The sequence below is a fragment of the Rhodococcus sp. OK611 genome (assembly GCF_003050885.1).
GTDB lineage: Bacteria > Actinomycetota > Actinomycetes > Mycobacteriales > Mycobacteriaceae > Rhodococcus_G > Rhodococcus_G oryzae.
Genome location: NZ_QAOZ01000023.1, coordinates 55,498 through 113,168 on the forward strand (window position 1 = coordinate 55,498; position 57,671 = coordinate 113,168).

Consider the following 57,671-nt stretch of genomic DNA (forward strand, 5'->3'; position numbering starts at 1 on the left):
CTACGACGCGGTCCCGGTGCCGCTGCTGGTGATCCGCCAGCCGGACGCCGGACAGCTCGCCGCCCGTCAGGTCCTGGGGCCGGTGCTGGCCCTGCCCGCCGACGAACAGCGCAACCTGCTGACGACCCTCGAGGCCTGGTTCGCCGCCCGCGGATCGACGACGGCGGCGGCCGCGCAGCTGCACTATCACCGCAACACCGTGCTGTACCGGCTGCGCCGGATCCAGGAGCTGACCGGCCGGGACTTCTCCGACCCGGTGCACGCAGCCGAGCTGTACGTCGGGCTGTGCGCCCACCGGCTGCTGGGCGCCGGGCGGGAGTGAGCCCGGGCCTGCGCCGGTCCCGATGGGGTCGAGGTTCGGTTGTGAGTCGCCCTGCACCCGTCTTCGGTGGTGATGGAACCGATCGAACCATCCGTGCGTCCAAATCACGTGCGCTCTGTGAATTGAGCCGGGACACTTCGGGAAGCGGGTGGGCAGTGCGGATCAACGTTCGACGACTGGACGGCTATCTCGAGCGACTCGGATTCGGTGAGCGTGATTACTCAATCGGTCGAGAGGTCGAGAACAGGCTCTGCCTTCTGCAGGAAGGCGACCAGTGGCTCGTGTTCTTTTCCGAGCGAGGCTCGAGGTGGGATGACGTGAGCTTTGACTCCGAGGAGGTCGCGTGCACCTTCATGCTCGGCCTTTTGGCGCAACAGTATGTCGAAGAGGGGCCACGTCGATGACGGACTCGGTCACGACGGTGTCGATCACGGAGATAAGAAGACTGCTCGCTCAGTCGAGCCTCGACCGAACAACGGTCGATATCGCCGATGGCTTGCTCGCGGGCGTCGGGCCTGCAGATCAACACGTCGAGGTTCACGAAACCGACCGGCAGGTGGCGGTCACGATCTACGAGCGAAGGTGGCGCCGCGAGTTGAAGTCCGGGGCCGTCGTTCATGGAACGCAAGATCTCCTGTCCGGGCTCGAGAACGCCGACTGCGAAACCGTGTGGATGGCGATGCCCGCGGTCGCTGGGCGGGCGGTCATCCTCTGGTTCGATTCGGCGATCGCCGAGGTGCTCGGGTGTGTCGTCACCTCACTTCCCCGACCGTTGAGGAGGCACGTGTGATCGCCCTGAACTCCACCTGGCAGGGCGAGTCCGTGCAAAAGCCGGATGGGCGTTGGATGTCGAGTTGGAGATCGCAGACCCGGTTCCGTGGGGGAGCGTTGTGATCATCAAGTGCGGTGTTGCCGAAGTGTCGGAGAGCAGCGGAGTTCTTACCGTGAGCGGGCAGATCAAGGCTCTGGAGGCGGATGATGTTGTTGCGCTAGATGTTCGGCTCGGAATCATCCTTGTCGAAATGGTCGGGCAGCGGCCGACGATTCGAATCGGAGACTTCATCAGTTTTGCACCGCGTGACGTCACGATCTACCCGACCGGAATCTGGAGCAGCGGCGAATGAGCTGGATCGAATTCTTGCAGGACGCCCGCAGTGTTCGGGCGATCTACGGCGATGTGATCCCGAACCTGTCCGAAGTCGAGGTCCACGAGATCCGGTTCGACACGCGGGGGAGTTCGGTCATTCTGCGGCTCGACCTGGCCGACTATCCACTGAACCCGCCACCGAAGTGGGTCGAGCAGCAAGCGAATACGGTGCAGATCGAACTGCACTTCTCCGAGGTGCGAGGCGTTGAGTTGAGCGGTTGGGGTACCGAGCGACGGGCGAGCCTCCACGTCGACGAGGCCCCGGGCTCGGGGTATGAGGTTGCCTGCATTGGCGCGTCGCGTCTGAAGATGGTGGCGCGGTGGATCGCGATTCGCAAGATCTCAGCTCACCAGAGTGCCGGTCTGGGAGGAGGAGTGGCATGAGATACCTGAGACTGTCTGCCGACTATCTCGAACCGTCCCTGGTTGATCCGCAGGCGGGGCGGTCAACCGCGGCCGAACTGGGATTGTCCGAGGCGCTGAGTCAGCGGATCGAGGACTGGAACGAGCAATACCAGCAAATCATCGCGCTGACGATGCCGGAACGCGCCGCCGAGGAGATCCGGTCGGTGATCGCCTCGCTGGATTCGGAGGGGCGCGAACTCGCTAGGGACATCGTGGCCGAGACACCTGGTGGGGCGAAGGTCGAGTACTTCAGCGAGGGACTACTGAAACTCTATCGGGAGCTGCCATGACGGCTGTGGGACAGCTGGACCAGCGCATACACTGGGAGGCGACCGGAGACCCGCGCGAGCCACACCGCGCAAGACTGGATGGCCAGACGCTGTCGATTCGGCTGGGCGATTTCCCGGCGGACGCGCTCTACACACTGCTTCTCGACGGAGAGGTTGTCGCGGAGTTCGACGACTGGCCGGCCCTCTGGGTACGGTGACGGGGATGGCCATGGGGGTGGACTGATGTCTCGACAGTTGCTGTCCGACAACCAGCATGCGATCAGGGAGTTCGAACGAGATCTGATCGACGTGGCCGAAGTCCAGGGCAGGCTCGCCAGGTGCGGGCGAGGGCTGGATCGCACGTTGAAGCCGGTAGCCGATCGGATTCGCGATGTCGAGTTCGAACTGGAGCGGGTGCGGTTTCTGGTTTCCCAGGAGGACCAACGTGGGCAGGGGTTGCTCGCGCTCGAGGGCCTGGATGTCATGGCCTCATCCCTTGAATCCGGCAGGAATGAGGCGTAGGGGAATGCACCCTGCAATGAACGGCAACCGTTTCACGCTGAACCGTGAACCGGCGCAGTCAGTGCCCATTCTGGCGCCGGTCGCATCCGCGTATCCGGGCATCGGTGTGCTCGGTATCGAGTTTGCTCGGGTAGGAGACCGCTCGATATCGGGTGCGGTCGCGTCGGCATTCGAGGTGCTTCGGCCTGCCGTGTCGAGCTTCGCGAACAGTCGAGTCGCGCTTGTCGGGATGACGCCGCCGCTTCGGCCCTACAGCCGGACCGGACGGCTGTCGATGGAGCGTCAGGCGCTCTGGGGCCAGTGGGAAAGCCAGGGCGTGGCCCTTCCCCACGGGGAGCGCCGCGATTGGCAGACCGGGCGAACGGACGTGCAGTTCGGGGGATTGCTGGTGACAGATCTCGAGCAGTTGGGTACCGCGATCGAAGTCAGCCGCGCGCGGTCGGCCGTTTGCCTCGTGCTGCCGCCGCCGGAGAACATCGACCGACTGGAGCGCGCGGCCCGCGCGATTCGGGATGTGTCGGCCGACGGCAACACGCTCGTTCCACAACTCGTGCCCTCCATCCCGTCCGGCGGGCTGCTGATTCGGGGTTTCGGGTCGTTCGACGATCATGTGGTCGGTATAGATATCTATGCCGACACAGCGGAACTCGACAGCCTGCAGCAGGCATTGTCCTAGTTCGGAACGGTTGGATGAACGGCCAGGCGATGGGAGGCTTTCGTCTGACGAGTACGAGGGGGAGACATGTCATACCGCCAGTTCGAGACCCCGAATCTCTCGGATTTGTCGGAGGTCGACCGGATCTCCCTGCTGGAAGGTGGCGGGGATCTCGGAGTCCTGGCGCTCCGGGCGGTGTCCGACGACGGGGACCATGTCGACCTGACCCTCGATCCGCTCGGCCGTTCGATCAGGCTCGTCTGGATCGCGGACGGTCGTCGACTCGTCGATGTCTACCGTGAAGGCGCCACGAGATTCGATGTATCTCAGGAACCTGGTTCGGCTGTGCTCCGCGTCGCGGTGGAGTACGACGATGCGGCGGGACTCCTCGAGGTCGGGATCGGATCCGAAGTGTCCGTGAAGGATCGGCTGATGTTCAACTGAGGAACAGGTGCGCGAGGCCGGGTTGCAAAGGAGCAGCATGAGATTCAATGACACGTACGTCTCGCGCGACGAGCGATTCTCGGTCGGCATCGATCTGGTGACAGGCGGAGGCTACGTGTCGATCCCGGTGAGCAACGGACTGGTCGACTACGAGGAGTACTACGAGATCGACCCCGAAACCTACGCGCGTTTCTTGTCCGACCCGGCCGTTGCCTCGTCGTTTGCGGCTGAGTGCAGGCGCCGTGAGCGGGACGAGTTGCTCATCATGCCGCCGGGTCGGAACCGGGGTACCCCGATCTAGCAAACGCTCGATGGAAGATGGTGCGTGACTTAACGGATGGGACATCTCAAGAGTCGACCGAACTTCATCGATGGGGTCTCGGACGTGCTGGGGATCATGCTGGATCGGAAGGGGCGCGTTGAGTTCAAGGTGATCGAGCGGCTCGGCGTCGACCATCCGGGTCTCGACGAAGAACACCGCGCGCCCGCACGCGGACGGCCTGGCCTCATCCTCGTCGAACTGGCTGGGCCGCGGTCGGCGATTCACATCGAAGACTTCATCAGCTTCGCACCGGGTGAGGTCTCGATCTCCCCGACCGGAATCTGGAGCAGCGGCGAATGAGCTGGATCGAGTTCCTACAGGATGCCCGCAGTATTCGGGCGATCTACGGCGATGTGATCCCGAACCTGTCCGATGTCGAGATCCACGAGATCCGGTTCCATACCAAGTAGGCGGGTCAGTCGGCAGCCGTGACGAAACCCTTGTCCACCAACCACGCTCGGGCCACGTCGGCCGGCTCCTGGCCGTCGACGTCGACGCGGCGGTTCAGCTCGGTGATCTCTTCGTCGGTCAGCTCCGCGGATACTGGCGCCATCACCTCCGCGACCTGCGGGTGCTCCTGCGCGAATCCCTCACGCATGATCAGTGCCGGATTGTATTTCGGGAAGAAGGAGCGGTCGTCGTCGAGCAGGACCAGGTCCAGCGCGATGATCCGGCCGTCGGTGGTGAACACCTCGCCGAACTTGCACTGGGTGCCGTCCGCGGTGGCCTGGTAGATGATGCCCGTCTGCAGGATCTGCTTCTGCGCCTTGGCCGGATCGAAGTCGTAGGCCGCGGCCATACCTGGATAGCCGTCCTGGCGGACGTTGAACTCGGTCTCGACGCAGGTGGTCGCCGCGGCCGGGTCACGCTTGACCAGATCCGCGTACTCGGAGAGCGTCCGCACCCCGGTGGCTTCCGCGGTGGCTCGGCTGGTGGCCAGGGCGTAGGTGTTGTTCATCGGCGCGGGGTCGGTCCACACCAGGCCGTTACGGGTGAGGTCCTCGTCGCGCACCGCCTCGAACTGTGCGGTGGGGTCGGGGATCGGGTGCTCGTGGCCCAGGTAGTTGATCCAGCCGGTGCCGGTGTACTCGTAGGTGAGGTCGATCTGGCCGTGGACCTGCGCGTCGCGGGTGCTATTGGAGCCCTGGATGTTGGTGAGGTCGCGGATGTCCGCGCCGGCCGCGGACAAGGCGAACTCGATGATGTACCCGAGGATGATCTGCTCGGTGAAGTCCTTGGAGCCCACCGTGATCGGGACACCCTCGAGCTCGGGGACTGGAGTGATGCTGCCCGGGCCGACCTTGAGGGGCAGCGCGCCGCCGGACTCGAGCCCGCAGGAGGCCAGCGTGACGGCAGTCGCCGCGACCATCGCGAACGCTGCGACCTTACGCAGCAGGAGTTTCCGGCGTCCGGCCATGTCAACGCAATCCCTTCGGGCCGAGGTAGACCTCGGCGAGGGCGCCGAGCCAGTCGACAAGCAGGGCCAGCGAGACCGCTAGTACGGCACCCACCACCAGGGTCACGTTGTCGCGCAACTTGTACCCCGTGTCGATCAGGACGCCGAGCCCGCCGGCGCTGACCAGAAAACAGAGGGTGGCCGTGCCGACCGCCAGCACCAGCGAGGTGCGCAGGCCGGCCAGGATGTACGGCACCGCCATCGGGAACTCGACGCGGCGGAGCACCGTGCGCGCCGACATGCCCTGGCCGCGGCCCGCGTCGATCAGCGTGGGATCCACCTGCTGATAGCCGAGGATCGTGTTGCGCAGAACCGGAAGTAGCGAGTAGAAGGCGATCGGCAGCACCCCGATCCAGAACCCGGTGGTGCGGGTGGCGAGGTAGAAGAGCACCAACAGGCCGATGGCCGGGGCGGCGGCACCGATGTTCGCGATGCCGACGAACACCGGCGCCAGCCGGGTCCAGCCCGGCCGGGTGAGCAGCGTGCCCAGGGGTACCGCCAATGCCACCACGATCACCACCACGGCGACCGTGATCAGCACGTGCTGCCAGGTCAGGGTCGCCAGATTGGCCACGCTGATGCTGGCCTGCTGGGTGGCGTTCAGGTCGCGGCTGAACGCCCACGCCAGGACACCACCGGCCAGCAGGAGAACCAGCACCGGCTGGGCGAGCAGGCGCATCCGTTCGGCGCGGCGGTCGGCGGCCGCGGTGTGGTCGACGACGGCCACATCGGTGGCGGCGACGCCCGCGCCCGGCGCGGAGCCCCGCGGGGACGTCTCGGTGCTCACGGGGCCAGCTCCTCGGGAGCGCGCTGCGCCCCACCGGGCTCGTCGAGCGCGCTGGGGCCCGGGTCGGAAAGGTCGTCGTGGTCGTCCGCGTGCTCGTCGCGCAGCTGGCGCAGGTTCTCCACCAGGGTGTCGATGGTGATGAGGCCGACGTACTCGCCGCGGCGTCCGGTCACGACCGTGGACGCGCTGGACTCTGCGAGCAGGGCCTCGAGGGCGTCCTGCAGCGTGGACTGCACCGAAAGGATCTCGCCGACCGGATCACCCACGTCGCGCAGCGAGTCCACGGTGGCCAGGTGCGCGGGGGAGACCCAGCGGACCGGGCGGTTGCGGGCGTCGAGGATCAGGCCCCACTGCCGTCGGCGGGCGAGCAGGGCCCGGCGCATCTCGTCGACGGAACCGTCCTCGTGGGCGGTCGGGCATTCGATCAGCCGCACGTCCCGGACCCGGCTCAGGGTCAGTTGCTTGAGGGAGGCGTCGGCCCCGACGAACCCGGCGACCATGTCGTTGGCGGGGTTAGCCAGGATCGCCTCCGGGGTGTCGTACTGCATGATGTGAGACTGGCTGCCCAGCACCGCAATTCGGTCGCCGAGCTTGACGGCCTCGTTGAAGTCGTGAGTGACGAAGACGATGGTCTTGCCGAGCTCGGACTGCAGTCGCATCAACTCGTCCTGCAGCAGGCCCCGGGTGATCGGGTCGACGGCGCCGAACGGCTCGTCCATCAGCAGCACCGGTGGGTCCGCCGCCAGCGCGCGGGCCACCCCGACCCGCTGCTGCTGACCGCCGGACAGCTGTCGCGGATACCGGTCCCGGTAGGTGTCGGGGTCGAGGCCGACGAGGTCGAGCATCTCGTCGGTGCGTTCGGCGATGCGTTTGCGGTCCCACCCGATCAGGCCGGGCACGGTCGCGACGTTCTTGGCGACCGTCAGGTGCGGGAACAGACCCGCCTGCTGGATGGAGTAGCCGATGCCGCGGCGCAGTTGGTCGGGGTCGATCGACAGCGCGTCCTTGCCGCCGATGGTGATCCGTCCCGACGACGGCTCGATCAGCCGGTTGATCATCCGCATGGTGGTGGTCTTCCCGCACCCGGAGGGTCCGACGAACACCACGGTCTCGCCGGCGGGGATGGTCATCGAGACGTGGTCGACCGCGGCGTCCACCTGCCCGGGGTAGCGCTTGACCACGTCGTCGAGGACGATCTCGACCCCGTGGGTGTGGTCGTGGTGCGCGGCGGTGCCCTTGCGCGATGCGGTGTCGGTCACCGGATCCCCCTCGAGGTGGTGAGTCGGCCGAGCAGGACGTAGAGCCCGTCCAGGACCAGGGCCAGGACGACGATGAGCACGGTGCCGGTCAGTGCCTGCGGAACCGCGGTCGGGCTGCCCACGCGGGACAGGCCCGAGAAGATGAGGTTGCCGAGGCCCGGGCCTTTGGCGTAGGCGGCGATCGCCAGGATGCCCATCAGCATCTGGGTGCTCACCCGGATGCCGGCCAGGATCGAGGGCCAGGCCAGCGGCATCTCGATCCGCCCGAGCACGCGAAGGCGGTTCATCCCGACCCCACGCGCGGCGTCGGTGATGGCCGGGTCCACCGAGGCGAGACCGATGATGGTGTTGCGGATGATCGGTAGTAGGCCGTAGAGCACCAGTGCGGTGACGGTCGGGCGCACGCCGAGGCCGAGGATCGGGATGAGCAGACCCAACAACGCGAACGAGGGCACGGTGAGGATGGTGCTGGCCAGTCCGGTGGCCACCGCGGATCCGATCGGGCTGCGGTAGACCATGATGCCGATGCCGACGGCAATGATCGTCGCGATCACGATCGACTGCACGACCGCGCTCACATGGAGGTAGGAATCGGTGACCAGTTGGCTGCGTCGCGCGAACACAAAGTCCCACCAGGCCTGAAAGTCCACCGGCGACACCTCCGTCCGCACACCCGCCGACCACCACATTGCTCGCAGGTCGGCCTCCGCGCAATGAAACGCGAAACGTGGCGTGTCAGGTTTCGAACACGCAACGGCGCCCCGACCGAGGGTTGGGGCGCCGTTGCGGTCTGCTGAGGATCAGCCGCGCTTCACGACTTGACGGCGTAGTACAGCTGGAACGCGATACTGGGAGTTCCAGCCCTACGCCCCCGTCCGCAACTCCCGCTTGAGCAGCTTCCCGCTCTGGTTCCGAGGCAGCGCGTCGACGAACTGGATGTTCTTCGGCACCTTGAACGGCGCGATGCGCTCCTTCACGTGCCCGATCAGGGCCTCGGCCGTCACCGGCTCGTGGTCTTCGCGCAGCACCACGACGGCGGTGATCGCCTCGATCCACTTCTCGTCGGGGGTGCCGATCACCGCGACCTCGGCGACGGCCGGGTGGGTGTATACGGCGTCCTCGACCTCGCGGGAGGCGACCAGGATGCCGCCGGTGTTGATGACGTCCTTGATGCGGTCGACGACGGTGATGAAGCCCTCGGCGTCGCGGGTGACGAGGTCGCCGGAGTGGAACCAGCCGTCGCGGAACGCCTCAGCCGTCGCCTCCGGGTTCTCCCAGTAGCCCTGGCACAGCTGCGGGGACCGGTACAGCACCTCGCCGGACTCGCCGTCGGGCACGTCGTTGCCCTCGGCGTCGACCACCCGGGTCTCGACGAAGAACACCGCGCGCCCGCACGCGGACGGCCGGGCCTCGTGCTCCTCGGGCTGCAGCACCGTCGCGAGCGGGCCGATCTCGGACTGCCCGAAGCAGTTGTAGAAGCCGAGGTTCGGGTAGCGCTCGCGCAGACGGTTCAGCACGGTGACCGGCATGATCGACGCGCCGTACTGGGCCTTCGTCAGCGAGGACAGGTCGCGGGTCTCGAGGTCCGGGTGGTTCGCCAGCGGCACCCACACGGTCGGCGCGAGGAACAGCGAGCCGATCTTCTCGGCCTCGATGCGGCGCAGGATCTCCGGAATATCCGGCGCCGCCATCAGATTCACTGTCGCGCCCACGGACAGGTAGGGGATCGCGAACACGTGCATGCCGGCGGAGTGGTACAGCGGCATGCAGACCAGCGGGTTGTCCTCGGCGGACAGGCCGAGCGCGATCACCGAGGAGACGTACTCGTGCACGAGCGCCCCGTGGGTCATCATGGCGCCCTTGGGCTTCGACGTGGTGCCCGAGGTGTAGAGCAGCTGCACCAGATCGGTCGAGGCCGCCTGCGGCTCCAGCGCCGGTACCTCGCCGGTGCCGCTGAGCTCGAGCAGCGAGCCGTCCGCGTCGCGCAGCGGCAGCACGTGCTCGATCGCCAGGTTCTCGCGCACCGAAGCCAGCGTGCCCTCGAGCGCCGGGTCGACCAGAACCGCCCGCGCCCCGGACTGCGACACCAGGTAGCTCAGCTCCTCGCCCTTGAGGGCGTAGTTCACCGGCACGTGCACCAGGCCCGCGCGGGCGCAGGCGAGGAAGCCGATGACGTAGGCGTCGGAGTTGGTGCCGTACGCGGCGACGCGGTCGCCCGGCTCGAGTCCGAGCGCCAGCAGGTGGCCGGCGGCGCGGGTCACCGCGTCGTCGAGGTCGCGGTAGCTGCGGCTGCGACCGTCGAAGGTCAGCGCGGTGCGATCGGGAAACTTGGCGGCCGAGCGGCGGAGCACGCCGTCGACGGTGTTGGTGCGCGGATCGAGACTCATGGACGTCAGGTTATCGGACGTCCAACTATCGCGATAGGGGTTGCTTTTCCGCCCCGATTGTGGCCCGAATCACGCGACCTAGCGGTCGTCGGTCGAACTCAGGTGGTCCATCAGTTCGTCGAGCGACTCGAACTCGACGACCTCGTCGTCCTTCTCGTCGACGGCGACATCCTCGACGACGAGATCCTCGTCGAGCTGGGCCCGGATCCAGCTGTCGGGGAACTGCTTCGGCGCGAGGAAGGACAGCAGGACAGCGTCGTGCAGGACGGCCACGGACCTGAGGGTCAGATCATTGCGCAGGTCGGTCGCTTCGACCACGCTCTGATCGCCGACCGCGTCCTCGATCTCCTCGGCGATCGAGTCGACCACCTGATCCCATCGCGCGGTCGTGATCGTGAGCAGTCGTTCGACAGCGGCAAGGAGCACACCGGCGTCCAGGCCGGTCCGATCCTCGAGCTCGGGATCGACGTTCACCGTGACCTCGGTCCCGGCAGCACGCAGCTGTGCGGTGCCGACGACGATCCCGTCGTCGGCGAGTGGGGCCGTCAGCAACCCAGTCCGAGCGATCTCGTCCCTGAGCCGGTCAATCGGGTCCATCACGGCCATGCCTCCTGCGCGCGCTCGGTCATCCCTTTCGGTTCGTGCGCTGGTTCAACCGGCGCCTTCGAAGGGCTGTCGCCGAGAGTAGCTGTGCGCTCTAGGTGCGCGAGTCGAGGTGACCGAGCAGCGTGCGCAGGATCGGTTCGGCATGCGTCCACAGGACGGCGCCGCCGATGCCGGGCACCAGATGGCGAACGGCTCCTGGGATGCGGGTGGCCAGCCAATCGCCGTGGTCGGGTGAGTGGCTGGTGTCCTGATCGCCGTACCAGAGGTCCACGGGGACACGGATCGTCGTGAGGTCGAAGGGCCAGCGGCCCATCGCCAGCACTGTGTCGCGGGCGTAACCGGCGGGGCCCGGCGCGAACGCCTCGCGCATGCTGCCGCGGTAGGCACGCTCGAAGACGGGGTCCCGGTAGACGGCGACGTCCGACGCGGGGCTGGTGTCGATCACCATCTGCCACATGGCGTCCGCATCGAACGTCGCGAAGAGGCGCTCCGCGGTGTCCGGGTCCGACGCGGTCAGGTCGACGAGATCGCGCAGTGGCTTTGGCAGGGCGTCGGCGAATCGCGGCGCCGCCACCTCGTCGCTGCCGGACACGATCGCGACCGCGGCGCCGACGCCCGCCGCCGCACACGCGAGCGCGAAGGGCGCGCCCTGCGAGTTGCCCACGATTGCCGGGTTGCCGAGCCCCCGCAGCGCGGCGAACTCGCGGACGTCGGCCGCGAAGTCCCGAAAGGTCTTACCGGGCAGTGGCGTCGACCGGCCGAGGCCCGGGCGGTCGAGCGCGACGAGCCGCACGCCGAGCGACTCGACTGCCTCGGCGCCGAACCCGAGCGTCCCGGTGGTGGCGGCGCCCGGGCTCAGCAGCACCGGAATCCCGTCCGGGTGGCCCCATTCGGCCCACCCGATCACCCGCCCGTCGGCGAGACGCGATTCGCCCAGCCGGGCCGGCGCCGAGATATCCACAGACATGGTCGCGATTCTCGCCCACAGCCCGCGGGTTTCGCGACCGAGTTTTCGGTGTCGGCTACCGCCTCACGAACAGCGCAGGCTCGCTGCCCGGAACCTGCGCGACCTGCTCGCGCGCGACCAGGTGGCGCAGGTGCGCGGCGGCCTCGGACAACGCCATGCCCTTGGCCATCGGGTGGAAGTCGGTCCACGGGCGGTACCACTTCATCCGCTGGGCCACCTCCCAGACGGTGATCTGGTCGTCGCCGAACGCGGCGTACAGGTGCTCGAGCCGCTCCTCGTGGTGCTCGATCAGCTCGCCTGCGCGGCCCGCGACGTCGTCGATCGGGATGCCGTGCGCGCCGAGGCCGCGGGTGATGTCCATCGTCTGCACGCGGCGCAGTGAGTCCAGGAACTCGGCGAGCGCGTCGCGCTCCTCGAGCGGGTAGACGAAGTTGCCGACGTGCGGGGTGGTCTTCTGCAGCACGTGGTCGCCGGTGAACATCACGTCGGCGTCCTCGAGGTAGAAGCAGGCGTGGCCGGGGGTGTGGCCCGGCGTGAACACCACCCGCAGCCCGCGCCCGGTCAACGCGATCACCTCGTCGTCGGCGAGGATCCGGTCGGGAGTCGATTCCGGGCCGGCCGGAGACTTGCCGTTCGCCACGGCTGCGAACGCGTCGAGGTCCGCCTGCGTCGCGCCCGCGCGGGTCAGGTTCACCTGCTGGTCCGCGAGCCAGACCTCGTCGTGGGGGGAGGACATCTTCCCGAACATGTCCATGTCATCGGCGTGCATCGCGATCCAGGCCCCGGAGGCCTCGCGCACCCGCCCGCACAGACCGGTGTGGTCCGGGTGGAAGTGCGTGAGCACGACGCCCTCGACCTCGGAGATCGAGTGCCCGACCGACTCGAGTCCGCTGGTCAGGCCCTCCCACCCCTCGTCGCCGTCCCAGCCGGCATCGACCAGGACGATCCCACCAGGGGACTCCATCGCGTAGACGAGGGTGGTGCCAAGGGGGTTGTGGGACATGGGAACGGGAATCTGAAAAATGCCATCGCCGATGGCGGCCGCGTCGAGCATGGGATACCTCGTCACTAGTGAAATTGGTTTCAACTCTTTGTCCTCATCATTACCGGACGTCGACGCGCCGGTCCATACCCGGGTCCCGGGCGGCGGGATCGGCCCGACGGTGCACGGGTCGATGTCAGCCCCGGTTCTGATCGACCATCCAGGCGGCGACCTGCGTTCGGGAGGTGAATCCCAGCTTGGCGAGGATCCGTTCGACGTGTCCCTCGGCGGTCCTTTTCGAGATCACCAGCCTGGCGGCGATGGCACTGTTGGTCAGGCCCTCCGCGACGAGGCCGGCGACCTGGAGTTCGCGGCGGGTCAGGGTGGTCTTGCCAGTGTCGGCCCGCTCCCGAGACGACTCGGTGGACTCGCCCAGCGCGTAGGCGACGGCCTCCCCGAAACTCGCGGACGCGCCCTTGCGGTAGCTCGCGTCGAACGAATTCGGCGTGAGTGCCTTGCGGGTCAGTCGCTCGCACTCGTCGTGCTGTGCGCGCAGCCCCGGGATCGCGATCTCCGGAAGGCCACCCGTCTGCCGCATGGCCTGCGCGCAGCCCAGCAGCACCGCGGACTTCGTGTGGTCGCCAGCGGCCGCGGCGATCCAGGCCAGGCCCTCGAGGCTCGGAGCGGCGCCGAACGAATTGTCGACGGACCGGGACAGTCGCAGAGCCTGTTCCAGCAGCGCGATCGCCCTCGCCGGCTCGGTCGTCCACACCGCCAACCCGAGCGTCCGCACGGCCCACGACCGGAACGCGAGCTCGCCGCGCGGCTCAGTGATGTCCAGCACCTGTTCGAGGTAGTCGGCTGCCCGCTCCGGTTGTCCGAGCAGCCCGCTGGCCACCTCGGCGCCGGTCAGGGTGATGACCCGCAGGAGGTGGGCGTCGGGCGGACAGGTCTCAAGGACGGCGTCGAAATATGTTGCCGCGGTGGATACGTCATTGGCGCCCAACGCCAGAACGCCTGCGGCGTAGAACGCGGTCGCGGCGGCGTCCGGGTCGCCGGTGTCCGCTGCTGCCGCTCGCGCCCACCCGATCCACTGGGCGCCGGTCTCGATGTCGCTCCGAAACCCGTTGAGCGCCGCGCCGAGGCTCACCGCCCGCACCCATTCCGGGCCGCGCGGAACGTCCTCGACGGTCAGCAGTCGCTCGGTCCAGCGGGCGCCCTCGTTGATCTGTCCGCTGATGAGCCAGAACGGGTACAGGGCGGCCGTGATGCGCAGACCGGCGGCCACCTCACCCGGCTCCGTCATGCTGGTATCCAGTGCCTCGCGAAAGTTCTGCTGGTCCAGCTTCAGGTGGGCGATCCAGTCCAGCTGGCGGGGCCCTATCCAGTCGCCTTCCGCCCTCAGCGCCAGGCGCTCGTACCAGTCGAGGTGGCGTCGCCGCATGAGTGCGTACTCGCCGGACTCCGCCAGCTTCTCGAGGCCGTACTCGCGGATGGTGTCCAGGAGCCCGTACCGCCCCGCCCTGGCCGATTCCTCGTGGATCAGGATCGACTTCTCCACCAGCGACGCGACCAGGTCGAGCAGCGCGCCCGGCGTCAGGTCCGCGCCGCAGACCTGCTCCACCGCGGTGAGTTCGAAGCTGCCCGCGAACACGGAGAGGCGGGCCCACAGCTGTTGCTCCTGCGGCGTGCACAGCTCGTGGCTCCAGTCGACGCTGAGCCGGAGGGTCTGCTGCCGCGTCGGGGCGGTGCGTCCGCCGCGGGTCAGGAGTGTGAAGCGGTCGGTGAGCCGTTGCAGGATCTGTTCGGGGGACAGTGCGGCCAATCGTCCCGCGGCTAGTTCGATCGGCAGCGGCAGCCCGTCGAGCCGGTGGCAGATCCCGGCCACGGCGGCCATGTTGTCCTCGGTGAGCGCGAATTCCGGAACGACCGCGGTGGCGCGTTCGGCGAACAGGGTCACCGCGTCGTAGCTGGGCAGTGCCCCCAGGTCGAGCTGATGGTCGGGGGCGGGCGCGCTGAGCGGCGGAACCCGCAGGGTCGCTTCCCCTCCGATGGCGAGGGCTTCCCTGCTGGTGGCCACGATGCGCAGCTCGGGGCAGTACCGGAGCAGGGTCTCGGCGAGTTCCGCGACCGCGTCGATCACCTGCTCGCAGTTGTCGAGGACCAGCAGGATCTGGCGCGGCTCGAGAAATTCCGCGAGGACCGTCTGCAGCGGCTCGCGGGAGAAGGACTGCAGCCCGAGGGCGGCGGCCACCACGCCGACCACCAGCGACTCGTCACGCAGGTCGGCCAGTTCGACCAGCCACGCCCCGTCGCGGAAGGCACGCTGGACACTCGTCGCGATCCGCAGCGAGAGGCGGGTCTTCCCGACGCCACCGATGCCGGTGAGGGTCAGCAGCCGGGACGACGACAGCATCTCCTTCGCCTCGGTCAGTTCGCTGCGGCGGTTGACGAAACTCGTCAGCTCCGCGGGCAGGTTCCCCTTCCGGCCCCGCGTCGACGGCCCGGTCGGCGGAATCCCGCCATCCGCCGACGGACGACGATCGCCGCGCTTGACGGCGATGGATTGCAACGCCATCTCGTCGACCGGATAACCGTGGCGGAACTGGATCTCACGCAGGACGTTGCCGAGCTGCGCGGCCGCGGGGCGGGAGCCCGGATCGGCGGACATGGCGTGCTCGATGGCGGCGGCCACGTCGTCGGGAATGTCGAGTTCGCGCAGGTCCGGAACGGGCTGCGAGGTGATACGCACGAACTGCGCGACGACCTGCTCGCCGCTGCGACGCTCGAAGGCCGCGTGGCCGGTGAGGGCGCAGAACACCGTGGCACCGAGCGCGTAGACGTCCGCGGAGGCACTGGACGGGCCACCGCCGAGGACCTCGGGCGCGGTGAAGGCCGGGGTGGCGGTGAACGTGCCGGTGGCGGTCTCGAACCCGTCGGGGAGATGTGCGATGCCGAAGTCGGAGAGCGCCGACTCGCCGTAGTCGGTGAGGATGACGTTGGCCGGCTTGATGTCGCGATGCAGGATGCCGAGCCGGTGCGCGGACTCCACCGCGCCCGCCAGCTTCACACCGAGTTGCAGCGTCTGCTCGAGCGACAGCGGACCGTGGTCGCGGATGCGCACATCGAGGGAACGCTGCTCGTAATAGGGCATCACGATGTAGGGATGGCCGTTCGCGGTGGTGCCGACCTGCAGGACGTTGACGATATTGGGATGCCCGGTGAGCCGGCCCATCGCCCGCTGTTCCCGGACGAAGCGCGTCCGATTCTCCTCGTCGAGGTCGGCGGTGAGCACCTTCACCGCCACGGTGCGGTCCAGCGTCGCCTCCGTGCAGCGGTAGACGACGCCGAAGCCGCCGCGCCCGATCTCGGTCGCATCGGTGAACCCGGCGGCGGCCAGCTCCGATGTCGCCGACGGGGGCACACCGCGCTGGGTCGCGAACGGATCGTCACCGACCATCGGTCATGCCGATCTGTGGCGTTCTCGACGATGCGGCACGGTACTCACCTCACGGGCAGGGAGCGGACGTGGCCGACCGCAAGAGCTGGCCTGGCTCCGGAACTCCATAGTGCCACCCGAACGTGGTCTCAGCCCTGGTCCTGTTCGACCATCCAGGCGGCGACCTGCGTTCGCGAGGTGAATCCCAGCTTGGCGAGCATGCGCTGGACGTGTCCCTCGGCGGTCCGTTGCGAGATGAAAAGCCGGCCGGCGATCGCGCTGTTCGTCAGCCCCTCCGCGACGAGGCCGGCCACCTGGAACTCCCGTTTGGTCAGGGTGGGTTTGTCCGTGGCGGCCGGGCTCCGAGGCGGTGCGGACGACTCGGCCAGTGCGTACGCGACGGCCTTCCCGAAGCTCCTGGAGGCGCCTTCCCCGTAGCTCGCGTCGTAGGACTTCTGCCCGAGTGCCTTGCGGGTCCGTCGCTCGCACTCGTCGTGGTGTGCGCGCCAGCTCGGGATTGCGATGGTCTGCACGCCCCCCATCTGCCGTATCGCCTGCGCGGAGCCGAGCAACATCGCGGACCTCGGGTAGTCGCCGTCGGCCGCGGCGGTCCAGGCCAGACAGTCGATACACAGCGAGGAGCCGTACGGATCGTCGAAGGATCGGCACAGTCGCAGCGCCCGTTCCACCAGCACCATCGCCCGCTGCGGATCGGTCGGCCACACGGTCAACGCCAGCGTCTGCAGGGCCCACGCCCGGAACACGACCTCGCCGCGTGGCTCGGTGATGTCCAGCATCTGCTGGAGGCAGTCGGCCGCCGTCGCCGTCTGCCCGAGCAGCCCGCGGGTCACCTCGACACCGGTCAGGACGGCGAGCCGCAGGAGGTCGTTGTCGGCGGGGCACTTCTCCAAGGCGGAGTCGAAACATGTTGCTGCGGTGGGTATGTCATTCGTTGTCAGTGCGAGGAGGGCTGCGGCGTAGTCGGTGGTCGCGGCACCGATCGGGTCGTCCGGATCCGCTGCCGCGCGCGCCCATCCGACCCATTCCGTGCCGGCGGCGATGTCGCCGCGGAAGCCGTTGAGCACCGCGCCGAGGCCTACCGCCCGCACCCACTCCCTGCCCCGCGGCAGGCCCTCGACGGTCAGCATTCGTTCGGTCCAGTGTGCGCCCTCGTTGAGCTGCCCGCTGGCAAGCCAGAACGGGAACAGCGCGGCCGTGATCCGGAGACCGACCGCCGCGTCGCTCGGCCCCGCCATGCTGGCGTCCAGTGCCTCACGAAAGTTCTGCTGATCCAGCTTCAGTCGGGCGATCCAGTCCAGCTGGCGCGGGCCTATCCAGTCGGCTTCCGCCAGCAGCGCCAGGCGCTGGAACCAGTGCCTGTGGCGTCGCCGCATCTCTTCGTACTCGCCGGACTCCGCGAGCTTCTCGAGACCGTACTCGCGGATGGTGTCGAGGAGTCCGTACCGGCCGGTGGCCGCCGATTCCTCGTGAATCAGAATCGACTTCTCCACCAGCGACGCAACCAGATCGAGCAGCGCACCCGGCGTCAGGTCGGCGCCGCAGACATGTTCCACCGCGGCGAGCTCGAAGCTGCCCGCAAACACCGACAGGCGAGCCCACAGTTGCTGTTCCTCGGGCGTGCACAACTCGTAGCTCCAGTCGACGGACAGCCGGAGGGTCTGCTGCCGGGTGGGGGCGGTGCGTCCGCCACCGGTCAGGAGGGTGAAGCGGTCGGTGAGCCGTTGCAGGATCTGCTCGGGTGACAGCGCCCGCAATCGTCCCGCCGCCAGCTCGATCGGCAGGGGAAGTCCCTCGAGCCGGTGGCAGATCCCGGCCACGGCGGCCATGTTGTCCTCGGTGAGCGTGAATCCCGACACGACCGCGACGGCGCGGTCGGCGAACAGGGTCACCGCGTCGTAGTTGGGTAGCGCCCCGAGATCGAGCCGACGGTCGGGGGCAGGCGCGCTGAGCGACGGCACCCGTATGGTCGCCTCACCGGCGATGCCGAGCGCTTCCCGGCTGGTGGCGAGTATGCGCAGCTCAGGGCAGCGTTGCAGCAGGGTTTGGGTCAGGTCCGCCACCGCGTCGACAAGCTGCTCGCAGTTGTCGAGCACCAGCAGGGTCTGGCGCGGCTCGAGGTACTCCGCGAGGACCGTCTGCATGGGTTGGGCAGAGAAGGACTTCAGTCCGAGAGCGGCCGCCGCCACGCCGGCGAGCAGCGACTCGTCGTGCAGGTCGGACAACTCCACCAGCCACGCGCCATCGCGGAAGCCGCCGCGCTGGGCGCTCGTCGCGATCCGCAGCGCGAGGCGGGTCTTCCCGACGCCGCCGATCCCGGTGAGCGTCACCAGCCGTGAGGTCGTCAGCATCTCCTTCGCCTCGGTCAGCTCGCTGCGACGGTCGACGAAGCTCGTCAGGTCCGCGGGCAGGTTTCCCTTCATTCCCCGCGTCGAGTGTCCGGTCAACTGGCGCGTGTCGCTAGCCGACGGCCGATGATGACCGCGCTTCGGAGCGGCCACGGACTTCAGCGCCATCTCGTCGACCGGAAGACCGTGGCGGAACTGGATCTCGCGCAGGACGTCGCCGAGTTGCGCGGCCGTCGGGCGAGCGTCGGGATCGGCGGACATGGCGCGCTCGACGGCGGAGGCCACGTCGTCGGGGATGTCGAGTTCGCGCAGGTCCGGCCGGGGCTCGACGGCCGGGTGGCCGGTGAGGGCGCAGCACACCGTCGCACCGAGCCCGTACACGTCCCCCGCGGCACTGGGCGGGCCACCGCCGAGGATTTCGGGTGCGGTGAAGGCCGGAGTCGCGGTGATCGTGCCGGTGGCGGTCTCGAACTCGTCCGGCAGGTGTGCGATGCCGAAGTCGGCGAGCGCCGGTTCGCCGTAGTCGGTGAGGATCACATTGGCCGGTTTGACGTCTCGATGCAGGATGCCGATGCGGTGCGCGGACTCCACGGCACCGGCAACCTTCACGCCGAGTTGCAGTGCCTGTTCGAGCGACAGCCGCCCGTGGTCGCGCAGGCGCAGATCGAGCGAGCGTCGCGGGTGATAGGGCATCACCAGGTAGGGCAGGCCGCTCGAGGTGGTGCCGACCTGCAGGACGTTGACGATATTGGGATGCCCGGTGAGCCTGCCCATCGCCCGCTGTTCCCGGAAGAACCGGGTGAGGTTCTCCTCGTCGAGGTCGGCGGTGAGCACCTTCACGGCCACGGTGCGGTCCAGGGTGGCCTCCGTGCACCGGTAGACGACGCCGAAGCCGCCGTGGCCGATCTCGGTCGCATCGATGAACCCGGCGGCGGCCAGCTCCGATGTCACCGAGGAGGTCACATCGCGCTGGGCCACGGACGGATCGTTTCCGGCCATCGGTCACGCCGACCTGTCGCGCGTATGGCGTCCTTGACGATGCGGCACGGCACTCACCTCGGCAGCAGATCCGGCCTGGCTCCGGAACTCCATAGTGCCACCGGTTCGGGGCGGTCTACCAGCGGTCCACCGGGAAGTCGGTGCGCTGTGATAAGCCTGAGCCGACCATCGGGGAGTTTCGAACGTAGGGGGAGTACGTGCTGACGCTGCACCGCGCCGAACGCTCCGACACCCTGGCGGCCGCGCTGGCTGACGTGCTGAGGAGCCCGCTGGCCGACCCGTTCGCCCCCGAGGTGATCGCGGTCCCCGCGAAGGGTGTCGAGCGCTGGCTGACGCAGCGGTTGTCGGCCACCCTCGGCGCGGTTGACGGCGACGGGGTTGCGGCGAACATCGAGTTCCCGTCGCCGACCCGGCTGGTCGACGAGGCCATGGCCGCGGCGACCGGTATGACCGCGGACGAGGACCCGTGGAACCCGGCGCGGCTGCTCTGGACGCTGCTCGGCGTCATCGACGACGTCCTCGACGAGCCGTGGGCGTCCGTGCTGGCGCGTCACCTCGGCAACGGCGCCGACGACCACCGGCGCGGCCGCCGCTACGGCACCGCCGCGCACCTGACCGAGCTGTTCCGCAGCTACGGCGCGCAGCGGCCCGCGATGCTGCAGGACTGGGCTGCGGGAGGCGACAGTGACGGCGCAGGCGGCCCGCTCGACGACGACCTGCACTGGCAGGCGGAGCTGTGGCGGCGACTGCGCGGGCGTGTGGGTACCGAAAGCCCCGCCGAGCGACTGGTCGACGCCTGCACGAGGCTGGTCGCCGAGCCGGGCCTGGTCGACCTGCCGGGCCGACTATCGGTGTTCGGGCCCACCCGGCTCACCACCGCCCAGATCGACGTGCTGTCCGCGATCGCCGCGAATCGTGATGTGCACCTGTGGGTTCCGCATCCCAGCCCCGGCATGTGGGCGGCGCTGGCCGATCGCGCCCCGGCGGCCGCCCGGGCCGAGGACGACGGCGCGCTCGCCGTCACGCACCCGCTGCTGGCCGGACTGGCCCGCGACGTCCGCGAGCTGCAGGCCCGGCTGAGCCAGCCCGGCATCGAGCACGCGCACCACCGCGCCGCCCCGACCCCGGTCACCCTGCTCGGCCGACTGCAGGCCGACATCGCCGCCGACCGCGCGCCCACCGCCGGAAGTGCGGCCGACGGCAGCGTGCAGGTGCATTCCTGCCACGGCCCGGCCCGGCAGGTGGAGGTGCTGCGCGAATCGCTGCTGCACCTGTTCCAGGACGATCCGACGCTGGAGCCGCGCGACGTGCTGGTCATGTGCCCGGACGTGGAGACCTACGCGCCGCTGGTGCGGGCCGCATTCGGCCAGGAATCGGTGGGGCACCCCGGGCACCGGCTGCGGGTGCGGCTCGCCGATCGCGCACTGCACCAGACCAATCCGGTGCTCGCCGTCGTCGCGACGCTGCTCGGGCTGGCCGACGGCCGCGTCACCGCCAGCCAGGTGCTCGACCTCGCCGCCGCCGAACCCGTCCGCCGCCGCTTCCGGTTCACCGATGACGACCTCGAGCGGCTGCGCGAGTGGACCACCGCCGCCGGGGCGCGGTGGGGGATCGGGCCCATGCAGCGCACCGACTTCGGGCTCGGCGACTTCCCGCAGAACACCGTGCGGTCGGCGCTGGACCGCATCCTGCTCGGCGCCGCCGCGGACGGTGCGGACGGCCAGTGGCTCTCGCTGTCGCTGCCGCTCGACGACGTCGACAGCAACGACATCGACCTCACCGGCCGGCTCGCCGAGTTCGTCGACCGGCTCGACGTGTCCCTGCGCGGGCTGCGCGGCCCGCAGCCGACCGACCGCTGGTCGGCGGGCCTGGCCCGCGCCCTGGACCTGCTCGTCGACGTGCGCGAGCGCGACGCCTGGCAGCTGGGGCAGGCGCAGCGCGAGCTCGCCGCCGCCGTCGAGCACGGCGGCGACCGCGAGCTGCGGCTGGCCGATGTGCGCGCGATGCTCCGCGCCCGGCTGGCGGGGCGGCCGACCCGCGCCAACTTCCGCACCGGCGAGCTGACCGTGTGCACGATGGTGCCGATGCGCTCGGTGCCGCACCGCGTGGTGGTGCTGCTCGGGCTCGACGACGAGGTCTTCCCTCGCGGCGCGGGCGTCGACGGCGACGACGTCCTGGCGCGCAGACCGCTGCCGGGGGAACGGGATCCGCGCAGCGAGGACCGGCAGCTGCTGCTCGACGCGGTCATGTCCGCCAGCGAGAGGCTGGTGCTGTTCTACACCGGCGCCGACCCGGTCAGCGGCTCCCGGCGGCCACCGGCGATCCCGCTCAGCGAACTGTGCGACGTCCTCGACACCATGGCGGGCCGTTCGGACGCGGCGCTGACGCGGCATCCGTTGCAGCCCTTCGACGCCCGCAATTTCCGGCCCGACGGCCCGTTCAGCTTCGACGCCGCCGCGCTGGCCGGGGCGCGGGCCGCGCAGCGCCCGCCCGAACCCGAGGCCGCGTTCCTCGCGAAGCCGCTGCCGCCGACCACCCCGGGCGACGTCGACCTCGCCGAGCTGGTCGCGTTCCTGGTCCACCCCACCCAGGCGTTCCTGCGGCAGCGGCTCGGGCTGCGGGTGCCGGAGCTGGACGAGGACATCGCCGACGCGCTGGACCTGGAGCTGGACCCGCTGGCGAAGTGGGACATCGGCGAACGGATGCTCGCGACGCTGCTCGCCGACGACCGGGACTTTGCCGACGGGGTCGCGGACTTCCGGGCCGCCGAGTGGCGCCGCGGCACGCTGCCGCCGTTCGGCCTGGGGGACAGCGCGCTCGGCGAGATCGAGGCGACGGTGCGCTCCCTCGCCGCCGCCGGACGCCAGCCCGGTGGCGCCGAGACGATCGACGTGGACGTCGATCTCGGATCGGGTCGGCGGCTCACCGGCACCGTCGGCGGCGTGTACGGGACGGTGATCGCGCGGACTACGTTCTCGCGGCTGGCGGCCAAGCACCGGCTGACGGCGTGGGCGCAGCTGCTGGCGGTCGCCGCGTCGGCCGGGCCGCGCGAGACACCGCGGCGGGCCGCGCAAGGCACACAGTGGCGGGCGGTGACCACCGGCCGCGGCCAGTACCGCCGCCCCACCTGGCAGTCCACCCTCACCGCGCCGGAGGACGCGCTCGCCCAGCTGGCGCGCCTCGTCGAGCTGCGCGACCGAGGGCTGCAGGCCCCGCCGTCGATGGCCACCGGCGCATCGGCGGCGTACGCGGAACGCCGCTCCGGCGGCGCATCCGTGGAGATGGCGATGGAGGCCGCGGGCAAGGAGTGGGGCGGCACCTTCGGCGACGCCGCCGACCGGCACCTCGGCTACGTGTACGGGGCCGCGCCCGCGCTGTCCGTGCTGACCGCGGCGCCGGATCCGGTGGAGGGCAGTGTCTTCGGCGCGGTGGCCCGCGAGCTGTGGGACCCGCTGCTGGCAGCCGAGACGTTGGGAGAACCGTGAACGGGCGCACCCCTTTCGACCTGCTCGGCCCGCTGCCGAAGGGCACCACGGTGCTCGAGGCGAGCGCGGGCACCGGCAAGACCTACGCCATCGTCGGCCTGGCCGCGCGCTTCGTCGCCGAGGCCGGGGTGGACCCGGCGAGCCTGCTGCTCGTCACGTTCAGCCGCGCCGCGACGAAGGAGCTGCGCGAGCGCACCCGGGAGCGGTTCGCCTCCGCCGCGGCCGGTCTCGCGGACCCGTCGAGCAGCCGGGACCCGCTCGTCGCGCACCTCGCCGACGCCGACCCCGACACCGTGGCGCTGCGCAGGCGCCGCCTGCTGCAGGCCCTGTCGGACTTCGATGCCGCCACCATCGCCACCACCCACAGCTTCTGCCAGCGGATGCTCGACGGCCTCGGCATCGCCGGGGAGCGCGACCCCGACGCGGTGCTGGTCGAGGAGGCCACCGACCTCAACGCCGAGGTGATCGGCGACCTGTACCTGAGCACCTTCGGCCGCGGCGGGTCGCCCTCGCTGACCCCCGGTGAGGCACGAAAGGCGGCGCGGGCGGCCATCTTCGACCCGCAGGCCGCGCTGGCACCCGACGACGCGGACGGGACACCAGCAGCGGACGCGGCCGCGTTCGCCGCGGCCGTGCGGGCCGAGGCGCACCGCCGCAAGCGCGCGGTCGGCGTCCGCGACTTCGACGACCTGCCCGCGCTGCTGCACGGCGTGCTCACCGATCCCGTGCACGGCCCGGCCGCCTGCCGCCGGGTCCGCGACCGCTACTCGGTGGTGCTCGTCGACGAGTTCCAGGACACCGACCCGCTGCAGTGGGGGATCCTGCGCAGCGCCTTCCACGGGCAGTCGACGCTGATCCTCGTCGGCGACCCCAAGCAGGCCATCTACGCGTTTCGCGGCGCGGAGGTGCTGGCCTACCTGGACGCGGTCGGCGCCGCCGACAGCCACCAGGAGCTCACCACCAACTGGCGCAGCGACGCCCCGCTGCTGGACGCGCTCGCGCACCTGCACGGCGGCGCCGCGCTCGGCCACCCGCAGATCGTGGTGCACCCCGTCGACGCCGCCAAGACGGGCTCGCGGATCGGCGCGGCGGTACCGCTGCGGCTGCGGCACCTGCCGCGCGCGGGCGCGGGACCGTTGGGCAAGACCGGCTTTCCCGCCGTCGGGCCGCTGCGCGGGCGGGTGGCGGCGGACCTGGCCGCGGACATCGTGCGGCTGCTCGGCGGCGGCCAGACGGTGGACCGGGGCCCCGGCCCGCGGCCCGTCGAGCCCGGCGACATCGCGGTGCTGGTCCGCACCAACGCGCAGGTCGCCCTGGTGCACGACGCGCTGGACCGGGCCGGGGTGCCCGCGGTCACCGTCGGCGGGCTGAGCGTCTTCCTCACCCCCGCCGCCCGCGACTGGCTGTGGCTGCTGCAGGCGATCGAGCAGCCGCACCGCTCGGACCGGGTGCGGCTGGCGGCGCTCACCCCGCTGCTCGGGCGCACCGCCGCCGAGCTCGACGGCGCAGGCGACGACGCGGTCGCGCAGATCGGCGGGCGGCTGCGGGACCTGTCGGCGGTGTTCGCGCAGTCCGGGTTTGCCGCGCTGTTCGAGCGGCTGGCGGCGTGGAGCGGGCTCGAGGCCCGGATGCTGTCGCGGGCCGCGGGGGAGCGGCGCCTGACCGACCTGCGACACGTCGCACAGCTGCTCAACGAGGCCGCCGTCGCCGAATCCCTCGGGCTCACCGCGCTCACCCGGTGGCTCACCGACCGGATGCGCGACCCCGCGATCGGCGGCATCGACCGCAGCCGCCGCCTCGACAGCGACGCCGCGGCCGTGCAGATCGCCACCGTGCACGCCACCAAGGGCCTCGAGTACCCGATCGTGTACCTGCCGTACGCGTGGGACGCGGCGAAGAACCCCAAGCCCGACAAGCTGCTGCTGCACGACGCGGACGGCCGCCGCATCCTCGACGTCGGCGGGCCCGAGGGCCCCGGCTACGACGAACGCAAGAAGCGGCACGACGAGGAGGAGGCCGGGGAGGAGCTGCGGCTGCTGTACGTCGCGCTGACCCGGGCCATGTGTCAGCTGGTGCTGTGGTGGGCGCCCGCCTATTCGACGAAGGCGGCGCCGCTGCACCGGATGCTGCTGGCCCGGCGGCCCGGCGAGCTGGCGGTACCGGCCCAGGAACGGGTGCCCGCCGATCCGGATGTCGCGCAGCGGCTCTCGGCGTGGGCGGGCGACTCCGAGCTGGTGCGGGTGGAGGCCGTCGGCGCCGACCCGATCGTGGTGCCGGAGTGGACGCCGCCGCAGGAGGAGGTCGGGGAGCTGGCCGCGGCGCGATTCGACCGCGACCTCGACGCCGCCTGGCGCCGCACCTCGTACTCGGCGCTGACCGCGCACGCGCACGACGCCCCGCCCAGTGTCGGCAGCGAGGCGGAGGAACCCGAGCTCGACGACGAGCCGGACGAGCCGCCGCTGGTCGCGCCCACCGAGGCGGTGGGCCTGCCGTCGCCGATGAACGGGCTGCCCGCCGGGGCCGCGTTTGGCACCCTCGTGCACGAGGTGCTCGAGGAGGTCGACACCGCCGCCGCGGACCTGGAGGCCGAGCTGGTGCGGTGCTGCCGCGAGACGGTGGCCGCCGGGTTCTCCGGGGTGGATCCGGACGCGCTCGCGGCGGCGCTCGTTCCCGTCCTGCACACGCCGCTGGGTGGAATGGCCCGAGGCTCCGCCCGAGGAGGCGGCGGGCACACGCTGGCGTCGATCCCGCCGTCGGATCGGTTGCCGGAGCTGGACTTCGAGCTGCCGCTCGCAGGCGGCGAGGACACCGACGCGGAGGTGACCCTCGCCGGGGTCGCGCCCCTGCTGCGCAGGCACCTGCCCGCCGACGACCCGCTGGCCGGCTACGCGGCGCTGTTCGAGACCCTCGGGGCGGCGCCGCTGCGCGGCTACCTCACCGGCAGCATCGACGCGGTGCTTCGGCTGCCCGGGCCCCGCTTCGTGGTGGTGGACTACAAGACGAACCGGCTGGCTCCGGGCGATCTCACTACCGCCGACTTCACCACCGAGACGATGGCCGCGGAGATGATGCGCGCCCACTACCCGCTGCAGGCGCTGCTGTATGCGGTTGCGCTGCACCGGTATCTGCGCTGGCGGCTGCCCGGCTATGACCCGGCCACCCACCTCGGCGGGGTGCAGTACCTATTCGTGCGCGGCATGGCCGGCCCGGACAGCCCGGCCGGCGCGGGCGTCTTCGACTGGTACCCGCCCGCCGCGTTGGTGACCGAGCTGTCGGACCTGCTGGCCGGAATCGAGGGGGCACCGTGACCGAGGTGCAGGTGGCGCAGCGCGGCAAGGGCGCGCTGCGGGTGTTCAACGAGGCCGGGGTGCTCGCTGCCGCGGACGTGCACGTCGCGCTGCGGCTCGGCGCGCTCGGCGGGGAGGCCGCCGAGGAGGCGCTGCTGGCGACGGCGCTGGCGGTGCGCGCGGTGCGCTCCGGCTCGGTGTGCCTGGACCTGGGCCGGATCCGGGAGGTCACCGTCGACGTGCCCGCGGACGGGGAGCCCGTGGACCTGGAGGCGCTGCCCTGGCCCGAGGACGCGGACGTGCTGGCGGCGTTGCGGCGCAGCCCGCTAGTGATCGGCGGGGAGAAGGGGCCGCTGCGCCCCCTGCGGCTCGTCGACACCGAGGACGGCGGGCTGCTCTACCTGGAGAAGTACTTTCGGCAGGAGCAGACCATTCGGCGGGTGCTCGACGAGCGCGCCCTCGGCCATCCCGCGGTGGACGAGGACCGGCTGCGGGCGGGCCTGACGGAGCTGTTCGGCGGCTCGGCCGCCCCGGACCGGCAGCGGATCGCCGCGGCGGTGGCCGCCACGCACCGGACGGCGGTGATCGTCGGCGGCCCCGGCACCGGCAAAACGCACACGGTGGCGCGGGTGCTGGCGCTGCTGCTCGCCGAGCACGGCCCCGGGCTGCGGATCGGGCTGGCCGCGCCGACCGGCAAGGCGGCAGCCCGGCTGCAGGAGGCGGTGCGCGAGCAGGCGGAGGAGGTGAGGCTGCCAGCCGGGCTGGCGGCGATGACGCTGCACCGGATGCTCGGCTGGCAGCGGGTGGGCGCGAGCCGGTACCGGTACAACGCGGGCAACCACCTGCCGTACGACGTGGTGGTGGTCGACGAGACGTCGATGGTCTCGCTGACGATGATGTGCCGGCTGCTCGAGGCGCTGCGTCCGGACACCCGGCTGGTGCTGGTGGGGGACCCGGACCAGTTGACCTCGGTGGACGCGGGCGCGGTGCTGGCGGACCTGGTGGCGCGGCCGGTGACCGGGACGGAGAACCCGCTGCTGGCGCGGGTGGTGGGCGCGGACCTGGACGCGGCCGACGATCCCGACGAGGCCGCGCTCAGCGAGGGGGAGCGGGATCGGTTGCGCGGCGGCGTGGTTCGGCTCAGCCGCGGCCGCCGGTTCGGCGGCGAGATCGCCCGGCTGGCGGTCGCGGTGCGCGACGGCGACGAGGACGCGGTGATGGCGATCCTGCGCTCCGGGGCGGACGAGGTGTCCTTCGTGGCGCCGGACGATCTGGCCGCGCTGCGCTCGGACGTGGTGTCCGGTGCGGCGGCGGTGACCGAGGCGGCCTCGGCCGGTGACGTCGCGGCGGCGCTGAAGGCGTCGGAGGCGCACCGCCTGCTGTGCGCGCACCGCGAGGGCCCGTTCGGCGTGGAGTGGTGGGCGCGATCGTCGATGGAGTGGATCGGCGCGGCGACGGGGACCCGGCTGGACCCGGACCGCTGGTACGCCGGGCAGCCGCTGCTGGTGACCGCGAACGACCACGAGGTGCGGATCTACAACGGCGACACCGGCGTGGTGGTGGACCGAGGCGACGGCGAGCTGGTGGCCGCCTTCGCTCGGGGCGATGAGCCGCTGCTGTTGCACCCGAGCCGGCTGTCCGCCGTGCAGACGGTGTACGCGATGACGATCCACCGCAGCCAGGGCAGCCAGTACGACACGGTGTCCGTGGTGCTGCCCGGCGAGGAGTCGTCGCTGCTGACGCGGGAGCTGTTGTACACGGCCATCACCCGCGCGCGCGGGCACGTGCGGATCGTCGGGGACGAGGCGTCGGTGCGGGCCGGGGTGCGGCGGCGGGTGCTGCGGGCGAGCGGGTTGCGGCGGGGGTAGTTCCGGGGGGCCAGCTCAGCGGGGGTCGTCGAACAGGGTGAGCTCGGCCGGGTCCTCGAACAGCTCCATCTGCCGCGGCGGTTCCACGGGTGGCGCGGGGGCCAGCCCGGGCCGGGAGAAGCTGACGACCCGCAGCGCGCCGCTGAGCGCGGCGAGGGTGTCGGACCAGGCCGCGGCCTCGCCCTCACACAGCGCGATCTCGTCCGGATCCGCCTCGGCGCGAGCCTTTTCCAGCGAGCCCCGCCACTCCGCCGCGCGTTCCGCGCTGATCCGCATGTACTCGAGGATGGTGGTGCGGTCGCGTTCGCAGACGTCGGCGGCGGTCTCGGCGTCGAGGTCCCCCTCGCCGAAGAGCACCAGCTGCATCACCGCCATCAGCGACGGCGGCACGTCCGGTACGCACTCGTGGTCCCCGGCGGGCGAGGGGGTGGTGCGATAGCCGACGGCGTCGAAGCGTGCGGCGAACGATCGGTCCACGGTCGCGAGGAACGCGGTGAGCCGGTCCAGCAGGTCGGTCAGATGTCGTGGCACGAAAGGAAACCCGGGCACCTCGATCACCGCGTTGAGGCGATCCTCGCGGAGGACGAACCGCAGGTGCGACCAGCGCGCGGTGAGGTCGGCGACCGTCTCGGCGGCACGGGTACGGCCACCGATCCGGTAGAGCAGCGGCACCCACAGCCGGACCACGGGTTCGGTGGCGTGCGGGATCACGAACACCGCGTGCCCCTCGATGGTCAGGACGAAGTCGCCGTCGCTGTCGACCTGCGGCTGGTCGCCGAGCAGATCGGTGAGGGCGGCCTCGACGAGATCGCGCAGGTGGTCCGGGTCGCGCGGGGCGACGGCGAGCATCGGGTCGACGTCCGAGGCGAGCCAGTCCCGCACGGTGGGGCCGGTGAGATTGCCGGCCCGGCTGCCGATGGCCTCGGCCCGCAGGAAGCTCGGGTGCGGCACGCTCCAGACGTCGCGGAAGGCCGCCACGGCCATCGAGGCGAGCTGGTCGGACCAGCGGACGGTGCGGTCGAGGAAGTGGGCGGGGGAGCCGTCGCCGGGATCGGCGTCGGGCGCGCAGGTGGGGTGCTGCCAGCCCAGCTCGATCAGCAGCGCCTCGTCGGCGGGGGAGAGGGCGAAACGGGGATCGAGGAACGCGTTGGAGGGCACCTCGCAGCGCACCAGGTCCTCGGCCCAGGCCAGGAACTGCACGCATGGGAGATAGCCGCCGACGCCCGGTTCCTCCGCGAGCTCGACCACGAGGATGTCCTCGCCGCGCATCGTGCCGATGTGGTCGGCGAGGGTGCCGCGAAACTCACGCCACGCCAGTTCGACGGCCTGGTCGAACTTTTCGAGGTCCGGCAACGGTGTGGTCCCATCTGCAGCGCGCTCCGGCCGCACTCCCGACCGTCGGCATGCAGGGTAACGCGGGGGACCGACTTTCTGGCCCAGGACGCGACGGAGCAGGCGCCCGGCTTTTGCCGAGCGCCTGCTCCCTTCGGGCTTTGCTGGATTCGACTACGCGGAGGTCGTCGGCGCGGCCGCAGTGATGCCGAGGTCGCCCTCGACGTGCTCGCCGGCGTCGCCGCACGCGCAGTCGCCGCCGCAGCCCCCGCCATCGCAGTCACCGGCGTAGCTGTCGTCGTCGGCGTCGCAGTCGAGGGTGCCGCCGAACTGGGCGGCGAAGTCGTCGTCCAGGTCGTGGGTGAGGTCGTGGATCTCGTCGATCAGGTTGAGCAGGTGCTGCGGCGCGAACGGGTCCGCGTCGACGAGCGTCGAGACCAGCAGGTGCTCCTCGCTGAGCGCGAAGCGCAGCCGCGGCCACTCCTCCGACAGCGCGACCAGCTGCGTTGTGGCCTGCGCGCGGTCGGTGATGCCGGTGACGATCGACGACCACACGTGCAGCTGCGGGCCGTCGTCCGCGACCGTCACGTACACCGCGAAGCCGTGCACGGGGATCGCGATGTCGCCGTCCTCGTCGGTGTCCGGCTCGGAGCCCAGCAGCTCGGCCAGGGTGCGCACGCACAGGGCATGCAGCTGGTCGTGCTGCTCGGTGACCACGGCGAGTGCGCCGTCGATCCGCAGCGGCTGGTCGTCGGTGGTGTCGTGGTCGCTCATGGTTCCTCTGTCCTGCGCCGGACCGGGGTACGGCTGGCCGCTGCTGTGGTGGGCTGGGTGTGCGGGTAAACGGTATCGCGGGGTGGTGGCGGGGGTTGTCGGGTGGGTGACTGTAGGTCGAATCGAACGCCTGACGGATGTGTCGATGGTGAAGGGGCCGGGCGCTCGCTACTTCGTGACCCGCGCCCACTTCGCCCCACTGCTTGACTCGATCGGCATTGGCCGGCGAAGCCGCCATGTGCTCCGAACTTTGCACGGGCGTCCGGCTCGTTTGTTATCGGCTAGTAACACCTCTCCGGGACCAATCATCACGGTGCTGTGACTACGCACTTGGCTACGGGAAGTGAGCCAGGTCGATCGCGCTTGCGGCTTGTCGTCACGACCGCGCATCGGAATGCGGTCAACGTGAGGGCGCGCCGCGCCGCGGCGCACGAGCCCCACTCACACAACGCAGGCAACCTGGGTGGCTAAACTCCGCCCTGCCAGGTCCGAACATTTTGGACAGGATTTAGCTGGACCGATCGGAGGTGTGCCAAGTGTTCGAGAAAGGGCAACGTGTACGCGTCCGGGCGGCCGGAATCCCCGACTTCGCTACGGTGCGTTTCGTCATCCAAGATTCTTCCAGCGGAGGTGTCGACTTGATCCTCGTCGACGACCAGGATCGGCGCCATGAGGTGAACCTCGCACCGGGAGACACTGACACAGTCCGCGCTCTCGTCAGCGACGGAAGTGCTGACTCCGCGTGTGTATTGGCTGGCATGTGGACGCGGTGGATGGACGCTGCTGCAACGAACGCCGAGACCAGCGCAATGGCGTCCACGCCGTTGAAGCCGTATGCACACCAGACCACTGCCGTCTACGGTGCCATGCTTCCTCAGCCTCAGCTGCGATTCCTTCTTGCGGATGAGCCCGGCACCGGTAAGACGATCATGGCCGGTCTCTACATCCGCGAAATGCAGCGACTCGGTCTCGTGCGACGGGCGATCATCGTTTGCCCCGCGAACCTTGCCACCAAATGGGTTGACGACTTCGCCCGTCTGCTCGGTGGCGGTCTCAAACACCTGACGGCAGAAACGATCCGCCAAGACGCACTCAACACCAGCGACCTGTGGGTCGTCAGCCTTGAGCTCGCCGCGGTCAACCCTTCGGTCCAGGACTCGATTCGCCCGGATAAGGCTGGCTGGGACCTGGTCGTTTTCGACGAGGCCCACCGGTTGACTCCGACCGCGGCCGGCTTCCATCAGGTCGGTCGACTTCTCGCCAAGAACACTCCGCGCGCGCTACTCATGACCGCAACCCCGCATCGCGGGAAAGAATGGCTGTTCCGGCACCTGCTGCATCTCGTTGACCCGGACATCTACCCCGACCCGGGTACCGACCCGAACGTCGAACTCGACGCGCTGCGGCCAGGGCCGATCCATTTCCTCCGCCGCATGAAGGAAGATCTTGTCGACTATGACGGCAAGACTCGACTATTCAAGGGGCGCACCGCTGCTAACCACAGCATCCCGTTGTCGAAGGTCGAGTACGGCTTCTATATCGAAGCGATCGACATGGTCGACAGGTACTTCCCACCGTCGGCGCAGCCGCTCGCCCGGATGGTGTATGGCAAGCGGGCCGCGTCGAGTCTGTACTCACTCGCCGAGACGCTGCGCCGACGGCACAGCCACATGGGAGAGTTGAGCGAGGCCGAGGCAGCACTCATCGCGGACCGCACCGACGCCGGCGATGACAGCGAGGTCGACGAAGCGAAGGTCGTTAACGCAGCGTCTACGGCCTCCCGGGCGGAACGTTCTGGGATCAAGTCACTCCTCGACCGACTCGATGTTGCGATCACGGCAGCCGACTGGCGGCCGTCGAAGTGGACACGGCTGATTGACGACTGCCTCACTGCTCACGGGATCACCGCTGGCACAAACGAGCAGGCCGTTATATTCACAGAGTTCGCTGACTCCGCTCAGTGGATCGCCGACCGTCTCCGCACAGATGGTTACACCGCGAAGATGTATTCGGGGAGACAGAGCAAACCCGAGCGCGATGAGGTGCGTCGCGAGTTCATGCGGGGCGAGTTTCAGGTCATCGTCACCACCGACGCCGGCAACGAAGGCATCGACCTCCAGGCTGCACATGTACTGATCAATTACGACATTCCCTGGTCGCTGGTACGCCTGGAACAGCGCATGGGCCGCATCCACCGTGTCGGACAGAACCGGGACGTGTTCCTATACAACCTGGTCGCCACCGACACACGCGAGGGCGACACGTTGATGAGGTTGCTCGATAACTTCGTCACCGCCGCGAATGAGCTTCGCGGGCAGATGTTTGACAGCCTGTCCGCGGTCGCCGAGATCACCGGCGTCGACTACGACAAGTGGCTGACCGACCTCTATGGCAACGACGAAGTCAAGAAGCACACCGCGGTAGAGGCAGCGAAAGCCATCCAGACGCAGGAACTGGTCCGTAAGGCCCGTGAGGTCCGCGACACCGAACGCAAACTTGCCAGCCAGGTTGACGCAGTCGCGGCCTTGACTTTGCTCCAGCGTGATCTGTTCGCCCGTATCAACCCCGCGATCGTCGAGGCGTACCTGGACCGGCTTGATGCGAGCGGCCTGATTACTGCGGACCGCACCGCCGCTGGAGACGGGTTCCGCCAGATAACTGTGGCGACGGGCACCCTGCCGACTAGCCTCGGCGGTTCCACAAGCGTCCACGTCGCGACGAGCGGCGAAGCCCTACGTGCTGCCGCCGAGAATATTGACGTCACGGAAACCATCACCCTTGGCCCGGGAGAGCCTGGCTTTGTTGACCTCATTCGCCTCGCCGACATGCAGCTCGCTGAGTCGGTGTACCAGGCAGGCGCCGCTCAGGACCCTAGCAGTCTGACCTCGTACGATCTGTACGCCTTTGAAGCCGCGATGACCGAAAGTGGAGGTCATCGCCACAGCATCTGGGCCTCACTTATCAAAGTCGACGACTCCGGAAATGCCCGACCTGTCCGCTGGGAAGCTCTCGCGAACCTCGTCCCAACCACACAGTCGGGCACCAGTCCGCACCCTGCGCGCCTCGACAATGCTGACCATGCTGCCCGGGTGGTCGCGGAACAAACGGTCCTCGATCATCAGAAGGTTCGATCCGACTGGTTTGCCCAGGCCCGCAAAGACCTGATGAACCTGCCGATCACGCTCACAGAAGGCATCGACAACCGGACCGCTCGCTTGAGCATCCGCCGTCACCTCCAGTCGCAGACCGAGACTCGCCTCGCCGGTCTCAAACAGCTCATCGATGTCCACCTCTCCGTCCCGAAACTCGTCGGTCGGATCCGCGTCCATGCTGCCGCCGACCCCAACACACAGACCGAAATCGACTCAGAATTCGTTTCGATGAAACTCGTCGCGAAACTTCTCGAGAACGATGGCTGGCACGTCGACGACGTCCACACGGAGAACCGCGGCTATGACCTCGACGCCCGCCGCCACAGCCAGATCCGGCACATCGAAGTGAAGGGAGTGGCCGGCAGCGCTGCCGCCGACGGGATCCGTATGACCGGCAACGAAGTGCTTATCGCCACCCAGCACCGCAAACAGTACTGGCTCTACGTTGCCGACCAGTGTGCCAACGGCACAGGCCAGCTCTTTGGAGCTTACGAAGACCCCGCCACTCTGTTCGCCACCGACATGACTGGGGACGCAATCTTTCGCGTCCCAGGTAGCAGCCTCAAGAACGCACCCGGGAGCCAGAAATGACACGCATGATCGAACGCTGGTTCCCCTGCGCCGAGGTTAGTGCTGCCGCGGCCGGAGGATGGGGAAGCGGAAACCTGGAGCGAAAGCTCTTCACCTGGTTCGCCGCGAGGCCGTCAGCACAGGCGCGAGCCGCGATGATCTGCTCCCTGCTGCCATGGCCAACTGACGAGTCGGAGCAAGAGAAGCTGCAAGACTTGGTGCGCCGGGCGATGACGGGCCGGGAAGCAGCGTGGTCTGAGGTCCGTGAAGAGATTGTTCGATCCAACCAGCCGCCAGTCAGAATGCTGGACCCGTTCTCGGGTCGGGGAATGATCCCATTGGAAGCTGCGAGGCTCGGGATCGAATCGGCCGCCATCGACTATTCACCTGTCGCGGTCCTAGCCTCGTCTCTCCTGATTGAACACCCATTCGAAGACTGGTCGAACGAACCGAGGCTCCCGTTCAGTGAGAGCGACAGTCTCGCATTTGAGACTGACCGACTCGCTCAAGACGTGGATGCGCTCCTGGCGGAAATCGGACGCAGGCAGCGACTGAAGATGCAGGAGCTATACCCAACAGGAGCTGATGGGTCGCAGCCCTGGGGATATCTGTGGGCGGTGACTCTACCGTGCCAGGAGTGTGGTCGCCGCTTTCCTTTGATTGGAAAGAACCTGCTGCGTGAGCCTGCGAAGAGGAGGGTCAAGGGATCGAAATCAACCTTCGGAGACCCAGGTCAGGCCTTCTACGTGGAGTCGTCTGACGATAAGGACTCGTTCCATGTTGTAGTTCATGATGGTCCGCCATCTTCGTCGCCGACACTGGTTAATGCAATTGGTGTTGACGGCAAGAAGATACCCGGAAAATCTGCAATCTGCGTTTTCTGTGGGCACGTGCATCCACTCAAAGTGCACCGGCGAATGACCAATGATGGATTGGGGCGGGATTCGCTGCTTCTAGTCGCCGACCACGATCCAATCGTTGGAAAGAGATTTCGCATTCCCACCGAATTTGAGCTGAATGCCGTCAAGGCGGCGAAAAACAAGCTTGAGAATGAAGGGGCTTTCTCGCCCTTTCTTCCTGCTATTCCTGGTGAGTTGATCGGTCCGGGGAATAACAATATCATTGGTCCGAGTATCTATGGCGCTCGAACTTTCGGTGATTTTATGTGCGATCGCCAAACGCTATACTACGTGCGTCTTTGTAAATCTATCGATGGAATTGGCAAGGAATTGGCCGATGCTGGGATAAGTAATCGCTACGTTAAGGCGCTTACGGGGTACGCCGCTGCGAATATGGTTCGCATGCTGCGCTACAGCACGCGAGGCGCTTGGCTGCATACAGCGGGCACCCCGCGTATTGCTGGAATCTTCTTGAATGAAGGGTCGCTTTCATTCTCGTATGATTTCTTTGAGTCGGGCATCGGAGACGGTCCCGGAACTTGGGATGGCGTTCGCGGGAGCTCCGTCGGTACATTGAGGGACCTTCTGCCCAGCCATTTGGGTAACCCTGCAAATGTCTCCCGTGGCACCGCCACGGAATTACCCTATGATTCTAATGAATACTCAGCGGTCGTCACCGATCCTCCGTACGACGAGATGATCGCGTATGGGGATTCTTCCGATATCTTCTACGTCTGGCTCCGGCGCGCCCTCGTAAATTCTTGGCCAGAATTGTCAATCAGTTCTGAGGCTGGCGGTGCCCAAGAGAAAGCGCTCGAGATAATTGTGAAGCGAAGTCGGGGTCTTTCGAAGGGTGACTACGTAGAGCATAGGACTAGAGAACACTATGACCGACTTATGTCTAAATCGTTCAGCGAAATGCGTCGTGTTGTTCGTGATGACGGCGTTGTGACGATTGTATTCGGGCATGGGGACCCAGTAGTTTGGCAACGTTTGTTGACTTCCATCGAGAGTGCTGGACTAATCATGACCGGATCGTGGCCCGCGAATACGGAATCCGGCGGACGTCAAGGTAAGGCAAATATCGAAACGACGCTGACCATGGCCTGTAGACCCGCTCCGGCAGACCGAAGGCCAGGCCGTAAGGGTGCCGTTGAGGCTGAGATTCAAGCCGAGATCAAGCGCCGGTACCCAGATTGGGAGCGCTGGGGGTTGGCCCCCGCAGACATGCTCATGGCAGCCGCCGGTCCGGCTATGGAGGTGGTCGGTCGATACAGTGAGGTCCTAGATGCGACCGGCGAGGCGGTTGGGATCCACACCTTCTTGCCGCTCGCTCGGTCCGCAGTGCAGGCCGCGATGGCAGTCGAAGTTGATCACCACCCGCTCGAAACATTTGATGCTCGTACACGATTCGCACTCTGGTGGGTTCGGCTCTATGGACGCCAGGCACAGGCGAAATCTGAACTGCGTTGGCAGGCACTCGCCTCTTCACTCGACATCGATTATATTCGCGATCTCGTACCCGAAGCTGACAAGGGTGTACGTTTCGCTACCGCGCGATCCTTCACTTCTTCCCGAGTTACTGATGAATCAGCGGTCATTGACGTCGCTTTGGCGCTCGCCGCGGCATCGGAGGATGGCATCGCGAGCATGGGCGAGGTGCTGGCCAACTCCGGACGTAGCGCCGATGACGCCTATCTGTGGGCCGCGGTGAAGTTCCTCGCGGACCGGCTTCCAGATAGCGACCCCGACGCAGTCGCCTTCACCCGGGTGTTGAGGACGCGTGCAGGCATCGCGAACGCTGCAGACGCCGTCGTCATCGAGTCCGAGGTGAAGGTGCGTAAGCAGAAGATCGACGACGATCAATTGAGGCTGCTGTGACCGACATCGGCAACACAACGACTCGAACAGCAGCGAAGGGACAGAAGATGGCAACGAGTGTGACGCCCTGGTGGAAAGCGCTACAGATCCGCAAGGAGATTATCGGCGCGTCGGGCCAGATCGACGACGTGCAGATGTCGCTGTTCCAGGCCGTCTACGGTCACGGCGATAACCGAGCTCCATACGCGGACGCCACTTACTATGGATCGATTACCCATCCCACCGAACGCCTGATCGATCTGCTGGCCGAGATCGCTATCCGGATCGGCGGCGGTGCCGACTACCAGAAGGCACGCGCGGTCACCCGCCTCGATCAGGGAATGGGCGGAGGTAAGTCGCATGCATGCATCGGTGCTTTCCACCTGGCTAAGCATTCGGTCGCGATGATGCAAACCGAACTCGGTCAGGCGGTGGCCGCGGCCACCGCCGCGAGAATCGGTCGCCCACTCGCGAACGACCTAGACAACCCGCACGTGGTCGTTTTGCCTTGCGACAACATGACCCCGTTCGCACCGGTTCAAGAGTTGGACGGACCTGCGACCACGCTGTACGAACGATTCCTGTGGCGACTCTTCGGCAAGGACTACACCTTGTTCGAGCGGTACCAGAAGTTCTGGAACGACAAGAGCAAGATCGCTGAGGCGATCCGCGCTGTCAACCGCCCGGTTCTTGTAATCGTCGACGAAATTCTTGACTATATCGGGAACGGACTCGACGGCGCCCAGAAGCCAGAGCACGCTGCGCAGGACGTCGCGTTCCTTCGGGCCCTGCTTGATGTGATTAACGATGTGCCCAGGGTCGCGATGGTCGTCGTCATGATCGCGTCAGACAAGGACAGCATCGCCTTGTCGCCCGCGGCCCAGGCGCGCCGCGAGGATCTCAATTCGCTCCTCGATCGTAACGGAACGCCTGCCACGGTCACGGAGGTCGGAGACTTCGCCGACATCCTGCGCCGGCGACTGTTCGAAGCCGAGCCGGCAAAGGAAGTACTGGCCGCCACGGCCGAGCTCTATAGGAGTGCGCTCGCGGACAAAGCGTGGGGAAAGAACGTCTGGGACGCCACGTCAGCGGACTGGCGGCGTGACTGGGATGCGCAGGTGGCGGCGTGCTACCCGTTCCACCCGATGCTCATCGGCATCGCGAGGAACGAATGGAGCATGGTCACAGGGTTTCAGCGAGTGCGCTCCACCATCCGGATCTTTGCCGCGACTGTATACGCGCAGCAGCAACGCGGTCTTGCAGGTGAATGGGTGCCGGCGCTGATCGGACCCGGCGATCTTCCACTTTCGAACAACTCGGTGCGCGAGGCACTACTCGGGTCCGGGCTTGTGGAGGACGAGAAGACGATTGCGAACTACCGCAGCCTCGCGGAGAACGATGTGGTCAACGCAGCGGAAGATGGTGGCGCTGCCCGCAAGCAGGACATCGCCCGTAAGCAGGATGCCGACCGCGATCCGCTGATGTGGGTCGAAATCAACCCGCATGCATCTGAACGCGCCGCTACATTCATCTTCCTCGCCAGCATCGTCGGCACACTCCGCCCCGGCCGAGGTCGCGGCGCCAGCACTCCGGAAGTCAAGGCCGCCACAAGCGTCCCGGATTCGCTGTATACGGTGACTGATGCTGACATCGTAGTCGACGACCTCGTCAGAACCGACGGAGGAATGAACGCCGTCGAGTTGATACCGGGGCAGGGGAACAACAAGCCGGCCCGGTACTTCTTGTCCACGCGGTTGACGCATCGGATGCTGCTCAACAACATCAGGCGGACGATCACCGAGCCTGAAAGAGATGAGGTCATCGCGAAGTTCGCCGAGCGGCTCTCTAGCACCGGCCCATTCCGGGACATGAAATTCGTGGCCGCAGACCGCTTGCGCACTTCGGTGGATGTGCTCTCCACTGCAGGGATCGATACCGCCCATGTCAATCGCCTGGTCGTGCTTGACCCTGCACAGTTCAGTCTCCGCAATGGAATGGAACAGGCCACAAAGGCGGCCCTGACCGCCGCAATGGGATTGAACCGCGGACCCGGCCAGATGCCCGTTCAGTGGGCGAGCAGTGCGGTCTACGCCGTCGTCAATACCCAGCGGCGCGCTGCCGCGCGCGGTGTGGCAATGGAGTACCTGGCCAGCCAGAGAGCCCTTGCCGCGCCGGAGGTCCAGGGTGACGAGGAAATGAAGGCACTAGGTACCAAGGAGTTCTCCGCAGCGAAGGAGCAGCTGGAGAAGGCAGTACGGCGCGCCTACCAGCACGTGGTGTTCCTATGGCAGCCCGATCCGGACGGTGAACGCATAGTCAAGGACATCACTTTCGAGTCAGACAATCTCACTGCGCTCGACGGAACGATGGTCTGGAAGGAACTGGCGGAACGGGACAAAGCCTTCGACGCTGGCCAGTTCTCGGCGAAGGCGCTGGCGCACAACCTTCGCGACCAGGACTACGGCCGCAGCCTGTCAGAGATCCGCAGCGCGTTCTATAACGCCCCGCGGCTGCCGCTGCTGTATGGCGGGGACAGCGACCTTCAGCATGCCATCTTCGACGCAGTTCAGACCGGTTTGATCCGGATCATCGACGGCACCGACACCAGTGTGGCGGTCACCGGTCCAGGCCAGGTGAACCTTGCTAGCACCAGCCTGCGGCTGGCCAAACCTTTGGCGACGTGCGGCGAATGTGGTGCAGCTGAGGAGAACCACGACTGCAAGTCCTCGACAGAAACGATGGAGATCGAGCCCGGACCGGTCTCTCCGGCTACAACGAAGTCGACCCGCTCTGACATGGGATTTCTCTCACCCCCTGCTTCTGCAGAGCTGCCGCAGCCGACCGAGTCTGAGGCAGCTCCGACAGAGAAGCGACTCGTCTTCTCGTTCACTAGCAATCTCTTGAACCAGGATGTTGCGGCCGACGGTTTTGCCTCTCTATTCCGAAGCCTCTACTTGGCCTGCGATGAACGGCAGATTAGTTATCTTCAGGGCACCCTGCAGATGGTCCTTGATGGAGATGTAGCAGCACAGGTCGCAGGAAAGGCTGCAGAACTCGGGCTGAATGCGACGGTCCAGGAAATGTAGTCAATCGGAGGCTATTCAGGGCTGTGTTTGCAAGCGATGAAGCAGCGTCAATGTCGGTGAGTCAGGCAAAACACGGTCTCTCCGACCTATGGCCACATCCTTCTTCATCGGAGTACCTGGAGCCCGTACTCGGGCGTATGTAGTCGTGGAACTATGAGGGAACGGCTTGTTGGCCCGGAGATTGCTGAGCTGGTTGCCAGGGTGCGCCACCGGGCGAGATCAGGTCAGTGCCATTTCAGGCACCGCTATGCGCGATCGGTTCCTCACCAGCGTCGATCCCGATTCCGAGTTGGAGCGTCCACTGCGTCGCAAGAGTTGGCCGCCCTTCGTCGATCTGCGGATGATCGCAATCGAATGTGCGGACTCGCGGTAGTCCTTCGGAATTGTCGCCGCTGCGTTGATATGTGTCCCGGTTGAGTGCAATGGTGCGGTCTGGGCGAGCTGAGTCCAGGCCAAGTTATCTGCGCGATGTGCATAAAGATGGGCTTCACTGCCCGGGCTTCGCGTGATTTTGTCAGATTGGGAACCGCCCGGCCATCAAAGTCTGCACGGTGGTTCTGATTGCTGGAATCCCAGTTTGCTCATATATCCGCTGACAGGCGGCGTTCGCCTCGGGGATTTCGGTGTTTCCGTCACAGTAAGACTTGAGCGCGACAGCGCATTGGAGTATCGAGTTTGCAGTCGCTAGTGACGATAACTTCGAATCTGATTCGAAGGCTTTCGGTATGTTGGCGGTATGATTGCCTTGTGTCGGCAAGGTAGGGCATTAATGTGGGTGCGCAGGTTGATCAGTTGATCCAATTGCAATTGCTTCGATGCAATGATAGTGCGGCACGATCTGGTCGATGTATGTGTGCTATTGGTAGCGTTATTTCTCTGCCGTGTAATCCTTGATATGTATTCGAGGTGCGTATAGATGGTGCGAGCGCAACAGTGTAGTCATCAAGGATTGTGATAAGGTGGCGATCGTATAGTTTATGGATGTCGGTTCTTAGTAGAATGCCGTTTTGCATCGGATTGCTAAGCTTCCCCAGGTATGGCGTGATATGGGCCGCGTCGAGAGCTGCAATAACGTCAGTTCCCGTCACGCAGCACCGGCGGTCGTATGCCTTGAGTAGCCGGTTGCGAAACCCTGGTTGCCCCTCCCTTTCCACGACCGCGCGTTCGGAGCGTTTACGCCGATCCTCGCCGGATATGAGTTCGATGTTCGGAATTTCAATCTCTATATGGGGCAATTCGAGAGTGTGATCTGCTGGCGTGAAAAGCCCTCTAAGGTAGCGCCTTTGGTGGTCCTTTGGGAATTCTCTAGGTATTTGCGGGAATGCGCCTGTTTGCAGTTCCTTGCTGACCTCTTTCCATCCTGGTCTATCGTGAATCTGCTCACTATGGAGTTGAAAATTGAATCTCTCTCGGTACCCTGACTCAGGGTCGGTCCATGGCATGAATCTTTCATCAACTGTGGAGCCGTCGGAAGTCGCTATCGCGTATCCGAGAAATCCGGTTCTTGGATTATCTAACCTGCCGCGAGTGAGCCAGAAATAGAGTTCGTCGCCTTGCTTTATTCCGAAACGGAGTTTTGTGTCCCAAAACTTGTTCTCCTTGGCGATATCCCAATTTTGTGGCTTATCTCCGTCAACCGGAATGATCCATGCAGTCAAAGCCCATGCGCCCATCTGGTATTGCATCGGGTGGAGGCGTGTCCTGTGGCGGAAGCCTGTCGGGCCGTGCTTGTTCTTATTCGTTCAGTCCAGCTGATCGGTCAGCGGGACTTGGAGATCAGTGATCGGAGAGCATCCCTGGTCTGCTGATCGGTCGAGTAAATCACGGTGCCGACCATGCCGCGGGTGAGCAGCACTTTGTAGACATTTCGGACCAGCTTGTCGAAGCGTGCATCGGGGATCCTGGTGCGGTTCTTGAAGTCTGGATCTCGATTCGCAGCTCGGACGGTGGTGAACTTGCTGTCTCGCCACACCAGGTCAGGGCCGAGGATGACACCGTTCCAGTCATACTCGAATCCCTGTGCCGTGTATACACAGCCGACCTGGTCGAAGCCGCCATCCTCGGTGGCCCACAATGGCGCCGGGGGAGCGTCGCCGATCCTCCTGTCGCTCTTGCTGTTCCACGGCCGGGCCCAGTCGTTGACGGTGACGTCAGGGACGAGGGCGCCGTCCTTGCGAGCGTCGCTCCACGGCCAGCAATAGCCTGCGGTCATGCGGGCCGAGTATCCGTCCTCGATCTGCTGGGTGAGCAGGTGCTCCATTTCGTCTGGGCTATCCGCGACCCGTACCTGGAACTGTGGGTCGCCCTTCCACTCGTATGGACCACCGTCGACGAGACCGAGGAGCCGCTTGACCCACAGCAGGTACTCCTCGCTGCCGCCGCACCGGAACTGCTCGCCGAGGTGTACATGCTGAGTCTCGAGGCCGAGCGAGCGCGTGTGCTGCTGAATCTGTTCGAGTGACCCCATTTCGCCGGGCCGCACCACCTGGTGCTCGTCGAGCAGGAACACCGGGACTCGGGCGGCGGCGATCAACTCATCGATCTGCGGACGATCGGTGCGCAGCTCTGCCTTGGTGTATCGGTCGACGGACGTCTCGCGGATCCGGTGGGCCTCGTCGAGGACAAGGACGTCGAGGCCGTTGCGCTCGGCGGACATGAACTGGTTGAAGTACTTGAACATCTTCTGCACGCGCGGAGCCCTGTGGCCCGCGACCTTGCGAAGTGTCTGTGTGAACGAGCGAGAACCAGTCGCGTGCAGCACGGTTCGGCCTCGCCGAGCGAGCTCCCCGACAAGCGACAACGCAATTACGCTCTTGCCGCTACCCGGGCCGCCGGTGACGACAATGACGCGTTTGCTATCCGAGGAGCGGGCATGCTCGACGGCGTGAAGTACGAGGTCGACTGCCAGTTGCTGATTGCCGAGCAGGTTGAACTGCGGTCGGTCCCGTACCTCGGCTGCTGCGACCTTGAGCAGCTGTTGCGAGGGCGCAACGGCGGAACGCATCAGGGTGTCGCCGGCCGAATGGCTCCCATTTCCCATGATGAGGCGCGAACGAAGGAACGAGAACATGTCGGCGCGGTCGGACGCGGTGAACAGCCGGCCAGTGACATCCGTGGGGAAGGAGCGTAGATCGGCCACCATCGTCCGGTCGGTCGCATTGTGCAGGTAAGCCATTCCCGCCAACGCGTCCGGTCGATCGGCAAGCGCCTTGGCGAAATCGGCGAGGTAGTCGCAGTACCCCTTCACCTGTGCAACCGGATGCAGCTTCGGGCCGCCAGGCATCCCGGGAACCTCGACGAGATCCGGGTTGTCCTCGTATCGGTATGCCGACGACCACTGCTTGAGTTCGACGACCACATATGAGGGCGCCCCGGTGTCCGGGTGGGTGCCCGCGAGGACAACGTCCGCCCGCTGCGAAGTGAGTGGCAGGTGATACTCGATGAGCATCTCGACCTCGCCGAGTCCGGCCTCGATGAGGTCGCGGGCGAGGATCGGAAGGCTTCGGCTCCACGATTTCTGCTCTGCTGTGCTGGCTCGACGGCCGGTGCTGAACAGCATCTGCTCCAACAGTTGCTCGGCCAACGAGTCGGGATGAGCGATGCCAGCGATGTGGTTCGCCGACGTACGAAGCAAGGTCACGTTTGAGGTCCCCCGGGCAGCACGAATCCAGTCGCGCGGTTGGGGGCATATCCGTGGCTGTGGAACACAGCGGAAGTCCGTCGGGCCGCTGGGTTAGGTTAGCGGAGGACGCGGACAGGCTCTCGGAGCCCCGATCGATCGGTGTCGCACCGCAATTTGCTCACCAGGTAGGCGATTGGTTCGGGAGTCGCGGGCGGTCAGTGTGTTCCCGTATCGAGCTCGGTGTACTTCCTGCTCGAACCGCGGCTGAGCTCGACCGGGTACTTGGTCATGTTCTTCCCATTCTTCGCAGCAGCCGCGTGAACGACGTCCACACCGAGCAGCTCACCCACTCTTCGTAGGCTCTCAGCTGTCGCGTTGAGTCTTGGTGGGAGGTTCTGAGCCAGCCGGGCGTGTGACTCCGTGCTCGCCGAGTTGGCCTCCCACTGGAGGGATTCGAGTAGGCGGCCGGCGGTGCCCGCCAGGTCGAAAGCAGCCCGCGCCAAGGCAAATAGTTCCGCGGGCGTCGACGGCCACGGGCAGGGCTCGGTGGACGGATCGACGACGCCATCGAATCCGGATTCCGGATCGATACCAGCCACGTCATAGAGGCGCAGGAGATACAGCGTCACATCACCGAGCTCGTCGACCACATCAGTGTGGATCTCATCGATCCGTGCGGTATGCGGTGTGTCGGACAGCAACTGCCCGATGGCGGATGCCAGCTCGCCAACCTCACCTCCGAGCGCCATCGCCAGGTTCTTCGGAGTGTGAAACTGTTCCCACTCGCGAACGCGGACAAACTCGCGTTGGTCCGATAGCAGTCGGTGCAGGTTGGCGTCCACGTGTCCGGACACTACCCCCGCGTTGCTGTGACGGCGGGTGACGTTCTGACGGGGTTTCCTAGATTCGGCCGCTTGAAGGCCGTCGGTGGATGTCGACATCAAGCATGAAGAACACCGCCTCACCTCTCGCTTGCATGACGTTTTGTTCGACCTGGCCCCGAGTCCCGCGCCTCCTTTCGGAGCGATGGGCCGTGGTCAGGGCACCCCGCTGCGGGCTTGTGCCCTGACTGACTTCGCCTCGATTCAATGATTACCGCCGGGTGAGCGCGACATGCGATTTGCGGTAGGTTTTCCGACAGGCAGGCGCAGGGGGATTGCGTGCCTGATTGGCGTAAATAGGGGGAACGATGGGGGAGTTTAGCCAGGTCTCGGCGCGGGCCTATGGGGGTAACGCATGAGCCTGTATGTCGACAACGATGCGCTCGATGGAATCGTGAGCATGCTTGCGGCGTCCAGCTCCGCGATCGATAGCGCCGGCGAATCGGCTCCGTCCGCGATCGATGCGGGGGATGCGTCTGCTGCACTGTTCGGCATCATGGCGAGGCTGGCCGAGAATGCCGGACAGCTCGTGGTGGCGTTGGCGGCGGCGAGCGAGGCCGTCGGCGAGGCCAACGCGCGGTACCGGGAGCAGGACGTGGCGACCGCTGACTCACTCGACACCGCATGGACGGGATAGTCGATGCCCATCGACACCCGCATCGACGGGAACCCCGAGAGCATCCGCGCCGCGGCCACCTGGTTGCGCACCTCGTTGGCAACGGAGACCACCTCCACGGTTGATCAGTTGTACAAGGCCCGCAACCTAGCCGACGCCGGATGGGACGGGACTGCCGGCGAAGGCTTCGTTACGCGATCCACGGATTCGGCATCGAAGGCAGACGAGCTGGCAGCCGTGATCGGCGAACAGGCCCAGGCATTCGACGATTCCGCCGCTCAGCTCCAGCGCTCCAAGGACGAGATGCGTGCGGTGCTGGACGCCGCTGCCGCCGCTGGACTCACCGTCGTCGGTGACGTGATCGAAGAACCGGGTCCGGCACCTGCCGATCCTGGGCCCGCCCCCACCGGAGACTCTGTATTGGCGATGGCCGCGCACGCCGAGGCCGTGGCGCGCGTCGAGCGGCACGCGGCACTGGTAAGTGCCTACGAGGTCGCGGGGCGTGGCGCGGATGCAGCCCGAGCAGCCTGGACACTGATCGTGCAGGCCAGCGCCAATGCCTGGAATGACCTCACCAAGAAATGGTTCTTCGTGGTCGCCGACCTCGTGAATGGTGCGGGGGCAACATTGGCGGCCTGGAACACGTCGACAATGCTGAAGAAGGCGCAGCTCATGACCGACGACGCCGCCAAGTACTTGGACCTGGCGCGAACCGCCCCGGCGGGGACTCCGACGTCGGTTATCTATCGGGATGTAGACCTGTCGAAGACGCTGGCTCGCGAAGCCGACGAGGTGATCGAGGCCGCGGCGAAAGCGGACTCGACGGCGGGCAAGGTCGGGTTCCGCGTTGGCGGTGCTCTCGCCGTCGCTGGCGTGGCCTACGACATTGCGCATGGTAAGCCAACCGAGCAGGCCATCGTCTCGGGTGCGGCGGGCTTCGGGGCGGCGGTGGCCGCGGGGGCTGTCGCCGGAACCCTCATTCCGGTTCCGGTCCTGGGTACAGCGGCAGGAGCAGTGGGCGGCGCCGCGGTCGGATTGTTCACCTCGGGAATGGTCGACTCGGTGTACGAAAACGGTGTCGACGACTTAGGGGACGCACTCGGCGACGGAGTCGACGCGGTTGGAGACACCGGCGCGGCAATCGGGGGACTGGCAAAGGATGCATGGAATGCGGTGTTCTGACGGGACTCTGGAGCGCCCCAGTGAATGGCGGGATGCGCGGCTCGGCGGGAGGCTTATTGCATCGCTGGTGCTTGGAGGCGCCGCTGCCCTGGTCACCTTCCTCGTCGGCATCGGATGCGTCATTGAAGGATGGTTTACGGCCGCCACGTTCGTGTACTTGTTCTGGCTCCTGCTGGTGCTGGCCATGGTGTTCGGCGTGGTGATTCGACGGCCACGACATCGCGAGGGGGACATTGGAACCGCCGCTGTCGGCGGGGTCGCGGTGACCGAGATCCGCCACTCGGCCATGGTGTTTCACCTGATGACTGCGATGGTGGCCGCCATTACAGCACTCACCGGTGGTGGGGCGGTCGCAATCTTCCTGAACACCCGCGGACAAGGATTTCCCGGTGCCAGTGTGATATTCGGCATCTTCGGATTGGGGTGCGCGGGCTATCTGGTTGCGGTCATGACCGGACGGTTGCGACGGGGGTCGCTGATGCTCTCCCCAGACGGGATTCGGCAGCGGGGTTGGAGCTTCGAGTCCTACCTTCCCTGGGCGGCGGTCGCCGGCGCGAAGGCAGTGCATTACCAGTTTCCGGAGACACTGGTGATCGCATACTCCAACGCGATTTGGGAGCCGCGCTACACGACGCGCTACTTCCGGATCGACCGCTTGCCGCCGGTGCCGATGATCGAGGTGGATACCTTTCAGTTCGCCGTCGACCCGGTGCTGCTGCATCACCTGGTCAGCTACTACGCCAACAACCCGGACACCCGAGCCGAGCTCGGCATGGCCGCGGCGATCTCCCGCGCCCGTGCCCGCGACTACCCGTAGCTACGCCGCCAGCAGGTCCTTGTACTCCGGATTCTGCTGCACGAACTTCTCCACGTACGAGCACGACGTCGCGATCGTGATCCCGTCCGCCCGTGTCGCATCCAGCGCCGCCGCGACCAGCTTGCCGGCCAACCCCTGCCCGCGGAACGCGGGATCGGTGACGGTGTGGTCGAAGTCCCGGACGCCGCCGATCACGGCGTACCCGGCGAGGGCGTTGTCGACGTGGATCTCGAAGCGGTTCTCGGCCGGCTTGTGCTCGATGCGGGTCAACTATCCAATCCCGAGCGCTATTCCGGCGTCCGACAACGCGAGCCGCAGCTCAACCCATGAGGTCGTTTCGTGAATCCAGGTCGGCGCCGCGATCGGGCTTTGCAGCACCCGCTGCACCGCCTTTATCGCGACCTCCGCGGGCGCGGGCGACATGGCGGAGGCCTGTGGTCTTACGGGGGGATGATTGTATTTGCCGCAACGGTTTTCTTTTGGTGCTAGGGATATCCAATTGAGTTGCGTGCTCCGTCGGCTAGTTCTCGGACGTAATGCACTGCTCGTTCGGTTAGTTTAGTGATCAGCGGCGAATTGTCATCCAATTCGTCAACGTCGAATGAGATCCGACCATCCCGGTCGTTGTGAACGACCAAAGAGTCAGGCTTAACTGCGTAGAAAGCGCGTGGCTCATTTTCCGCCCAGGCCACAATGTACTGAATCCTTTTTGCGCGGGCGAGTTTTAGTCGCCAGTACATACGAGTCGAGTCCCTCAATTCTGTCTTTGTAATCGTTTCTCGCCAACCGTATCCCTCTCTTCCTGAAATGCTGTCGTCCTCGCCCTTCCATGGACCTAGGCGCACAAGAAGAACGTCGCTGGTTTCGTGCATGACTTCTGGAAGCGATGGGATTGACTGGGAGAAGATCTGTTCATTCTGTGCCGTCTGCGGGTCCCTTGGGGGCTTGACTCGGCGGTCCGAGACTCGTGCTTCGGGTATATTCGACGGGCGCTCCATGTTCCCGCTAGTCGCAATGTAGTTGGGATCGCTAAGGTTGATGAACGCAAGTAGGGTGTCGAATAAGTGGTCGCGTGCCTTACTTCTGTCGCAGCCATGTAGGCAGAGGAGGCTGTGGCCTCTTGATGTGATTGCTTCCTGTGATAGCGAATTCCCGGAGCTCGATTCGAAGGCATTCCACAACTCGTCGGCATGTAAGAGAATTGCGGCCGTGTCCTGGGGTGGCAGGTTGTTGGCGCAACGGACCCTCTGGGTCTGATGTGGGCTGTCGGTTTCGCAATAGAATAGATAATAGGGTGCGGCATGGTATCGGCGCGCCGCGGCCCGTAGCTGATCTCGTTGAATGACGAGTTTCTTCGTCAGGCGGAACATTTCGGACCACTTTATACGTTTTGCCTGAATGAGTAGACGCGCTTCCGTGTTGGTCCTGCTATCTTGTGCAGAGAACAGGAAGTCAGCGCCAACTCCCTCAACGCCGTTGCGGGCGTTTCCGCCTTCTTCGTACCTGCTCAATAGTCGCGTGCGTGCGACAGCGCCGAGAACTGATCCAGATTCCCATTTTGAACATCCGAAGTGCTCGCTCGATGGCCCGCACTCAGGGCAAATGGCGTTGACGGTGTAGTCGACCCCGGTCATGTGGCCGAGCAGAATCTCGGTCAGTGTCTCCTCCTGCCAGTAGAACTTCCGCTGGCCGAGGTGAACTAGTCGATGGATACTGTGGCAGGTGAGTCGGTGGGCTGCTGCGAGGTCAACAAAAATATCAGCTGCTTGTTCCCCCATGCGTTGATCATAGGGGAATGCATGGCGTCAGGCTCGGACAACAGGAGCCGTTTGGGGTTTCGATTCTGGGAACGGATGCGCCGGAAGGGTTTCCGCAGCCGAGCTATTCTCAGCTCCACTGGCTGGCCGATCGATCGTGGGGAACCAGCGCTACGCCGCCAACAGGTCCTTGTACTCCGGGTTCTGCTCCACAAACTTCTCCACATACGAGCACGACGTCGCGATCGACATCCCATCGGCGCGCGTCGCGTCCAGCGCCGCCGCGACCAGCTTGCCCGCCAGCCCCTGCCCGCGGAACGCGGGATCGGTGACCGTGTGGTCGAAGTCCCGGACGCCGTCGATCACGGTGTAGTCGGCGTACCCGGCGAGGGCGTCGTCGACGTGGATCTCGAAGCGGTTCTCGGCCGGCTTGTGCTCGATGCGGTGCGCCACGGTGACGGGTCCTTTCGTCGGAGGATGCCTCGCACGTTACCCATGCGGGGTGCTAGCCGAATCAACTATCCGGTGCCGAGCGCTATTCCGGCCTCCGACAGCGCCGGTCGGAGCTCATCCAAGCCGACCGTCTCGTGCAGCCAGGTCGGCGCCGGGATCGGGTTCCGCAGCACCCGCTGGACCGCCAGCGCCGCGACCGCCGCCGTCGCCCGCGACTGCCCGCGGCCGGTGGCCCACCAGGATCGGCCGTCGCCGCCGCGGGCGGCGATCACCCAGCCGTCGCCGCCGGGCATGCCGCCGGCCGGCACCAGCGACGCCACCCTTGGCGCCCAGGTCAGCGTGGCCAGGCCGAGGGTCGCGAGCCGGGAGTCGAGCCGCAGGTAGCTGCGCACCGGCACCCCGAGCTGAGCGGTCAGCCGGTGCTGATCGGCGAAGTCCGTGCGCAGCGCCGGGAAGCGCGGGTAGCCGGCCTCGGCGGGGAGGCCGAAGCGCGTCGGGCGGGTGTAGTTGCGTACCCGTGAGCCGTCCGGATCCTCGAACCGGCGGCCCAGTAGCCCGTACGTCCAGGCCGTCGCCGCGGGACCGTGCGCCTCGCCGGCCCCGAGCCCGATCAGCACGTCCACCGGACCTCCGGCGCGCGCCGCCTCGGTCGCGAGCAGGCCGCTGAGCCCTGGCGCGATCCCGACGCCCAGCAGCACCGGGCCGTCCACTCGCTCCAGCTCCCGCGCGTATTCGGACGTCGCGGTGATGTCGATGAAGGGGATGCCGCGACCGGCGACCGCCGCCGCGACCGCGGGGTCTTCGGCTCCGGAAGCGTTCACCGCCGCCGACACCCCGTCCAGCGCCGACTCCAGCGAACGGGGGTCGGTCAGGTCGACCACCCGGTCCGCCCGCGACGGGTCCCGGCCCGCGGCCAGCGCGTCGATGCCCGCCGCGCGCAGCCGCTCGATCATGTGGCCGCCCACCGCGCCGTATCCGCCCAGAACCAGTACCGAGGTCATGTCAATCTCCCATTCGTTTCACTAGAGTAATGCTCTAGTGCGTCACTCTAGATCTACACTTCAGTTCGTGGCAACACCGAACGAGGACGACAAGACACCGGCGCGGCGGAAGATCCTCACCGCGGCGCGCACCCTGTTCACCACCACCGGCTACGCGTCGACCACCATCAAGGCGATCGCAGCCGAGGCGGGCGTCGCGGTGCAGACCGTCTACTTCGTGTTCGGCAACAAGCGCAGCGTGCTCGCCGCGCTGCTCGACGTTTCGATCGCGGGCGACGATGAGCCGATCGCGACGCTGGACCGGCCCTGGGTCGCCGAGGCCGTCGCCGAGCCCGACCCAATGGCGCAGTTGCGGATCCAGGTGCACGGCGCGCGGCTGATCCTGGACCGGGTGGGCCCGGTGCTGCTGGCGGTGCGGGCCGCCGCCGGTGCGGACCCGGAGGTCGCGCAGCTGTGGGCGACCACCTGCGAGCACCACGAGACGGTGCTGCGGCACCTGACGACCGCGCTCGCCGACAAGGTCGACGGGCTCGACGTGGACCGCTGCGTCGACGTCGGGCTGGCGCTGCAGAGCCCCGAGACCCACGCCCTGCTCATCGACGAACGGGGCTGGAGCGCAACGGACTACGACGACTGGGTGGTCGACGCGCTGGCGTCCGCCGCGGGCATCGCGGGCTGAGCGTTACCCGAACAGCGCCCGGATGTCCTCGGCGGACAGCGTCGCGTTGAACGCCCCGCCCTCGTCCACCACGCTGGCGAACAGCTCCGACTTTCGGGCCTGCAGCGCCATCACCTTCTCCTCGATGGTGTCCTTGGCGATCAGCCGGTACACCATCACGTTCCTGGTCTGCCCGATCCGGTGGGTGCGGTCCACGGCCTGTGCCTCGCTGGCCGGGTTCCACCACGGGTCGAGCAGGAAGCAGTAGTCGGCTTCGGTCAGGTTCAGCCCGAACCCGCCCGCCTTGAGGCTGATCAGGAACACCGGCGCGTCGCCGTTCTTGAACTCGCCCAACACCTTCGCCCGGTCCCGGGTGCGGCCGTCGAGGTAGGCGTAGCCGATGCCCTCGGCGTCCAGCCGCGACCGCACCCGATCCAGGAAGCCGGTGAACTGGCTGAACACCAGCGCCCGGTGACCGCCGTCGATCACGTCCGCCAGCTGCTCGAGTAGAGCGTCGATCTTCGCCGACGCGATCGAGGCGTGTGTCTCGTCGATCAGCGACGCGTCCAGGCTCAGCCGGCGCAGCAGCGTCAGCGACTGCAGGATGGTGAACCGGTTGGCGTCCACATCCTCGACCAGCCCGAGGATCTTCTGTCGCTCGCGCTGCAGGTGGGTGTCGTAGAGCTTGCGGTGCCGCGGCGACAGCTCCACCTCGAGCACCTGCTCCTGTTTGGCGGGCAGGTCGGAGGCGACCTGTTCCTTGGTGCGGCGCAGGATCAGTGGCTTGATCCGCCGCCGCAGCCGGCCGAGCAGCTCGACGTCGCCGCCGTTCTCGATCGGGGTGCGGTAGTACTCGGCGAACCGGGTCGGGTTCGGGAACAGCCCGGGCGCGGTGATCGACAGCAGCGACCACAGCTCCATCAGGTTGTTCTCCATCGGGGTGCCGGTGATCGCGATCTTCGTCGGCGCCTCTATCCGGCGCATGGTCAGGTACGCCTTGGACCGGTGGTTCTTGACGAACTGCGCCTCGTCCAGCAGCAGCATCGACCAGCGGTGCGCCGCGTACTCCTCGTCGTCGAGCCGGGCCAGGGTGTACGAGGTGACCACCACGTCCGCGCCCTCGATCGACTCCGTCAGCGGCGCACCGCGTTTCGCCGCGGTCTCGGACATCGTGACCACCCGCAGGTGCGGGGCGAAGCGCGCGGCCTCCGACGCCCAGTTCGAGACCACCGACGTCGGCGCCACGATCAGCACCGGCGGCTCGGACGGGTTCGCCTCCCGCGCCTGGCAGATCAGCGCCAGCGACTGCACCGTCTTGCCGAGGCCCATGTCGTCGGCGAGGATGCCGCCGAGCCCGTTCGACCAGAGGAAGCTCAGCCAGCGGAACCCGTCGAGCTGGTACGGCCGCAGCGTCGCCCGCAGCGAGGCCGGGGCGTCGAGGGTGGACGACGCCGCCACGTCCAGCAGCCCCTGCACCTGCTCGCGCCACCGGGCAGCCTGCCGCTCCACCACCCCGAGCGCCGCGAACTCCTCCCAGAGCGACACCTGGAACCGGCTCAGCCGCAACCCGTTCGGGTCCTGCTCGTGTAGGCCGGCGGCCTCGGCGATCAGGTCCTTCAACCGCTGCAGCTCCGGCTTGTCCAGCGAGAGGTACGCGCCGTCGGGCAGCAGCAGGTGGGACTGGCCCGCGGTCAGCGCGGCGAACAGGTCCCGGAACGGCACCGGGGCGTCCTCGACGCGGACCGTGATGGACAGGTCGAACCAGTCGCCGCTGTCGGTGGCGTCGGTGCCGACCCCGATGCTCAGGCTGTCGCCCGCGTCGCGGTAGTCGGCGGGCGAGCCCTCCACCCGGACCTCGACGTCGTCGCGCCCGCGCAGCAGAGGCAGCAGTTCGGTGGTCAGCCGCGCGGTGTCGAGCCCGTCGAGGCTCACCCGCGGCAGTAGCCCGCCGCCGGGGCCGAGCAGCCGGTGCTGCTCGAGCGGCAGGTCCAGCCCGGCGAGCAGCGCCCGTTCCCCGGCCGTGTCGCGGAAGGACTCGTCGGCGCCAGGGGCCAGCTCCACCTCGTGGTCGGCGCCGCCGACGGCGTAGAGGAACCGCCAGTGCAGCCGGGCCCGGTGCCCCGCCTGGTACGCGACGTCCAGCAGCAGCGTCGGGCCCTCGATCGTCGGGGCGGTGAACGAGCCGTTGGATGAGCGGACGCTGGCGGCCCGGCTCAGCCGCGGGTAGTAGGAGGTCGCGAACCGGTCGGCGTCGGCGGCGGGCACGGTGATGGAGGCACCGGCGATCGCCAGTTCCTGCATCGCGCGCGTCGCCGTGCCGGACAGCCGGGCGATCCGGAACGGCCACTGCGCGGGCGAGGTGGCCTGCGGGTCGCCGGGGCGCAGGTAGATCACCCCGTGCGCGTCCTCGCCGAGGAAGCCGAGCACCACCACGGGCCCCTCGGAGTCGTCGGTGCGCACGGTCGGGGTGACGACGAGGTCGCCGCCGGCATCGTCGATGTCCACGCACAGCTCGGCGGTGCCGGGGTGGGGGAGGGCGCCCAGCTCCTTGGTGCCGTAGAGCAGCTCGATCCCGGCCCCGGCGGCCTCGTCGAGCAGTGCCCACAGCCGCCGATTGGTGATCGTGGTCAGGTCGAGGTCCTTCTCGGCGGACCCGTAGCCGCTGCGCCTGCGCCCGCCCAGCTGGTGCACCGTGTGCAGCTCGCTCAGTAGGTCCCGGTGCCGGGGGTCCACCTCGTGCATGGTCGGCAGGTTCGCCCAGTTCATGTTCGCGTTGACCCAGCCGGCCCTGCCGGGCCGGGCCAGCCGCGCGTACAGACGCCAGAACTGGGAGCGGGGGCCGGGGGTCAGCGTCAGCTGCACCGCCAGCGGGACGGTCCCGCCGTCGCGCCGGTCCTCGCCGCCGAGGGCGGCGCCCAGCACGTCCTCCCAGGACGGCGGCGCCGCGACCGCCTGGGTGTCCGGCTGGTCGAGGAGCGCGACCGTCAGCGCGACCGAGTGCTTGCAGTTCAGCCGGACCGGGCAGCTGCACTCGCCGCGCGCGAACTCGAGCCGCTCGGCGCGCAGGCTGAACACCGCCGAGGTCCGGTACAGCTCGGTCCCGTCGACCAGGCCGACCGCCCGCCGCTCCGCGGCCAGCCAGTCCAGTTCCAGCACCGAGCCGCCGCGGGCGTAGCGGACCCCGCGGTCGTAGGTGGTCTGGCCGACCGCCCGCACCAGGGTGGTGATGGTGTGGTCGCGATCGGCGGGCGTGAGCATGGCTAGACGGTAGTCGGTGGGGGAGACAGTGCAGGTCGCGCGCCCGCCCGAACTCCTGTTCGCCGTCCTCGTGTCGTCGCGCCGGCGGGAGTACCGTCAGTCAGCGAGGCGAAACGCGTGCGTCGATTGGGGCGGATCGTGGCTGAACGCATCGGGCTGGTCGTAGCGGGAGCGGGCGCACGAGGTGCGTTCGAAGCAGGCGCGATGGCGACGCTCGCGAAACGGATGGCCGCGGACCACACCCGGCCGTCGATCCTGGTAGGCACCAGCGCGGGCGCCCTGAACGTGGTCGGGCTCGGCGGTTACTTCGACCTGGGACTCTCGGCGGCGGCAGGAGAAGTCGTCCATCAGTGGGGTTCGTTGAACCTGGACGACGTCTTCGAGCCGGTGAGCAGCATCGTCGGGAGCGGGTTGCGCTATCTGGGGCAACTCGCCGGAATGCCGGTACGACTGCCGAGTCTGTTGGACACCGAGCGACTTCGTACGACGCTGTTGGAGCAGCTGCCGTGGGGCAGGCTGCACGAGAACATACGCGAAGGAACGATCGACGCCGTCGCGGTGACCGCGACGTCCGTGGCGACGCGGGGCACTGTCGTGTTCGTGGAGAAGAACTGTTCGGTGAAACTGCCGCCGTACGACCCACGCCGCAACATCACGTACGTGGAGACGACACTCGGCGTCGAGCATGTGCTCGCCTCCTCTGCCGTGCCGGGACTCTTCCACCCGGTGCAGGTGAAGGAGCCGCAGCGCTGGTCCGGTTGGTACGTCGACGGCGGGTTGCTGCTGAACACGCCGCTGAAGCCCGCGATCGCCTTCGATGTAAACCAGTTGGGTGTAGTCGCGACTCACCCCAGCACCTGGCCGACCGGGTTGCCTTCTGAACAGCTCACTCACACCGGGAAGCCCGACGTGTTCGGGGCCGCGGCGCTCTCCCTGCGCGCCATGCTGGCCGACCGCATGATCGAGGATCTGCGCGCGATCGAACGCCGCAACAAACGTGCCCACCCCTATCCGGACAAGCCCTACCGAATCGACTTCACGTTCGCGGGTCCCTCCCTGGACCGGGCCGGTGAGATCGCCGCGCTCGCGGACAGGGTCTTCCGCGAACAATTCGCCTGCCTGCGAGGCACCCAGAACCCGGCGTTGTGGGCGCTGGCCCGGCTGATCGGGGGCGAGGCGGCGGACCGGGGCGATCTGCTCAGCTTCCTCTTCTTCGACCCCGCCTTCACTGAGGCGGCAGCGGAGCTCGGACGTGCCGTCGAGTTGGTCGAATCCGGGTAGGACACGTCGCGCACGACCGCGGCCTCACGCTATCGAAGCGTCGGTTCGTCCTGTGTCAACCCGTGACGCTCGCGTCGAGGGGTAGAGATTTGCACCTTGGGGTGCCTAGTCGAGCTGATGGTTTGGGGCGACTCTGGAACCCGAAGGAGCTTAGCAATGGCAAAGATTCTGGGCAGGCCCAGCGCTTTCGAGGGTAACCCCAACAACAAGGTGTGGCTGTCGCCCAGGGACGGGCCCGAAACATTCGGGAGGACCAACGCATGGGCATGAGCGGTCGAGGACACGGAAACACACGGCGGCGGGTCGTCGACTATCTAGTCGACGCCGTGACCGCGCTGGGAGTTCGGCACATCTTCGGGGTGGACGGCGCCAATATCGAGGACCTCTACGACGCCATCTTCGATGCCGGCGTTGGCATGACCGGAGTGGTGGCGAAACACGAGTTCTCCGCGGTCACGATGGCCGACGGGTATGCACGCTCGACGAGCGGGCTCGGTGTCGTCGCCGCAACCTCTGGCGGCGGCGCGATGAACCTGGTCGCCGGCCTGGCCGAATCCTTCACCTCACGTGTGCCGGTGCTGGCCATCGTCGGTCAGCCATCGACGGCGTCGGAGGGCAATGGCGCATTCCAGGATTCCAGCGGCCGGGCCGGGTCGATCGACGCGGTGCGGTTGTTCTCCGAAATCTCCCGCTACTGCGCGCGGGTCGAGCGGCCCGAGGACATCGCCGAGCACCTGCAGCGGGCGGTATCCGCCGCCAGGCGCGGGGGGCCGGTGGTGCTGTTGTTACCCAAAGATGTTCAGCAAGCCACCGTGACCGTGCCCCGGTTCACCCCACCCACCCGCCGGGTAGTTCACGATCGCATCGGGCTGGCCCGCGTCACCGAGATGATCGCCGCAGCCAGGAGTACCGGAAAAATCGTGCTCGTCGTCGGCGATCAGGTAGCGCGCAACGACGCCCGCGCACAGCTGCGCGCACTGGCCGTCGCATTGGACGCGGCGGTCGGGGTGGCACCGGATGCGAAGGATTGCTACACCCCCGACGAACACGGATTCTGCGGTGTCGCGGGCACGATGGGCCACGCCGAACTCGTCGACGCCGTACGGCAATCGGCATTGTGTCTGCTGGTGGGGACCCGGATGCCGATGACCGCGCGGGCCGGCCTCGACGGGGCGCTGGCCGCGGTGCCCGTGGCCAGCATCGGCGCCGAACCACCCTATCTGCGCACGACACACGCGGTCGGCATGAACCTCGGTTCGACGCTGGCCGACCTCGCGGCCGTGTTCCACCCCGACGGCGAACCGGAACCAGCAGCCCCTCAGGCCCTGACGATGCTGGAGGTGCCCGACTCCTCGGGGCCGGGACTTCGCTACCGCGAGGCAGTGGAGGCGATCGGCGCGATGCTGCCGTCCGGGTCGGACGTATTCGCGGACGCCGGGAACACGGGCGCGTCCGTCGTGCATCATCTTTCGGCGCCCCGCGGCGGGCGATTCGTGGTCGCCCTCGGGATGGGCGGCATGGGCTATAGCTTCGGCGCCGGGATCGGCTCGGCGTTCACTCGGAACAGAAGGACATTCGTGATCGCCGGCGACGGCGCGTTCTTCATGCACGGCCTGGAGATCCACACCGCGATCGAGCACAACCTGCCGGTGACGTTCATCATTTTCAACAACAATGCGCACGCCATGTGCGTGACCCGCGAGCACCTGTTCTACCGAAATCGCTACAGCTTCAACCGATTCCGGCCGTCCCTGCTCGGCGAGGGTATCGCGGCGATGTTCCCGACACTGTCGGCATTCGCCGCGCGAAGCGTCGGCGACCTGACCGACGCGCTGGCCCGCAGCGCCAACACCGAGGGTCCGTCGTTCGTCTCGGTGGACTGCGATCCCGACGAGATGCCACCTTTCCTGCCGTTCCTGACCCACCCCTGATCAAAGGAGAACTCGTGACCATCAATATTCCCGCCCCGACAGCCCTTCCCGCTCTCAGCGACATCAACGAGGACGAAATCCCGGGTGTCCTGCGGATCGAGAATTCCGACAGGGATGCCACCACACCGATCATCATGGACATGCTGCGGTCGGTGTACCCGCACGAGCAGGTGTTCGGCCGGTTCTGCCCGGTCAACGCCTACATCGCGGCGCCGCCGCGGCAGGTGTACGAGTACCTTGCGGACACCCGGTGTCTGGAGGAGTGGACCTACAGCCTCCGCGGGTTCACCGAAGCCGACGAGACCGGGCTATGGGTCTCCCGGGACAGACTCGGCGACCAGACGAAGTGCTTCGTGCGCACCGTCACCGATTCCGACGCGATGACGGTGGACTACCACTGCGCGTGGGACCAGGGCCAACACCTGTGGATGATCTATCTGATGCGGGTGGTCGACGCGGAGGTGGTGCTGAACGCGCCCGGATCGGTGGTGCTGTGGAACAACTGCCGCCACCCGTTCTACGACGAGAACCCCTACCCGGAGACGGCGCCTGCGGACCGCCCGGTGT

General features: G+C 67.3%; 44 protein-coding genes (2 of these 44 only partly in view). 24 read left to right on the forward strand and 20 right to left on the reverse strand.

What is annotated here, in order from left to right:
- The 11 genes from C8K38_RS24930 to C8K38_RS24985 form a co-directional block, all read left to right on the forward strand.
- Window positions 1-322, forward strand: the end of a protein-coding gene (locus C8K38_RS24930; protein ID WP_097214043.1) for a PucR family transcriptional regulator. Its footprint begins 872 nt before the window's first position; the window shows 322 of its 1,194 coding nt (coding positions 873-1,194); its start codon lies beyond the left edge, outside the window; the stop codon is at window positions 320-322.
- Between the two features lie 400 nt (window positions 323-722).
- Complete coding sequence (locus C8K38_RS24940) at window positions 723-1,112, forward strand: hypothetical protein (protein ID WP_097214045.1); 390 nt, start codon at window positions 723-725, stop codon at window positions 1,110-1,112.
- Between the two features lie 64 nt (window positions 1,113-1,176).
- Entirely contained in the window at window positions 1,177-1,446 is a 270-nt protein-coding gene (locus C8K38_RS24945) for a hypothetical protein (protein ID WP_143548521.1), read from the forward strand.
- The gene (locus tag C8K38_RS24950; protein WP_097214047.1) at window positions 1,443-1,853 is read left to right on the forward strand and encodes an Imm50 family immunity protein; all 411 of its coding nucleotides are present in this window, start codon (window positions 1,443-1,445) and stop codon (window positions 1,851-1,853) included. The genes C8K38_RS24945 and C8K38_RS24950 overlap by 4 nt, the downstream gene beginning before the upstream one ends.
- Window positions 1,850-2,164: a hypothetical protein gene (locus C8K38_RS24955; protein WP_097214048.1), complete on the forward strand. Its 315-nt coding sequence runs from the start codon at window positions 1,850-1,852 to the stop codon at window positions 2,162-2,164. The genes C8K38_RS24950 and C8K38_RS24955 overlap by 4 nt, the downstream gene beginning before the upstream one ends.
- Window positions 2,161-2,361, forward strand: coding sequence for a hypothetical protein (locus C8K38_RS24960; protein ID WP_097214049.1), 201 nt, complete (start codon window positions 2,161-2,163; stop codon window positions 2,359-2,361). Before C8K38_RS24955 ends, C8K38_RS24960 begins: the two co-directional genes overlap by 4 nt.
- A gap of 25 nt (window positions 2,362-2,386) precedes the next feature.
- Window positions 2,387-2,665, forward strand: a complete 279-nt coding sequence (locus C8K38_RS24965) for a hypothetical protein (protein ID WP_136911393.1) — start codon at window positions 2,387-2,389, stop codon at window positions 2,663-2,665.
- A 16-nt stretch (window positions 2,666-2,681) separates the two neighbouring features.
- Window positions 2,682-3,341 (forward strand): hypothetical protein, encoded by a 660-nt coding sequence (locus C8K38_RS24970; protein WP_097214051.1) that lies wholly within the window; start codon window positions 2,682-2,684, stop codon window positions 3,339-3,341.
- Between the two features lie 66 nt (window positions 3,342-3,407).
- The gene (locus C8K38_RS24975; protein ID WP_097214052.1) at window positions 3,408-3,764 is read left to right on the forward strand and encodes a hypothetical protein; all 357 of its coding nucleotides are present in this window, start codon (window positions 3,408-3,410) and stop codon (window positions 3,762-3,764) included.
- Window positions 3,765-3,801: 37 nt separating this feature from the next.
- Window positions 3,802-4,065 (forward strand): hypothetical protein, encoded by a 264-nt coding sequence (locus C8K38_RS24980; protein WP_097214053.1) that lies wholly within the window; start codon window positions 3,802-3,804, stop codon window positions 4,063-4,065.
- An 84-nt stretch (window positions 4,066-4,149) separates the two neighbouring features.
- Window positions 4,150-4,386, forward strand: a complete 237-nt coding sequence (locus C8K38_RS24985) for a hypothetical protein (protein WP_143548522.1) — start codon at window positions 4,150-4,152, stop codon at window positions 4,384-4,386.
- 115 nt (window positions 4,387-4,501) lie between these two features.
- Here the strand turns inward: C8K38_RS24985 and C8K38_RS24990 are convergent, their stop codons facing one another.
- The 10 genes from C8K38_RS24990 to C8K38_RS25035 form a co-directional block, all read right to left on the reverse strand.
- Window positions 4,502-5,455: a glycine betaine ABC transporter substrate-binding protein gene (locus C8K38_RS24990; protein WP_097214099.1), complete on the reverse strand. Its 954-nt coding sequence runs from the start codon at window positions 5,453-5,455 to the stop codon at window positions 4,502-4,504.
- 49 nt (window positions 5,456-5,504) lie between these two features.
- Window positions 5,505-6,221 (reverse strand): ABC transporter permease, encoded by a 717-nt coding sequence (locus C8K38_RS24995; protein WP_097214100.1) that lies wholly within the window; start codon window positions 6,219-6,221, stop codon window positions 5,505-5,507.
- A gap of 104 nt (window positions 6,222-6,325) precedes the next feature.
- Entirely contained in the window at window positions 6,326-7,588 is a 1,263-nt protein-coding gene (locus tag C8K38_RS25000) for an ABC transporter ATP-binding protein (RefSeq protein ID WP_097214055.1), read from the reverse strand.
- Complete coding sequence (locus tag C8K38_RS25005; protein ID WP_179800705.1) at window positions 7,585-8,277, reverse strand: ABC transporter permease; 693 nt, start codon at window positions 8,275-8,277, stop codon at window positions 7,585-7,587. The genes C8K38_RS25000 and C8K38_RS25005 overlap by 4 nt, the downstream gene beginning before the upstream one ends.
- A gap of 174 nt (window positions 8,278-8,451) precedes the next feature.
- The gene (locus C8K38_RS25010) at window positions 8,452-9,975 is read right to left on the reverse strand and encodes an acyl-CoA synthetase (RefSeq protein ID WP_097214056.1); all 1,524 of its coding nucleotides are present in this window, start codon (window positions 9,973-9,975) and stop codon (window positions 8,452-8,454) included.
- 78 nt (window positions 9,976-10,053) lie between these two features.
- The gene (locus C8K38_RS25015; protein ID WP_097214102.1) at window positions 10,054-10,572 is read right to left on the reverse strand and encodes a cytochrome C5; all 519 of its coding nucleotides are present in this window, start codon (window positions 10,570-10,572) and stop codon (window positions 10,054-10,056) included.
- Window positions 10,573-10,672: 100 nt separating this feature from the next.
- Complete coding sequence (locus C8K38_RS25020) at window positions 10,673-11,548, reverse strand: alpha/beta fold hydrolase (RefSeq protein ID WP_097214057.1); 876 nt, start codon at window positions 11,546-11,548, stop codon at window positions 10,673-10,675.
- 55 nt (window positions 11,549-11,603) lie between these two features.
- Window positions 11,604-12,602, reverse strand: coding sequence for an MBL fold metallo-hydrolase (locus tag C8K38_RS25025; protein ID WP_097214058.1), 999 nt, complete (start codon window positions 12,600-12,602; stop codon window positions 11,604-11,606).
- Between the two features lie 124 nt (window positions 12,603-12,726).
- Window positions 12,727-15,990, reverse strand: coding sequence for a protein kinase domain-containing protein (locus C8K38_RS25030; protein ID WP_097214059.1), 3,264 nt, complete (start codon window positions 15,988-15,990; stop codon window positions 12,727-12,729).
- Window positions 15,991-16,118: 128 nt separating this feature from the next.
- Complete coding sequence (locus tag C8K38_RS25035) at window positions 16,119-19,334, reverse strand: protein kinase domain-containing protein (protein WP_097214060.1); 3,216 nt, start codon at window positions 19,332-19,334, stop codon at window positions 16,119-16,121.
- Between the two features lie 197 nt (window positions 19,335-19,531).
- Here C8K38_RS25035 and recC point away from each other — a divergent pair, with 197 nt between their 5' ends.
- Genes recC through recD form a run of 3 tightly spaced genes read left to right on the forward strand, consistent with a single transcriptional unit; the run spans window position 19,532 to window position 27,974 of the window.
- Window positions 19,532-22,819 (forward strand): exodeoxyribonuclease V subunit gamma, encoded by a 3,288-nt coding sequence (gene recC, locus C8K38_RS25040; RefSeq protein WP_097214061.1) that lies wholly within the window; start codon window positions 19,532-19,534, stop codon window positions 22,817-22,819.
- Window positions 22,777-26,127, forward strand: coding sequence for a UvrD-helicase domain-containing protein (locus C8K38_RS25045; protein ID WP_097214062.1), 3,351 nt, complete (start codon window positions 22,777-22,779; stop codon window positions 26,125-26,127). Before recC ends, C8K38_RS25045 begins: the two co-directional genes overlap by 43 nt.
- Window positions 26,124-27,974, forward strand: a complete 1,851-nt coding sequence (gene recD, locus C8K38_RS25050) for an exodeoxyribonuclease V subunit alpha (protein WP_097214063.1) — start codon at window positions 26,124-26,126, stop codon at window positions 27,972-27,974. The genes C8K38_RS25045 and recD overlap by 4 nt, the downstream gene beginning before the upstream one ends.
- Before the next feature lie 15 nt (window positions 27,975-27,989).
- Here the strand turns inward: recD and C8K38_RS27325 are convergent, their stop codons facing one another.
- Both C8K38_RS27325 and C8K38_RS25065 read right to left on the reverse strand, forming a co-directional pair.
- Window positions 27,990-29,327 (reverse strand): T3SS (YopN, CesT) and YbjN peptide-binding chaperone 1, encoded by a 1,338-nt coding sequence (locus C8K38_RS27325; protein WP_097214064.1) that lies wholly within the window; start codon window positions 29,325-29,327, stop codon window positions 27,990-27,992.
- 153 nt (window positions 29,328-29,480) lie between these two features.
- Complete coding sequence (locus C8K38_RS25065; RefSeq protein ID WP_097214065.1) at window positions 29,481-30,080, reverse strand: T3SS (YopN, CesT) and YbjN peptide-binding chaperone 1; 600 nt, start codon at window positions 30,078-30,080, stop codon at window positions 29,481-29,483.
- Between the two features lie 536 nt (window positions 30,081-30,616).
- Between C8K38_RS25065 and C8K38_RS25070 the strand changes: the two genes are divergently transcribed.
- From C8K38_RS25070 to C8K38_RS25080, 3 genes are read left to right on the forward strand one after another with little or no spacing between them, the layout of a single operon-like run.
- Window positions 30,617-33,823 (forward strand): helicase-related protein, encoded by a 3,207-nt coding sequence (locus C8K38_RS25070; RefSeq protein ID WP_097214066.1) that lies wholly within the window; start codon window positions 30,617-30,619, stop codon window positions 33,821-33,823.
- Complete coding sequence (locus C8K38_RS25075; protein ID WP_097214067.1) at window positions 33,820-36,582, forward strand: DUF1156 domain-containing protein; 2,763 nt, start codon at window positions 33,820-33,822, stop codon at window positions 36,580-36,582. Before C8K38_RS25070 ends, C8K38_RS25075 begins: the two co-directional genes overlap by 4 nt.
- Window positions 36,579-39,647, forward strand: coding sequence for a DUF499 domain-containing protein (locus C8K38_RS25080; protein ID WP_257017806.1), 3,069 nt, complete (start codon window positions 36,579-36,581; stop codon window positions 39,645-39,647). The genes C8K38_RS25075 and C8K38_RS25080 overlap by 4 nt, the downstream gene beginning before the upstream one ends.
- Window positions 39,648-40,435: 788 nt before the next feature.
- Here C8K38_RS25080 and C8K38_RS25085 read toward each other — a convergent pair.
- The 3 genes from C8K38_RS25085 to C8K38_RS25095 all read right to left on the reverse strand — a co-directional run bounded on the left by C8K38_RS25085 (window position 40,436) and on the right by C8K38_RS25095 (window position 44,111).
- Window positions 40,436-41,332, reverse strand: a complete 897-nt coding sequence (locus tag C8K38_RS25085; RefSeq protein WP_097214069.1) for an HNH endonuclease — start codon at window positions 41,330-41,332, stop codon at window positions 40,436-40,438.
- Window positions 41,333-41,406: 74 nt separating this feature from the next.
- A complete protein-coding gene (locus C8K38_RS25090) occupies window positions 41,407-43,287 on the reverse strand; it encodes a DUF2075 domain-containing protein (protein ID WP_257017807.1) in 1,881 nt (626 codons plus the stop codon).
- A 197-nt stretch (window positions 43,288-43,484) separates the two neighbouring features.
- Entirely contained in the window at window positions 43,485-44,111 is a 627-nt protein-coding gene (locus C8K38_RS25095) for a nucleotide pyrophosphohydrolase (RefSeq protein ID WP_218840993.1), read from the reverse strand.
- 394 nt (window positions 44,112-44,505) lie between these two features.
- On the opposite strand from C8K38_RS25095, the gene C8K38_RS25100 reads away from it, so the two are divergent.
- The 3 genes from C8K38_RS25100 to C8K38_RS25110 are packed head-to-tail and all read left to right on the forward strand — an operon-like array spanning window position 44,506 to window position 46,765.
- A complete protein-coding gene (locus C8K38_RS25100) occupies window positions 44,506-44,787 on the forward strand; it encodes a hypothetical protein (RefSeq protein WP_097214071.1) in 282 nt (93 codons plus the stop codon).
- 3 nt (window positions 44,788-44,790) lie between these two features.
- Window positions 44,791-45,948: a WXG100-like domain-containing protein gene (locus C8K38_RS25105; RefSeq protein WP_097214072.1), complete on the forward strand. Its 1,158-nt coding sequence runs from the start codon at window positions 44,791-44,793 to the stop codon at window positions 45,946-45,948.
- Window positions 45,935-46,765, forward strand: coding sequence for a hypothetical protein (locus C8K38_RS25110; RefSeq protein ID WP_143548523.1), 831 nt, complete (start codon window positions 45,935-45,937; stop codon window positions 46,763-46,765). Before C8K38_RS25105 ends, C8K38_RS25110 begins: the two co-directional genes overlap by 14 nt.
- On the opposite strand, the gene C8K38_RS25115 is transcribed toward C8K38_RS25110, so the two are convergent.
- The 4 genes from C8K38_RS25115 to C8K38_RS25125 all read right to left on the reverse strand — a co-directional run bounded on the left by C8K38_RS25115 (window position 46,766) and on the right by C8K38_RS25125 (window position 49,976).
- Window positions 46,766-47,035 carry a GNAT family N-acetyltransferase gene (locus tag C8K38_RS25115; RefSeq protein WP_097214074.1) on the reverse strand — a complete coding sequence of 90 codons (270 nt, stop codon included), beginning with the start codon at window positions 47,033-47,035 and terminating at the stop codon, window positions 46,766-46,768.
- A 215-nt stretch (window positions 47,036-47,250) separates the two neighbouring features.
- Window positions 47,251-48,543 (reverse strand): hypothetical protein, encoded by a 1,293-nt coding sequence (locus tag C8K38_RS26955; RefSeq protein WP_143548524.1) that lies wholly within the window; start codon window positions 48,541-48,543, stop codon window positions 47,251-47,253.
- A 150-nt stretch (window positions 48,544-48,693) separates the two neighbouring features.
- Window positions 48,694-48,975, reverse strand: a complete 282-nt coding sequence (locus tag C8K38_RS25120; protein WP_097214075.1) for a GNAT family N-acetyltransferase — start codon at window positions 48,973-48,975, stop codon at window positions 48,694-48,696.
- Window positions 48,976-49,040: 65 nt separating this feature from the next.
- Window positions 49,041-49,976 carry an NAD-dependent epimerase/dehydratase family protein gene (locus tag C8K38_RS25125; protein ID WP_097214076.1) on the reverse strand — a complete coding sequence of 312 codons (936 nt, stop codon included), beginning with the start codon at window positions 49,974-49,976 and terminating at the stop codon, window positions 49,041-49,043.
- A gap of 67 nt (window positions 49,977-50,043) precedes the next feature.
- Here C8K38_RS25125 and C8K38_RS25130 point away from each other — a divergent pair, with 67 nt between their 5' ends.
- Window positions 50,044-50,655, forward strand: a complete 612-nt coding sequence (locus C8K38_RS25130; protein ID WP_097214077.1) for a TetR/AcrR family transcriptional regulator — start codon at window positions 50,044-50,046, stop codon at window positions 50,653-50,655.
- 3 nt (window positions 50,656-50,658) lie between these two features.
- On the opposite strand, the gene C8K38_RS25135 is transcribed toward C8K38_RS25130, so the two are convergent.
- A complete protein-coding gene (locus C8K38_RS25135) occupies window positions 50,659-53,892 on the reverse strand; it encodes a DEAD/DEAH box helicase (protein WP_097214078.1) in 3,234 nt (1,077 codons plus the stop codon).
- Between the two features lie 138 nt (window positions 53,893-54,030).
- On the opposite strand from C8K38_RS25135, the gene C8K38_RS25140 reads away from it, so the two are divergent.
- The 3 genes from C8K38_RS25140 to C8K38_RS25150 form a co-directional block, all read left to right on the forward strand.
- Window positions 54,031-55,173 (forward strand): patatin-like phospholipase family protein, encoded by a 1,143-nt coding sequence (locus C8K38_RS25140; protein ID WP_097214079.1) that lies wholly within the window; start codon window positions 54,031-54,033, stop codon window positions 55,171-55,173.
- Between the two features lie 260 nt (window positions 55,174-55,433).
- On the forward strand, window positions 55,434-57,104 hold the full coding sequence (locus C8K38_RS25145; protein WP_097214080.1) for a thiamine pyrophosphate-binding protein: 1,671 nt from the start codon (window positions 55,434-55,436) through the stop codon (window positions 57,102-57,104).
- Window positions 57,105-57,118: 14 nt separating this feature from the next.
- Window positions 57,119-57,671: the 5' portion of an SRPBCC family protein gene (locus C8K38_RS25150; protein ID WP_257017809.1), read on the forward strand. It continues 122 nt past the right edge of the window; the window shows 553 of its 675 coding nt (coding positions 1-553); its start codon is at window positions 57,119-57,121; the stop codon falls past the right edge of the window.

Bases quoted from the DNA above. Each gene is read 5' to 3' on its own strand.
- C8K38_RS25135 (WP_097214078.1), bottom strand. From the start codon at position 53,892: ATGCTCACGCCCGCCGATCGCGACCACACCATCACCACCCTGGTGCGG.
- C8K38_RS25030 (WP_097214059.1), bottom strand. From the start codon at position 15,990: ATGGTCGGTGACGATCCGTTCGCGACCCAGCGCGGTGTGCCCCCGTCG.
- C8K38_RS24950 (WP_097214047.1), top strand. From the start codon at position 1,443: ATGAGCTGGATCGAATTCTTGCAGGACGCCCGCAGTGTTCGGGCGATC.
- C8K38_RS25015 (WP_097214102.1), bottom strand. From the start codon at position 10,572: ATGGACCCGATTGACCGGCTCAGGGACGAGATCGCTCGGACTGGGTTG.
- C8K38_RS24975 (WP_097214052.1), top strand. From the start codon at position 3,408: ATGTCATACCGCCAGTTCGAGACCCCGAATCTCTCGGATTTGTCGGAG.
- C8K38_RS26955 (WP_143548524.1), bottom strand. From the start codon at position 48,543: ATGGGGGAACAAGCAGCTGATATTTTTGTTGACCTCGCAGCAGCCCAC.
- C8K38_RS25125 (WP_097214076.1), bottom strand. From the start codon at position 49,976: ATGACCTCGGTACTGGTTCTGGGCGGATACGGCGCGGTGGGCGGCCAC.
- C8K38_RS24940 (WP_097214045.1), top strand. From the start codon at position 723: ATGACGGACTCGGTCACGACGGTGTCGATCACGGAGATAAGAAGACTG.
- C8K38_RS24965 (WP_136911393.1), top strand. From the start codon at position 2,387: ATGTCTCGACAGTTGCTGTCCGACAACCAGCATGCGATCAGGGAGTTC.
- C8K38_RS24960 (WP_097214049.1), top strand. From the start codon at position 2,161: ATGACGGCTGTGGGACAGCTGGACCAGCGCATACACTGGGAGGCGACC.
- C8K38_RS25105 (WP_097214072.1), top strand. From the start codon at position 44,791: ATGCCCATCGACACCCGCATCGACGGGAACCCCGAGAGCATCCGCGCC.
- C8K38_RS25110 (WP_143548523.1), top strand. From the start codon at position 45,935: ATGCGGTGTTCTGACGGGACTCTGGAGCGCCCCAGTGAATGGCGGGAT.
- C8K38_RS25020 (WP_097214057.1), bottom strand. From the start codon at position 11,548: ATGTCTGTGGATATCTCGGCGCCGGCCCGGCTGGGCGAATCGCGTCTC.
- C8K38_RS25010 (WP_097214056.1), bottom strand. From the start codon at position 9,975: ATGAGTCTCGATCCGCGCACCAACACCGTCGACGGCGTGCTCCGCCGC.
- C8K38_RS25085 (WP_097214069.1), bottom strand. From the start codon at position 41,332: ATGCAATACCAGATGGGCGCATGGGCTTTGACTGCATGGATCATTCCG.
- C8K38_RS24980 (WP_097214053.1), top strand. From the start codon at position 3,802: ATGAGATTCAATGACACGTACGTCTCGCGCGACGAGCGATTCTCGGTC.
- C8K38_RS24955 (WP_097214048.1), top strand. From the start codon at position 1,850: ATGAGATACCTGAGACTGTCTGCCGACTATCTCGAACCGTCCCTGGTT.
- C8K38_RS25075 (WP_097214067.1), top strand. From the start codon at position 33,820: ATGACACGCATGATCGAACGCTGGTTCCCCTGCGCCGAGGTTAGTGCT.
- C8K38_RS25005 (WP_179800705.1), bottom strand. From the start codon at position 8,277: ATGTGGTGGTCGGCGGGTGTGCGGACGGAGGTGTCGCCGGTGGACTTT.
- C8K38_RS25025 (WP_097214058.1), bottom strand. From the start codon at position 12,602: ATGCTCGACGCGGCCGCCATCGGCGATGGCATTTTTCAGATTCCCGTT.
- C8K38_RS25035 (WP_097214060.1), bottom strand. From the start codon at position 19,334: ATGGCCGGAAACGATCCGTCCGTGGCCCAGCGCGATGTGACCTCCTCG.
- C8K38_RS24970 (WP_097214051.1), top strand. From the start codon at position 2,682: ATGAACGGCAACCGTTTCACGCTGAACCGTGAACCGGCGCAGTCAGTG.
- C8K38_RS25100 (WP_097214071.1), top strand. From the start codon at position 44,506: ATGAGCCTGTATGTCGACAACGATGCGCTCGATGGAATCGTGAGCATG.
- C8K38_RS25065 (WP_097214065.1), bottom strand. From the start codon at position 30,080: ATGAGCGACCACGACACCACCGACGACCAGCCGCTGCGGATCGACGGC.
- C8K38_RS25145 (WP_097214080.1), top strand. From the start codon at position 55,434: ATGGGCATGAGCGGTCGAGGACACGGAAACACACGGCGGCGGGTCGTC.
- C8K38_RS24990 (WP_097214099.1), bottom strand. From the start codon at position 5,455: ATGGTCGCGGCGACTGCCGTCACGCTGGCCTCCTGCGGGCTCGAGTCC.
- C8K38_RS24995 (WP_097214100.1), bottom strand. From the start codon at position 6,221: ATGCGCCTGCTCGCCCAGCCGGTGCTGGTTCTCCTGCTGGCCGGTGGT.